Annotated in this window: 26 protein-coding genes and 1 pseudogene (1 of these 27 only partly in view); 17 read left to right on the top strand and 10 right to left on the bottom strand. The window is 73.2% G+C overall.

The window, feature by feature from the left end; all coding sequences use genetic code 11:
- Positions 1-838, bottom strand: partial view of a glycosyltransferase family 2 protein gene (locus K7862_RS06965; protein ID WP_308011885.1) — the 5' portion only. Its footprint begins 296 nt before the window's first position; the window shows 838 of its 1,134 coding nt (coding positions 1-838); it begins with the start codon at positions 836-838; the stop codon falls past the left edge of the window.
- A gap of 24 nt (positions 839-862) precedes the next feature.
- Between K7862_RS06965 and K7862_RS06970 the strand changes: the two genes are divergently transcribed.
- Positions 863-1,090, top strand: coding sequence for a hypothetical protein (locus tag K7862_RS06970; protein ID WP_222961525.1), 228 nt, complete (start codon positions 863-865; stop codon positions 1,088-1,090).
- Between the two features lie 221 nt (positions 1,091-1,311).
- On the opposite strand, the gene K7862_RS06975 is transcribed toward K7862_RS06970, so the two are convergent.
- The gene (locus K7862_RS06975) at positions 1,312-2,517 is read right to left on the bottom strand and encodes a S53 family peptidase (protein ID WP_222961526.1); all 1,206 of its coding nucleotides are present in this window, start codon (positions 2,515-2,517) and stop codon (positions 1,312-1,314) included.
- Between the two features lie 643 nt (positions 2,518-3,160).
- Here K7862_RS06975 and K7862_RS37335 point away from each other — a divergent pair.
- Positions 3,161-4,066: an HIT family protein gene (locus K7862_RS37335; RefSeq protein WP_262412764.1), complete on the top strand. Its 906-nt coding sequence runs from the start codon at positions 3,161-3,163 to the stop codon at positions 4,064-4,066.
- Positions 4,067-4,239: 173 nt separating this feature from the next.
- On the opposite strand, the gene K7862_RS06985 is transcribed toward K7862_RS37335, so the two are convergent.
- The 3 genes from K7862_RS06985 to K7862_RS06995 all read right to left on the bottom strand — a co-directional run bounded on the left by K7862_RS06985 (position 4,240) and on the right by K7862_RS06995 (position 6,699).
- Complete coding sequence (locus K7862_RS06985; protein WP_222961527.1) at positions 4,240-4,566, bottom strand: hypothetical protein; 327 nt, start codon at positions 4,564-4,566, stop codon at positions 4,240-4,242.
- Between the two features lie 364 nt (positions 4,567-4,930).
- Positions 4,931-5,575: a CE1759 family FMN reductase gene (locus K7862_RS06990; protein WP_262412765.1), complete on the bottom strand. Its 645-nt coding sequence runs from the start codon at positions 5,573-5,575 to the stop codon at positions 4,931-4,933.
- A 5-nt stretch (positions 5,576-5,580) separates the two neighbouring features.
- Positions 5,581-6,699 (bottom strand): LLM class flavin-dependent oxidoreductase, encoded by a 1,119-nt coding sequence (locus tag K7862_RS06995; protein WP_222961572.1) that lies wholly within the window; start codon positions 6,697-6,699, stop codon positions 5,581-5,583.
- 412 nt (positions 6,700-7,111) lie between these two features.
- On the opposite strand from K7862_RS06995, the gene K7862_RS07000 reads away from it, so the two are divergent.
- Both K7862_RS07000 and K7862_RS07005 read left to right on the top strand, forming a co-directional pair.
- The gene (locus K7862_RS07000) at positions 7,112-7,978 is read left to right on the top strand and encodes an alpha/beta fold hydrolase (protein ID WP_222961528.1); all 867 of its coding nucleotides are present in this window, start codon (positions 7,112-7,114) and stop codon (positions 7,976-7,978) included.
- An 82-nt stretch (positions 7,979-8,060) separates the two neighbouring features.
- The gene (locus tag K7862_RS07005) at positions 8,061-9,806 is read left to right on the top strand and encodes an MOSC and FAD-binding oxidoreductase domain-containing protein (protein ID WP_262412766.1); all 1,746 of its coding nucleotides are present in this window, start codon (positions 8,061-8,063) and stop codon (positions 9,804-9,806) included.
- A gap of 113 nt (positions 9,807-9,919) precedes the next feature.
- Here K7862_RS07005 and K7862_RS07010 read toward each other — a convergent pair whose 3' ends face one another.
- The gene (locus K7862_RS07010) at positions 9,920-10,540 is read right to left on the bottom strand and encodes a TetR/AcrR family transcriptional regulator (RefSeq protein WP_222961529.1); all 621 of its coding nucleotides are present in this window, start codon (positions 10,538-10,540) and stop codon (positions 9,920-9,922) included.
- Between K7862_RS07010 and K7862_RS07015 the strand changes: the two genes are divergently transcribed.
- The 3 genes from K7862_RS07015 (at position 10,539) to K7862_RS07025 (ending at position 14,853) form a co-directional block, all read left to right on the top strand.
- Positions 10,539-12,185, top strand: a complete 1,647-nt coding sequence (locus K7862_RS07015; protein WP_222961530.1) for an MFS transporter — start codon at positions 10,539-10,541, stop codon at positions 12,183-12,185. The two genes, K7862_RS07010 and K7862_RS07015, sit on opposite strands and share 2 nt — an antisense overlap.
- A gap of 147 nt (positions 12,186-12,332) precedes the next feature.
- Positions 12,333-13,598, top strand: a complete 1,266-nt coding sequence (locus K7862_RS07020) for a hypothetical protein (protein ID WP_222961531.1) — start codon at positions 12,333-12,335, stop codon at positions 13,596-13,598.
- A gap of 319 nt (positions 13,599-13,917) precedes the next feature.
- A complete protein-coding gene (locus K7862_RS07025) occupies positions 13,918-14,853 on the top strand; it encodes an SDR family NAD(P)-dependent oxidoreductase (protein WP_222961532.1) in 936 nt (311 codons plus the stop codon).
- Between the two features lie 145 nt (positions 14,854-14,998).
- On the opposite strand, the gene K7862_RS07030 is transcribed toward K7862_RS07025, so the two are convergent.
- The 3 genes from K7862_RS07030 to K7862_RS07040 all read right to left on the bottom strand — a co-directional run bounded on the left by K7862_RS07030 (position 14,999) and on the right by K7862_RS07040 (position 22,035).
- Entirely contained in the window at positions 14,999-15,760 is a 762-nt protein-coding gene (locus tag K7862_RS07030; protein WP_222961533.1) for a maleylpyruvate isomerase family mycothiol-dependent enzyme, read from the bottom strand.
- A 706-nt stretch (positions 15,761-16,466) separates the two neighbouring features.
- Positions 16,467-18,230 (bottom strand): hypothetical protein, encoded by a 1,764-nt coding sequence (locus K7862_RS07035; RefSeq protein ID WP_222961534.1) that lies wholly within the window; start codon positions 18,228-18,230, stop codon positions 16,467-16,469.
- A 55-nt stretch (positions 18,231-18,285) separates the two neighbouring features.
- Positions 18,286-22,035 carry a hypothetical protein gene (locus K7862_RS07040; RefSeq protein ID WP_222961535.1) on the bottom strand — a complete coding sequence of 1,250 codons (3,750 nt, stop codon included), beginning with the start codon at positions 22,033-22,035 and terminating at the stop codon, positions 18,286-18,288.
- A 463-nt stretch (positions 22,036-22,498) separates the two neighbouring features.
- On the opposite strand from K7862_RS07040, the gene K7862_RS07045 reads away from it, so the two are divergent.
- Positions 22,499-23,773 (top strand): S8 family serine peptidase, encoded by a 1,275-nt coding sequence (locus tag K7862_RS07045; protein ID WP_222961536.1) that lies wholly within the window; start codon positions 22,499-22,501, stop codon positions 23,771-23,773.
- Between the two features lie 90 nt (positions 23,774-23,863).
- Here the strand turns inward: K7862_RS07045 and eccCa are convergent, their stop codons facing one another.
- Entirely contained in the window at positions 23,864-27,982 is a 4,119-nt protein-coding gene (eccCa, locus tag K7862_RS07050) for a type VII secretion protein EccCa (RefSeq protein WP_222961574.1), read from the bottom strand.
- Between the two features lie 198 nt (positions 27,983-28,180).
- On the opposite strand from eccCa, the gene eccD reads away from it, so the two are divergent.
- The 9 genes and pseudogenes from eccD to K7862_RS07095 all read left to right on the top strand — a co-directional run.
- Positions 28,181-29,560 (top strand): type VII secretion integral membrane protein EccD, encoded by a 1,380-nt coding sequence (gene eccD / locus K7862_RS07055; RefSeq protein ID WP_222961537.1) that lies wholly within the window; start codon positions 28,181-28,183, stop codon positions 29,558-29,560.
- A gap of 4 nt (positions 29,561-29,564) precedes the next feature.
- Positions 29,565-31,124 (top strand): type VII secretion protein EccB, encoded by a 1,560-nt coding sequence (gene eccB, locus K7862_RS07060; protein ID WP_222961538.1) that lies wholly within the window; start codon positions 29,565-29,567, stop codon positions 31,122-31,124.
- 303 nt (positions 31,125-31,427) lie between these two features.
- A complete protein-coding gene (locus K7862_RS07065) occupies positions 31,428-31,796 on the top strand; it encodes a hypothetical protein (protein ID WP_222961539.1) in 369 nt (122 codons plus the stop codon).
- Positions 31,797-31,851: 55 nt separating this feature from the next.
- On the top strand, positions 31,852-32,163 hold the full coding sequence (locus tag K7862_RS07070) for a WXG100 family type VII secretion target (protein ID WP_222961540.1): 312 nt from the start codon (positions 31,852-31,854) through the stop codon (positions 32,161-32,163).
- A gap of 94 nt (positions 32,164-32,257) precedes the next feature.
- Positions 32,258-32,713: a type VII secretion system-associated protein gene (locus K7862_RS07075; protein WP_222961541.1), complete on the top strand. Its 456-nt coding sequence runs from the start codon at positions 32,258-32,260 to the stop codon at positions 32,711-32,713.
- A gap of 57 nt (positions 32,714-32,770) precedes the next feature.
- Positions 32,771-35,872, top strand: coding sequence for an AAWKG family protein (locus K7862_RS07080; RefSeq protein ID WP_222961542.1), 3,102 nt, complete (start codon positions 32,771-32,773; stop codon positions 35,870-35,872).
- Positions 35,873-35,950: 78 nt separating this feature from the next.
- Positions 35,951-36,379: a YbaB/EbfC family nucleoid-associated protein gene (locus K7862_RS07085; protein WP_222961543.1), complete on the top strand. Its 429-nt coding sequence runs from the start codon at positions 35,951-35,953 to the stop codon at positions 36,377-36,379.
- Complete coding sequence (locus K7862_RS07090; RefSeq protein WP_222961544.1) at positions 36,372-36,710, top strand: hypothetical protein; 339 nt, start codon at positions 36,372-36,374, stop codon at positions 36,708-36,710. The genes K7862_RS07085 and K7862_RS07090 overlap by 8 nt, the downstream gene beginning before the upstream one ends.
- A 3-nt stretch (positions 36,711-36,713) precedes the next feature.
- Positions 36,714-45,905, top strand: a pseudogene (locus tag K7862_RS07095) (hypothetical protein); the annotation flags it as partial.

The following is a 45,905-nucleotide window of genomic DNA, read 5'->3' on the forward strand; positions in this document are numbered from 1 at the left end:
ACGTCACAGGTATCACGGGGACGCCCGCGGCGCGGGTCCGTTCGCACCACTCCTCGTCCCCGCCGCTGAGCAGGCCCGCGGCGAAGGAGCCCACGTGTGCGAAGACGGCGCTGCACGTCCCCAGGTTGGCGGTGGCCGCGAAACCGCGGGAGAGGTAGTCGCCTTGACGTAAGTGCATGCGCCGGTCGAAGTCCTCGACGACATGCGGGCGATGCGGATCTCGTGAGGTGACGCTGATCGAGCCGCCCGCCACCACGCAGCAGGGCGACCCGACCAGTGCGCGCACCATCTCACTGATCCACTGGGGGTGGGGCAGGCAGTCCGCGTCCGTGAAGAGGACGAGGTCGCTGTGTGCCAAGCCGAGTCCGGCGTTCCGCGCCGCGTAGGAACCGATGGGTTCCGGCGCGTGGACGAGTGTGACGGAAGCGCACCCCGGGCGCGGCAGGAACCCGACCCTGGCCTCGTTGTTGTCCACCAGGACGATGCGGACCAGGTCCGCCGGATAGTCCTGCTGGTCCAGGGCGTGAAGCAGTCGGTCGAGCGGCGCCCTGGACACCTCGAAGAAGGGCACGACAACGGTCACCGTCGGTGCCGCCGCATTGGCGCGCTGTCTGTGAAGGGCACAGCCGGCGTCGAGTGCTGATCGGGGTGACGGGGCGGCGCAAGGTTGCGGACGCCCCGGTTCTGCCTCCGTCGTCGCCACAGCGCCCCCCGTCCCCCGAGCACAAGCCGCCCCGCAGGCCAGGTTATCCGCGGATCGGCAGCCTCGTCCCGGACTCCGAACGGCCGCGTCGTGGGCGACGGTCTGATCCGCGCATCCGCCGGTCGGGCATGCCACCGGGGGACGATCTGCGCCGCGTCCATGAAGGTGAGCGCGGCGGGCACGGCTCCGTCGTCCGGCGCTGCGGACCGTCTCGCGCGGCTCGCGCGGATCGGGGGCACCACCGGCAGGGTCGCCGTCCGTCTCGGCGTGCCCGGCCAGGCAGGCATCCGAGCACGCGTCCGCGCCTCCTCCATCAAGGGTGGGTCCGGCGACTCGCTGAACGCCACGACGTACGGCCCGTGGCTCTACCTCTACTTCACCAAGTAGGCGGCACCGCACGGCAGATCGCGCGCCCCGGGACTGGGCGGTCCCGGGGCGCGGGCTCTTCCGCACCAGACGCGTCAGGCGTCAGCCGTCAGCCGTTGCCCGCAGCCGGGCCTCCGCCGGCCCGATCGTCCCCTCGCGCTCGGAGCCGCTGCGGCACCGCCCCGATGGAAGTTGCACGGTCTGGTGTCGCCAAGCTGCACGTTCGCGGGATGCGGCTGCGGTCAGAAGGCGCCGGTGCCGTTGGGAGTGCCCAGGCCGGTGGGGCCGTCCCATCCTGCACGGGCGTGACACCACTGCGAGGGGGCCAGCAGGCAGAGGCCGTTGCTGCCGGACGTGACGTCGTTCAACGATGAGGCATGTCGGTAAGGGTAGTTGTTGTCGATCGAGGCGGAGTTGCCCGCCAGGGCGTACACCGAGGCGATGACCGGCGAGGAGACGCTGGTGCCGCCGAAGACCAGCCAGCCCGACAGTCCCTGGTAGGTCGTGCTGTCGTAGACGGCCACGCCGGTGGAGGGGTCGGCGACCGCGGAGACGTCCGCCTCGGCGCGCCGGGTGCAACCAGTGCCGGAGGCGGCGGCTCCGCTCAGCGCCGAGTTGTAGGCGGAGCAGCCGCTGCCCGCGCGGCTCCACGCGGTCTCGGTCCAGCCGCGGGAGTTCGAGGCGGTGCTGAGGGTGGTTCCGCCGACCGCGGTGACGTAGTGCGAGGACGCGGGGTAGCTCGCACCGTAGCCGTTGTCACCGGAACTGGCGGTGACCGCGATGCCCGGGTGGTTGTAGTACGAGCCGTAGGTGGAGTCGGAGGCGTCGGAGCCGCCGTAGCTGTTGCTGATCGCCACCACACCCTTGGTCGCGGCGGCCCGGTTCACCGCGGCGCCCAGGTTGGCGAAGGACGCGCTCTTGGCCTCCACCAGCAGGATGTGGCAGTTCGGGCAGATCGCCGAGACCATGTCGAGGTCCAGTGAGATCTCCTGGGTCCAGCCGCCGTCCGTGGCCGGGTAGCTGGTGCCGCCGTTCTGGTCGATCTTCTTGAAGCAGCCGTTGGCGGTGGTGCAGGCCCGGAGTCCGTAGTGGCTGCGGTAGACGCCGAGGTCGGCCTCCGCGGTCGGGTCGTTGTACGCGTCGACGATCGCGACCGTGCGGCCCGAACCAGCGGTCGCCGACGGCAACTTGTACGCGGACTGCAGGCTGGAGGGACCGTAGCCCGACGGTGCCGCGGTGGCCGCATGCGACGTCCCGGCCACGATGTCGGTACGGACGATCGCCTTGCAGGCGGCGAAGCCTGCCTTGGCCGTCGCGCAGGAGTGCGCGGGTGCCTGCTGCGTGGGCGCCGCGGCGCCTTGCGAAGCCGCCGCTGGGCCGAGGACCGTGAACGATATCGCCGTCAGGGCCACGCTGAGGGTACTCAACGGTCGTGCGCGCAGGTGCATATGACTCTCCTCGGGTCGTGAAGATCGCGACCGGGCCAGCGTCGTGGAAAAGGGACCCAGGGGAAAGCCATGGAATGTTAAAGGCGTACGCCGTTTTACGAGCCCTGGTCGACTCGACGGCGGATTAGCGACGTACCGCACGACATATCCACTAAACAGCTACCATCGAGCGCGTGCTTGCGATCATCAAATCCCCGCACCTTCCGCCTTGCGAACACACATCATCCTCACCGGATCGCTACGGCGAGGAATCGGTATTCCAGCCGCACTCCGTGATGTGACGGTTGGTCGAGGTCGAGGGACAGTGGCGACGAGGCCGCTGGGTCTGCCATCACCATGGCCGTCGCCCTTCCGACCGCACTCGCACCGGCCCTCCTCCAAGCCGTCCGGGCTCCGCCGAGGACTGGATACTCCCCCCCCAAGGACCGAATCGCCGCCCGCCGGCCTTTCACCTCAGCGAAAGAGCGGCTCGGCGCACCATCCGTGTGCGCCGGGATCGTGGCGAATACGGAGTGCGCCGAATGTGCTTCCGCCCTCCACGGGCCGTGGAGTGTTGCTGCCGATTAGGTGCGTCAGAATTCTGATTACCCCGGCTCTCCGGGACGGCGTTTAGCCAGGGGCACCGCCGAGCGAGGAGGGCGCCGTGGACGTGCCGCATGAACGGTGCGACGAGACCATCCGGGTGGCCGCGCCCGCCTCGCTGTCCTGCTTCGGACGACCGCGCGCCTACAGTCTCCTGGCGCTCAGTCAGGCCGTGCTCGCATCCCGAGCGGGAGCCAGCCGCACCGCGACGCCAAGGTCAGCAGGTGACAGCAGCGGCCCAGAAGCCGAATCTCTGAAGCGCCGGTCCTCTCGCCTGCCCGGGGGCAGGATGATCGCATTGACCGTGAGGGGATCGGTGGGCAACGCTAACCTTCCGATCATGGCCTTGCGACCTGATGAGTTCTACGACCATGCCCGTGCCGCTGCGGATGCGGAGCTACGGCTTCCGCTGGCGAGGATGACCGGCTGGAACATCAGCCCGTTCGAGCAGGACGGGCTGAGCGTCGCGCCACTGCGGCCGCCGGTGCTCCCCGAGCCGGCGCGGCACGGCGAGGGCGCTGTGGACTGCGACAATTGCCGTGAGCGGGACGAGGGCATCTGGTTCAACGAGCGCTGGCGACTCGCCCGGATCGAAGGCGTCGGTGTGCCCCTGGTGCTGATGCTGTTCCCGCGCGAGCACTACGACATGGCGGATCTCTCCGACGAGATGGCTGCGGAACTGGGCGTGCTCACCACACACCTCGTCCGGCACGTGCAAGCGCTGCCGTACATCTCCCGAGCCCACGTCTACCGGATCGGGGACGGAGCCGAACATCTGCACATCTGGTTCTTCGCCCGGCCCGAGGGGCAGACCCAGCTGTTCGGGTCGTGGATGCCCGTCTGGGACGACCTGCTGCCGGAGTACCCGGCAGACATAGCCGAAGCGGATGCGGCCGCAGTCGCCGACGCATTGGTTGCCTCGTACGGAGGCCGGCGCCGGGTCACCGACGGTCTGACGCGCGACTGACGCTGTACCATCTCGATGGTTAGGGTCGTGAAAACCGTCGTGGCAGCGATGTCACCGTGGGTTCGAACGCCGCAGCCTTCGCGGCGGGTGCAGTGCTGAAAACGGCGCCTGACCAGGCAAGCTCGTGGCTCCCCACCCGATCTGGCGCGGTGGTGGCACGGGCACGCACCTCGTCAGTCCTGGTCGGTCCCGCACGGCTCGGGGGCGGCCCGGCGCCCCGCCTGCAGAAGGAAGAGCAGACCAACAGCGGCCGCCAGCACGAAACTCGCCGAGTCGGCAATATCGACAACGGTGAAGGATGCTCCCAGCAGGTGCGGCACCTTGGCGGTCAGCATTCCGAAGCCCATGAGGAGCGGAGGCCAAGCCGAGGAGTGGCGCATGACCTGGCCGGGACTCGCGCGCTTCCGCGTTTTCGCCCGCTGCCACCAGAAGAGACCGGCCGACAGAAGGATCAGCACACAACCCAACACCACGACGGACCAGTCCATGAACCCGAGCATCGATCCCCCTCCCTGGGTACGGATCCTCCCGCGGAGTGTGACAGCTGTCGGGGACGCACGCTACGGCCAGGTCGGAGTGGTGGACCCGCCCGACGGGAAGCAGGGTCCACCACCCCCCTCAGCTGGAAAATCCGCCCGCCCCGCGGTGGGAGTCTCGGCGGATCGTTTCTTGCACGCCTTCACGCAATGGCTGATGTCGGCGAAGTACCAGCGAGCGGCGATCTCGGCCACGGTGAGGTCGTCGAGCCGGTTGAAGAGCCGCCAGCCGGCGTGTTCCAGCTCCGGTCCCCGCCGGTCGTCCGGACCGGCGACAAGGCCGTCGAGCGACGTCGGCAATCGACGGGCTCGCCGGGCGATGAGCCGGTCAGCTCCCCTGCTCGGTACCTCCCAGCAACTCCTGCATCGACGCGAGGTCTTCATCGATCACGTCGCGTCGTGCCCGTGGCCCACACGCGTGCAGCAGACGCGAGAAGTCGGCGGCCGCGGCGACGATGCGCTCCGCCAGCGCGGATCCCGACTCCAGGCCGAAGTCGCTGGTGGCGGCATAGACCGCGCGCGGCGAGACGATCGCGTGCAGATAGGTGAGCATCGGGCGGAGGGCGTGTTCGAGAACCAGCGAGTGACGCTCGGTTCCGCCGGTCGCCCCGATGAGTACGGGCATGTCGGAGAGCGTGTGTTCCGGCAGGACGTCGAAGAAGGATTTGAAGAGCCCGCTGAAGGAGGCGTTGAAGGCGGGTGTGACGGCGATGACCCCGTCCGCGTCGGCGACCGACGCGAAGGCCGACTCCAGTTCGTCCCTGGTGAACCCGGTCAGCATCGCGTCCATGATCGGGTGACCCAAGGGGCGCAGTTCGACGACTGCCGTCTCGGCGTGGTCACCGAGTCGTTCGAGTTCGGCCGCCACGGCTGTCACGAGCCGGTCCGCCAGGAGCCGTGTGGAGGACGGCTCCCGCAACCCGCCGGCGATGACGGTCAGCTTCACCGTGTTCGCCGCGTCGCTCTGGTCCATCGTGCTCACCGCGCTTCGGAATGGTCGTCGTGGGACAGCGGTCCTTCCCCGGCCCTGTGGGCGTCCAGCAGGGACTGGTGGGTCGGGGCCGGGGGTACTTCGGCGGGCCGGCCCACGGCGAACTCCTTACGGAGCACCGGCACTACTTCCTCACCGAGGATGTCGAGTTGTTCGAGCACCGTCGTGAGCGGAAGTCCGGCGTGGTCGACGAGGAACAGCTGTCGTTGGTAGTCGCCGGCGTACTCACGGAATCCGAGCGTCTTCTCGATGACCTGCGCCGGCGATCCGACTGTCAGGGGTGTGAGGGCCGTGAAGTCCTCCAACGAGGGTCCGTGGCCGTAGACGGGCGCGTTGTCGAAGTACGGCCGGAACTCCTTCACCGCGTCCTGACTGTTCTGGCGTATGAACACCTGACCGCCCAGGCCCACGATCGCCTGCTCCGGTGTGCCGTGGCCGTAATGCGCGAACCGTCTCCGGTACAGCTCCACCATCGACTGCGTGTGCGAGGCGGGCCAGAAGATGTGGTTGGCGAAGAATCCGTCGCCGTAGTGGGCCGCCAGTTCGGCCACGTCGGGGGTGCGGATCGCGGCGTGCCACACGAAGGGCGGTACGTCGTCCAGGGGGCGGGGCGCGAGCGTGAATCCCTGGAGCGACGACCGCAGCTTGCCCTCCCAGTCGACCACGTCCTCGCGCCACAGGCGGCGCAGCAGGCCGTAGTGCTCGACGGTCAGCGGGACGGCCTGGCGGATGTCCTGCCCGAACCAGGGATAGACGGGTCCGGTATTCCCCCGTCCGAGCATGACGTCGGCGCGACCGCCGGAGACGTGCTGCAGCACGCTGAAGTCCTCGGCGATCTTCACGGGATCATTGGTCGTGATCAGCGTGGTGGCGGTGGACAGCAGGAGACGTTCGGTCTGCCCGGCGATGTAGCCGAGCAGCGTCGTCGGTGAGGACGGTACGAACGGCGGGTTGTGGTGCTCGCCGGTGGCGAAGACGTCGAGTCCGACCTCTTCGGCCTTGCGCGCGATCGTGATGGTGGCCTGGATACGTTCCGCTTCGGTGGGGGTGGTCCCCGCGGTGGGGTCGGCGGTGACATCACCCACGGTGAAGATGCCGAACTGCATGCCACATGCCTCGGCCGAGTTCATGTCGAACTCCCTGGCTCTGCTGGTGGACTCCATCTCATGTTCTCACCCGCGCACCTGCCCCGCCCGGTGATGGCCCCTGTCACCGGCGATCGCCTGGCGGCATCGGCTCTGCGGGGATCGGACGGCGAGCGCGTGACGCTCTGCCGCTACCGCATTCCGCATCGTGCCGGGCTCGTACCAGGTCGATTCCGCCCGCGTTGTGACCAGTATGGGTCGTGTCTAGTCTTGGACTCGTGGCGGTCTGCGCCACGAGCCGCGGGGTACCACGCCGCCCTGGGAAAAACGTTCCCGGCCCTTTGCGGCGACTGCCCGCCGTTCGGTCGAGTCAACCGGATCGTGCGCAGGAAAAGGTGACGCACTTCCGCGCTTGAGGGCGCCGGAGGTCGATGTGCTCCCCACGCGACACAAGACAGCAACCATCAACGGGCAGAGTGTGTTCTACCGCGAGGCCGGCCCCGGCGACGCGCCGGTGGTGCTGCTGCTCCACGGATTTCCGAGCAGTTCTCACATGTTCCGCCACCTCGTGCCCGCATTGGCCGACGACTATCACGTGATAGCTCCCGATCACATCGGATACGGGCATTCGGCCATGCCCAAGGTCGACGAGTTCGACTACACCTTCGACAACCTGGCGAGCGTCACGGCCGGGCTGATGGACCACCTGGGCGTCAAACGGTTCGCGATCTACGTGCACGACTACGGTGCCCCGATCGGCTGGCGCCTGGCGCTCGACCCGTCCTACGACGTCACCGCGATCATCTCGCAGAGCGGGAACGCCTACATGGAGGGCTTCGCCAAGCCGTTCTGGGACGACCTGTTCGCGTACGCCACCGAGCCGAGCCGTGAGACCGAGCCGGGAGCCCGTGCCAAGTTCAGCCCGAGCACGACGCGTTGGCAGTACGAGAACGGCGCACCCGACACCGACCTGGTCAGCCCCGACACGTGGACCCTCGACCAGCTCCTGCTGGAGCGGCCGGGCAACGACGAGGTGCAGCTCGCACTGTTCCGTGACTACCCGACGAACATCGACGGCTACGGAAAGCTGCAGGAGTACTTCCGCACCAGCCAGGTGCCGCTGCTCGCGGTATGGGGCGAGCGGGACGAGATCTTCGGGCCGGACGGCGCACGGGCGTTCTCCCGCGACCTGCCCGACGCCGAGGTCCACCTGCTGCCTGCCGGCCACTTCGCCCTGGAGACGCACCTGGACGCCATCAGCGGGTACATCCACGGATTCCTCGGACGCGTCCTGACGTGAACGCCGTCCGACCCGCCCTTTCGCGCCGGCCTTCCCACAGAGAGGTGGCATGGTGGCCACATTGACAGCGGTGAATGTCGGGATGCCGAAAGACGTTCCCTGGCACGGGAAGACCGTGCACACCGGCGTCTACAAGCAGACGGTGGCCGGGCCGAGAATGGTGCGGCGCCTGAACATCGACGGCGACGGCCAGGGCGACCTCGGCGGACACGGCGGGGAGCAGCGTGCCGTGCTGGTCTACCAGCTCGACTCCTACCGTTTCTGGGAGAAGGAGCTCGGGCGCGACAACCTCGCACCCGGCGCCTTCGGCGAGAACTTCACCGTCGAGGGCCTGCCCGACGGCGAAGTCTGCATCGGTGACCGCTACCGCATCGGCGGCGCCCTGTTCGAAGTCACCCAGCCACGGGTCACGTGCTACCGGGTGGGCCTGCGCATGGGCGAGCCGCAGATGGCGGCACTGCTCGTCGCCCACCACCGCCCCGGCTTCTACCTGCGCGTCATCGAGGAGGGCGAGGTCGAGGCAGGGCAGGACATCGTCAAGGTGTCCACCGGCCCCGAGGCCATGACGGTCGAGGAGATCGACGGTGTCCTCTACCTGCCCGGCCACACCCGCGAGCAGGTCGAGAAGGCTTTGCGGATCCCGGCCCTCAGCCCGGGCTGGCAAGGTTCCATGCGGACCCTTCTGGACCAGGACGACAAGCAGGGCACCGCGGGATCCTCCGGCAGCGCCGGCCTCAACGCCGCAGCCTCCGCACCACCGCCTGCCTGGCCCGGCTTCCGCCCGCTGACCGTGACAGACATCCAGCCCGAGAGCCGCAGTGTCTTCTCCCTGTACCTGGCCGCCGCCGACGGAGCAGACCTTCCAGCCGCGCTGCCGGGCCAGTTCATCACCGTCAAGGTTCAGCCCGAAGGAGAGGCACCACCGCTCATCCGCAGCTACTCGTTGTCCGGCGAGCCCGGCACCGGCACCTACCGGATCAGCGTCAAGGTCGAACCCCACGGCGCCGCCAGCAATCAGCTGAAAGCGCACCTTCGCGTCGGCGACGGCCTGGAGGCCGCAGCGCCCCGCGGCACGTTCTGCCTGACCGACGGGGACAACCCCGTGGTGTTGCTGTCCGCAGGTGTGGGCGCAACTCCGGTCCTGGCGATGCTGCACGCGCTCGCCCGCGACCGCTCCACCCGCCAGGTGTGGTGGCTGCACGGCGCCCGTGACGGCACCGAGCACCCCTTCGCCCAGGAAAGCCGCGACTTGATCGAAGGACTCCCTCACGCACGGTCGACCGTGTGTTACAGCAGCCCCACCGCCGACGACCGGCCGGGCGTCGACTACGCCGCAGCCGGCCGGCTGTCGCCCGACCTCGTCCGCGGGCTCGGCGTGCCGACCGACGCCGACGCGTACCTGTGCGGACCCGCCGCCTTCATGGACGGCGTCACCGCCGCGCTCGTCGACTACGGCCTCGACGCCGCGCACGTCCACACCGAGATCTTCGGCTCGGGCGCGGCCGTCACCCCGGGAATCAAGGGCGGCGCGGCGGCGCCCGCACCGCACCAGCCCTCAGGCCCGGCAGGCTCGGGCCCGCAGGTGACCTTCGCGCGCAGCGGCATCAACGTCCCCTGGAACGACACTCAGGAATCGCTGCTCGAACTCGCCGAGGCATGCGACGTACCGGTCCAGTGGTCCTGCCGGACCGGGGTCTGCCACACCTGCGAACTCGCCCTGATGTCGGGAGCCGTCGACTACTCCCCCGACCCGGTCGAGCCTCCGGGTGACGGGAACATACTGATCTGCTGCTCGAAACCCGCCGGAGAGGTCGTCCTGGACCTGTAGGTCCGGGAGCGGCACGCGCACCGAGGCCGCCGACTTCGCAGAGCCGGCCGAGGTCGCTGAGGCGCTTCGGCCCGGCTCGCCCACAGCCCCGGCCCGCAGGATGGCGTGCGGCGTCACAGCCCCCGGGTGACCACCGCGAGAACCGTGTCGAGGGCACGGCGCACCTCTGACTCGGGCAGGTGCTGCAGCGGGCCGTCGACGAGCAGGGCGGCAAGCCCGTGCACGCTGGACCACGCCGCGTACTCCGCTCCCTCGCGGCGGCCGTGAGGCAGGGCGCCGGCGTCGACGAGGTCGTCGAGTGCCGCATTCAACTGCCGGAAGGGGTGATCGGCCGGCAGCTGCACCCCCTCACCACCCTCGGTCCCGGCCCCCACACCCGCGCCGGTGAAGGCGGTGCGAAACCATCCGGGCTCGGCGCGCGCGAAGTCCACATAGGCCCGTCCCAGTGCGTTCAGCCGCGCCCACGCCCGCTGTGCGCCCGGCGGCCCGGTCACCGCCTCCGTGCGGGCCCGCATCAAGGCGCCGAGTCGGTCCATGCAGCGCGCGGCGACGGCCGCGACCAGCTCGTGGTGATCCGCGTAGTGGCGGTAGGCGGCGTTGTGGGAGACGCCGGCCTGCCGGCTGACCTCGCGCAGCCCGATGGCGCCGGGGCCGCCGGCTCTGGCCAGCGTGAGACCCGCGTCGACCAGCGCCTGGGGCAGGTTGCCGTGGTGGTAACCCTGCTTGCCGGCCATGGGATCACTCCTCGTGCCGCCCGATGTTGACGCTGTCCATTTTAGGTGGAACAGTGGCAAATGTACCCATTGTCAACATGCTGCGGAGGCGATCGTTTCCTCCCCGCGCACCGTCCGCCCGTCCCTCGTCCTCGCCGTGGCCTGCCTGGCCGCGTTCACCATCAACCTGGACACCACGCTGGTCAATGTCGCCTTGCCTTCGGTGAGTCGCGAGCTTCACGCCGGCACCAGGAGCCTCCAGTGGATCGTCGACGGCTACAACCTGGCCTTCGCGTCTCTTGTGCTGGTCGCCGGCTCCCTGGGCGACCGCTTCGGCCGGCGGCCGGCCCTCCTGGCGGGCCTGGGCGGCTTCGCGCTCGCCAGCGCGGCGGCTGCGGCCGTGTCCCATCCGAGCGGCCTGATCGCCCTGCGGTTCGCCATGGGCGCGTGTGCGGCGGTCATCTTCCCGACCACCCTGTCCGTGATCACCAACGCCTTCCCCGTGCGACGCGAGCGCGCTCAGGCCATCGGCCTCTGGGGAGCGGTGACCGGACTGGGCGTGGCGGTGGGTCCGGTCTGCGGAGGACTCCTTCTGGCCCACTTCGGCTGGGTGTCGGTGTTCCTCGCTCTGGTCCCCGTGAGCCTGGTGGCGCTCGCGGCGGCTTGGCGGATCGTGCCGGAATCCCGCAGCCCCGAAAACGCCCGGCTGGACCCGCCCGGCCTGCTGACGTCATCCGCAGCGGTCGGCCTGCTCGTCTATACGATCATCGAAGCGCCCGCCCGCGGCTGGACCGCAACCCAGACCGCGGCGGGCTTCGCCGGCACCGCCGGCCTGGCGGTGGCCTTCGTCCTCATCGAGCGCCGGCGGTCCCGCCCGATGATCGACGTCTCGCTGTTCCGCACTCCCGCGTTCTCGGCCGCCAGCGGATCCGTGACCATCGCCTTCTTCGCGCTCTTCGGGTTCATCTTCCTGGTCACCCAGTACTTCCAGTTCATCCGCGGATACGGGACGCTGTCCACCGGCGTGCGCATCCTGCCGGTGGCCCTGTGCATCGCGGTCGGATCCGTGGCCGGCGTCACCCTGGTCAAGCGCATCGGCACGCGTCCGGTCGTCGTCACCGGCCTGCTGCTGCTCGGATGCGGTTACGGTTGGATCGCCCTGTCGCCCACCTTCGTGGACTACTCCGCCATCGTCGGACAGATGGTCATCATGGGGCTGGGACTGGGCATGACGACGGCGCCCGCCACCGAGTCGATCCTCAGTGTGCTGCCTCCCGCCAAAGCCGGCCTGGGGTCGGCAGTCAACGACGCCACCCGGGAGACCGGTGGAACCCTCGGAGTCGCCGTCCTCGGAAGCATCTTCACGTCGCTCTACACCGCACATCTCGGAACCACCGGGTTCGCACACCTGCCGCCTGCCCAGGCGTCCGCGGCACGCGAGTCGGTTTCCGCGGCCCTGAGCACGGCACGCGGTTCCCGTAGCCAGGACCTGTTGAGCGCGGTACAGACCTCGTTCATGGACGGCTTCCACACCGCCTGCGTCGTCGCCGCCGCAATCTGCGTGGCAGGCGCGCTCCTCGCGCTCGCTCTGCCGGGCCGCTTTCCGTCAGCCCCCCTCGTACCCCGCGCAAGGTCAGCCGCGCGGTCACCGGCACCTTCCCCGTGACGCGACGCCTCGAGGACGGAGGCGCTCGGACCGACCCCGGACGCGGCGAGCACGATCACGAGCCATGGGACGGCGTGGCCCCAACACGCCCCGAGCCGAGGTGCGTTGAGTGTCACCGACTGGTCGGGGTGGTTCTATCCTGGCCAGGTGTTGGGGGAGACCACGCCGGTGCGGACAGGCAGGCGGGCGGCTGCGGCCCGCTGGCTCGACAGAGCGCTGACAGCCTCGATTTTCGGCGGCAGAACCGTCCTGCACCGATTCCTCCGTGCGGACTTGGCCAACTTCGACGGGCTCCCCTATACCGACGCGAGCCCACGCGATCGCCAGCGCAGAGCCGTCTTGTACGCCTCCCTTCGCCTACGCGGAGCCGAAGGGATCACACGGGCTCGGATTCGCTACAACGCGATCCTGTTCGTCGCCGTTCTGAGCACCTCGATCCTCATCGCGCGCTTACGCGACGCGATCGGCGACTACGCGCCTCCGCCCGTCAAACCTTCATCGCAGCAGACCGATACCTATCTGGGCCCTGTCAATGCGCTGATACTGGGCATAGGCATCGCCGTCCTGTGCGCCAGCGTGCTGCATCGGTTCCTCAAACGCCGCCCCCGCCTCATTGCTTTCCCCTCACAGATGTGGGCAGCGCAGAGCACACTCCCCGGCCTGTCGGCCGCCCTCACCGCGTCACTGTCACAGCGCATAGGCATCCACAGCACCTGGGGCTACTTCTGGAACGGCCTGGTCGTGACCTGGAATCTCCAACTGCTGTATCTGGCGATCACCGCCGGATTCGGGATACCCGTCTCCTGGGCCGTCGCCCGCCGGTGCAGGCCGACGGACAGGCTGCTCCTGGAGACAACCGCCCTCGCGGCCGACGTGCATGCCCGAACCCGCCGCCGCCGAACACGGGAAGCGCCTTACCTGCTCTGCCGCCGCTTGGATCACCTGGCTCTCATGGCCGAACACGACCTCGTCCTCCCCTACCAGGGACCCCGTACCGTGCGCCGGGAGCTGCGGCAGCCCGCATTGCGCATCGCCGCCGTCTACCGCCAGCACCGCCTTCCACTGATCACCGCGTCAACTCCTGAAGCCGCGGACCGCGTCGTCGCCTCCCTGATGGCAGCAGCCGAAGCCCTCGCGACCGGAGACCGAGCGGCGCTCCTGGCCAACGCCCCCGATCACGTCAACGAGCGGAACATCTTCCGTCGTCTCGTCACACGTCTATGGCCGGCCGCCCTTTTCGTCACGGCCGGCGCGCTCCTACCCCTGATCCCGTCGATCGCAACGCAGTCCGGTGTCGCCTCCAGCCTGCGTTGGAGCCTGATCGTCGCAGGTGTCCTGACCTTTGTCGCCGGTCAGGACACCGCAACCCGGATCGGCACACCACTGGACAAGGCACTGCCCTGGCGAGCCTGATTCTCCCTGGCCAAGTCCTGCACCGCACCGGCGAAAACCGGTGAGCCGGCCTGCGCGGCGGCGTAGCCGGCGTCCTGCGCGGACCCACGTCCGCAAGCGGCGCCGTGCTGGTGCGACGATGGACATGTCCTGGTTGTCCCGATGCATATTGTGACCGCAGAGACGGGTGTTGTTCCCGTGGCACTTGGGGCATCCGTTCCGGTGCTGACCGGTTTCGCCGTCAGGCGGACCACCCGGCATCGGCCGGCCGCCGTCTCGACGAAACGAACCGACCTGAACCGAACTGACCCGACCTGAACCGACACCAAGGATGGGCATCATGAGGGAGTTCGACGGCACCCCGCGAACCGCCGCCTGGATCGTCACCGGGCCGACCTCCGGGATCGGCTACCGCGCCGCGCTCGATCTCGCCGAGCACGGCACCGTCGTTCTGGTGGGCCGCAGCCCGCACAAGCTCAAGAAGGTCGCGGCCGAGATCAACGCGCGCCCGCGCGGACACGCCGTCACCGTCACCGGTGACTTCTCCGACCTCGCCAGTGTGCGACGCGCCGCCGCGGAGATCGTCGCCCTCGATCTCCCGATTGCGGGACTGCTCAACAACGCGGGTGTGTCGCCCATGGGACCAGCGCACACGGCGCAGGGCTGGGACCTGGCGTTCACGACCAACCACCTCGGCCCCTTCGTCTTCACCGAGGCGCTCGTCCCGCACTTACCCGACGGCGCCAACGTCGTCTTCGTCTGCTCGGCCGTCGAGGACCCGAAGCGCACGTCCGCGACCCTGGCCGGCTATCGAGGCGGCCGGTACATCTCCGCCGAGGCCGGCCTGCGGGGTGAGTGGCGGCCCGGTGGTTCGCGCCGGCCCGGCATGGACGCCTACGCCACCTCCAAGCAGTGCAACCTGGCGACGGTCCTGGAGTTCGCCCGGGAAACGCCCCGGCTCCGTTTCAACGCGGTCGAACCAGGCTTCAACCCGGGCACCGGCCTGGGCCGCGACGCCGGGCCCGTCGCCCGACTGGCACTGAGGTGCGTCGCCGCGCCGCTCGCGCCCTTCATCACCTACTGGAACACCCCCAAGCGCGCCGCCCGGATGATCACGCATGTCCTAACCGACTCGTCGGATGCCACCGGCGTGTACTACGACGAGAAGGGCAGGCCGATGCCCGGCTCCGACCAGGTCCGCGACCCCGCGTTCGACGCCCGGGTCGTCCGTGAGACGCGCACGCTGCTCGCTGACATCGCCGGCCGGCCCGCTTGACCACCGCGGACCCCGCGGTCACCGGTCCGGTCCGACGAGGTCCGCCATGACGTGCCCGCGGGTTTCTGCGGTGGTCTCATCCCGCGCGGTCGGCAGTTCTGCGGGAGGCACGCGGGCCCGGGCTGTACGAGGCGGTACCGACGAGCTACTCCTCGGGCTCCCAGGCGATCAGCTGCTCGAACACCCGCTGGTCGCCCTGGATCTTCACGTCGCTCAGCGTGAGGCGGCCCCACATCAGGAGGAGCAGCTGCTCGGCCGTGCCCGTGGCCGAAGCCGAGGCGGGCGCTGCGTCGTCCGTGAGGGGTGCGGGCCAGGCACCGGTGCCGTCCAGTGCGAGGAGCCAGGAGCGGCCCTCGGTGACGTGGTAGTGGATGGTGGCGGCCTCGTGCGGCCAGGCCACCGGGGTGGAGTTGCAGGTGTCGAGGAACTCCGCCACACCGTCGATCGCCACGTCCGCCGGCATCGGTCGCACAGCGCCCGCCGCGAGCTGCGCGTCGTAGGTGTGCACCAGCACCTCGTGAACCCGGCGCCGGGCCACACCCCAGGCGTTCGCCGGTGACACGCCGGCGGCCCACCACGTCCAGCACGCGCGCTCCGGGCCGGCCTCGCGCAACGTGCTCAGCAGCAGCTCGTTCGATTCGGCGTACCAGCCCAGCAGCGCTTCGAGGTCGCGCGGCACCTCCCCGGCGTCCTTGGCCGGCGGAGCCTCGGCCGGGCCCGCGGCCACGATCGCGGCCCACCAGCGCTGGCCCGTACCCAGGTGCCGCACCAGATCGAACACCGTCCACTCGGGGCAGGACGGCACCGGCGCGTCGAGACCGGGCGCGGCGGCGACCGCGCTCCGGAACGCGGCCGACCGCTCGTCGATCAGTCTCAGCAAGGCGGAATACTCAAGACGCTCTGTCACATCGCTTACCTATCACCCGAGCTCGGCCGACCACACCCGATTTTCCGTCGACCAGTTCGACCGCTTCGCCTCCGCCGTCCACGCCTTCGGTCGCGCCACGAACAAGCCTGCAACAGGATGCGGGCTGACCAGTCAGGAAGATTGCCGCCCACACACCGTCACCCGGGCTGCCCGCGCCGCTCGTCGTCACGGCCGACGGCCCAGGTCAGTCGGAAGACGGGGGTTTCCCCTCGTCACCTTTACTCTGCTCGCGACGCTTCGCCCGCACCCACACGAGGCACCCGACCGCGAACAGACCCACCCACCACGGACCGCCCGAACCGCCCAGACCAGCCCCACCGTGGCCCCCACGCAGGTGGAAACCGCCGCCGCCCTCACCGTGGCCGCCACTGCCGCCCCTGCCCAGCACAAGACTTCCCCCCAGAATCATTCCGCCACCGTACGGCGCGACCACCGCCCGGCACAGCCCCACCACAGAGCCCGCATCAACCGTGCGCTGCCATGGGCGCCTTGTGTCTGCTCCCCGCCGGCCCCGGCCCCTCCGTAGCCGCCGCTCTCCGGCGGCAAAAGGGCCCGCGCCTCCCTGCCGGACGGCCGTCGCCGCCCACGGCCGGAACGGCAGCTCGCCCCTGCGCGCCTCCGACACAGGGACGCCCGGGCTTCCGGCACCTCGCGGTGGCCGGGAGCCCGGGCGGAGGCCCCGCGGTCAGTGACCGGTACCGGCTGACCAGTACGTGGAGTTGCCGTCGGGAGAGCTGACAGTCACGTCCCCGTTCGGGTGGATCACCAACACGGCACCGGGGTGCCCGGCGGTGTTGCTGGCCCACAGCGCGTGGCCGGATGCGTCGTAGACGACGAGGTTGCCGTCGCCCTGGATGGCGACCGTGTGGCCGGAGCCAGGCGTGTGCGACGACCAGCGCACGACGCCGCTGGGGTCGATGACCACCAGGTTGCCCTGTCCGTCCATCGCGACCTTCGTGCCGTCCCGGTTGGTGACGGACTGCCCCGCCCCCATGGACGAGCCGGAGGCGATGGCCGTCGCGTAGGCGACCGCGGGCTTCGGAGCCGGGGCGGGGTCGCTCTTCGGCTGCTCCGGCGCGGGGTTGGCGGGCTTGGCGGGAGTCGCCGGCTTCGCCGGGACCGTGGACTTCGCCGGGGTGACCGGAGTCGCCGGCTTGGCGGGCGCGGCCGGAGTGACGGCCTTGGCCGGGGTCGCCGGCTTCGTGACCGCCGGTGTCCGGGTCTCGGCCGGCTTCGCCGAGGTGACCTCGGGCGTGGCCGCCGTGTCCTTGGTGGCGGTGTGGGCAGCCGGGGTGCTCGTCGTCGACTTCGAGGAGGACGAGGTGGACGAGGAGGACGAGGTGGACGGCTTGGCGGGAACGGCCGGGGTCGCCGGCGGCGCCGCTTTCTGCGGGGTGGACGACGTCCCCCCGAACGTGAGGACCGGGAACTTCGGCGAGTCCTTCCCGCCCTTCGTGTCCGCGGAGTCGTCAGGGGGCGTGCCGTGCGGGGCGCTCGCCGCGTTCTTGTCCGGTGTGGCGGAGCGCGGGGACGGGGACAGCGGCGGTGTGCCGTCCAGGCCCGGGGCAAGCGGGGCGCCGTCGGGGCCGACCAGCGCGGGCAGCGCGACAGTGCCCCCGGGGTTGCCCGGAGGCGGCGTGACCGTCGTGTCGCCGGAAGCGTCCCCCGTGGGGCCGCCCGGGGTGGGCGCGCCGCCGATGCGGGCCCCGGCGCCGGAACCGGTGTCCGTGCCGGGGACGACGGCGGTGTCGTTCTGGTACGGCAGGGCGTGGCCGGAGGCCGACGGGCTCGGGCTGTCGCCGGTCCCGGCGTGCGCGAGCGCACCGGAACGGGGACCGTCCGAACCGTGCTGGGCCGGGGCGGGCATCTGGCTGGAGTAGCCGTCGGGCCCGTCGACGGAGCCGTCGCCGTGGTGGGTCGTGTCGCCGCCGAGGCCGGCGATCGGCTGCGGGCTGCCGGTGCCCTCGAAGGTCGTGGTGTCGCGGTCGTTGTTGTGCACGAACGGGACGGTGACCAGGACCGCACCGGCGACCGCGGCGGCCGTCATCAGCGGCCAGCGTCCGGCCTTGGTCGCCAGGGCGGCGACGCGGTGCGGGCGTTCGGCACGGGCCTCGGCCGCGGCGGCGAGGCTGCCGGTGAGGACGGCCTCGGCCGCGGCTTCGGCCTGCGGGTCCGCGGTGGCAGCGGGCTGCTGCCGCCCCCGGGTCTCCGGGCGCGGCAGCCGGCCGGCGACCGGTCCGCTCTCTCGCACGCCGGCCACGGCGGCCACGGCGGCCGGTTCGGTCGCGGCGACGGCCTGCGCAGCGGCGATCGCGGCCGACGCGGCAGCGCCGCCGGTGTCGGTCTCGTCCAGGGGCAGGGCCAGCGCCCGCCGTATGCGCGGCGTCGCGGCCGGGCCGCCTGTCCCCGCCGTCGGCGGGGGTCCGGCCGCCGGGTGGTCGAGGGCCATCCGTCCTCCTCGGTCGTCTGGGTGATGGGGTGTCCGGTACAGCTCCGGTGGCGGGTCAGCCGCCGGGACCCGGGCCGGACGTGAGCAGGCCCAGCGGGCCGGTGCACCGTCCGGGTGTGCGGGCAGGGCTGAGCGGACCGGCCGCGGTTCCCTCGGGGAGGGCACGCGACCGGAGCCGGTCAAGGGCGATCTCGTCGGCCGCGTCCAGGACGCCGGGGACGGCCGCGGGCGTGGATTCGGGGAGTTCGCGCAGCAGGACGACAGCCGTCCCGTCCAGGTCGTCGACGGCCAGCAGCCGCAGCCGCGTCCCGGGGGCGAACAGCACCTCGTCGGCCGTGCCCGGGCCCGCGGCCTCGGCGCCCAGCAGCGAGCCGGCCCGGCGGCCCGTCATCGACCACACGAGGTAGCGGTCCCCCGCCACCGCCGGGCCGCCCCGCTCCAGGGCGAGTCCGCTGACGGGCAGCACGTCGCCCAGCTCCTCGCCGGGTAGCAGGAGCCGGGCCGTCTCGGCGATCCCCGGGGAACCGGCGGGGCGCACGACGGCGCCACGGTAGGAGGGCAGCCGGCGCAGCGCGGCGGCCACGCACGCGAGCACCGGTACGAGGGCGCGGTCGCCTGTGAGGGCCGCCGCGCGCAGCCCCTCGTACGACCAGGGCGCGCCGGGCTCGGCGTCCATGTAGGCGTGTAGCAGGGCCAGTTCGGCGGTGGCGTCCTCCGACTCGGCCGCGGAGCCGCCGCGCAGGGCGGGGATGTGGGTCATGGCCCGGGTCACCGCCGCGCTGTGGGCGTCCCAGGCGGCTCCCAGCAGCACCCGGATCAGGTCCCGTTCGGCTGCGGTGCTGCGCCGGGACGGCTGGACGAGGACACGTCCGGCGATCACCGGCGTGCCGGGCGGTCCCGGCACGGCCGGCGGGACGGGGGCCGCCGGCGGGACGGGGGCTGCCGGTCTCACGGGCGCCTCCGCGACGGCGGAGGACCCGGGAGAACCGGGGGCCTCCGGGGCGTGGGGTGACCTCGCGGTGGCGTGCTCCTCCGGAGTACCGGGCGCGGTGCCGGATGCCTGCGGCGTGACGGACTGCTCGGTGACGCCGGGCGCCGCCGCGATGCCGGACGTGGGCGCTCCCTCGGGTGGCCGCGGGATGGCGGGCGGGGGCATGAGGGGAGGCGTACCCGCGGTGCCGCCTTCGGTGGCCAGCCGCAGCGGTGGGAGCACGGGCGCCTCGTCGGGCAGGGGGCCGCTCTCGTGCTCGGGCGATTCGGTTTCCCGCACGGGCGTGACGACGTCCTCCCCGGCGGCGGCTTCGGCGCGGCCCGGGCCGGCCGAGAAGGCCGAGGTGCCGGATTCCGGGGATGCCGGCCGCGGCGCGCCGGTGGCGACTGCGCGGACGGCGGCTCGCCCGGAGGTCCCGTTCCCCGGCCCGGCCGCCGGGTGACGCGACACGCCTGGGGCCGTCGGCTGGTCCGCGCCGGCACCCGGTGCGTCGCCCGGAGCACCAAGCGCGGCCGTCCCGGGCGTTCCCGGACCGGGCGTTCCCGGCTTCGGCGTTCCCTGACCGGGCGTTCCCGGCCCGGGCGTTCCCGGACCGGGCGCACCGTGCACGGCGGGGGCCTGGGACGTCGTGTTGTCCTGCCGTACGCCGGTCGCCGGCGACTGGGCGCGCGCGGACCCTCCTCGGGTCTGACCCGTGATCGCGTTCCCGCTCGCGGCACCGTCCTCGGCCGGGGACGGTCCGTCCGCAGGCGGGGCAGCCGCGGGCGCGCCGCCGGAACCGCCCCGGTTCGCACCCGCCGAGGACAGGACCGGGAATCCGAGCAGGCGCGGCCTGACGCGTGCGGCCTCCGCCGAGGCCGATCCGCCGGACGGCGACGCCGCGGTGCTCCCCGCGGTCCCACGGTTCGCCCCGGTGTCACTGCTCGCGGCACCTTCCGTCTCGGGCACGCCCGTGGAGAGAGCACCCGTGGACGGCACCCCTTCCACGGGAGACCCGACCGAGCGCACCCTCTCGGACGCGGCGCCGACGGGGGCCCGGCCGCTTGACGACGTTGTCGTCCTCGGCGCGACCGCTGTCTCCTCCGCGGGCGACACCGCCCGAAGAGGTGCACGGCCTGGCGCCGTTGGCGCATCCCGGTCGGCGTCGGTCGCCGCGGCGCCCCCCTGCCGTGAGGAATCGGCGCTGCCCGCGCCTGCGCCTGCACCGGTCCCGGCACCGGCGGACGTCACAGCGCCCGGCGCGTCGGTTCCCCCGGTAGCGGGCCGAACGGGGGCGGGCACGCCCTGCGCGGGCGCTTCCTTGACGGGGGCGGCAGGCGCGCCGTGGGCAGGCGCACCCGGCGCCGCAGTGTCCGCAGCCGCAACGGACCGAAGGGGCGCGGACGGGACCGCCGCGCCCGGCGCGGCGGAGGACGGCGCCAGGCCCGGAGCCGCGTCCAGGAGGAGGGGGCGCCAGCCGCGCGCTGCGACCGCCAGCCCGTACTGGACCGCAAGCCTGCGCACCGCCCGGTGCGTCGCCGGCGACGCCTCCCCGTGGAGCTGGATCATCGTGCGGTCGCGGACGTCGTCCTGGAGCGCGCCGAAGAACCGCTGCAGCGGTGCCCAGAGCGTGGCGTCGTCGAGGCTGAGATCGGGGTGGCCGAGGTCGACGGCCATGACGTCGGGCTCGACGGGCCGCGACGCGGCGCTCTCCGGTACCCGGGCGTCGCTGGGGCCGACCCACAGGCCGGCCCGGGTGACGGCCACCTGCCAGCGCCGGTCGAGCAGGAGGGTGCCGGGCTCCGCGCCCGGACGCAGGCCGCCGATCGGGGCGCGCCAGTCGGCCAGCCGGGGCCGCGCCCCGGCGGGGACGCAGGTGACCGCTTCGACGTAGGGGCGCCAGGAGGGGTTGCCGTGCTCGTCCAGCAGCACGGTGCGGCCGGCCGGATTGCGGGCGGGGTGGTCCCAGGGGGAGCCGCCGGGCTTCGGCGTGGCGTCGTCGAGGAGGACGGTGACGCCGCTGGCGACGCGGAGTTCGGTGCCGAGCAGGTCGGCCGCCTGCTGGGCGGCGGGCAGCAGGTCGCGTCCGTCTCCGGGGAGCAGCCGGACGGTGCCGCGCACGGAGGCGGGCAAGGCGGCGACGACGTCGGCGAGGGCGTCGGCGGGGACCGGTACAGAGCCGGGTGCGCCGACGAGGACGACGGGATGCGCGGAATCCGCCGGCAGGGCGTAGCGGACGGCGTCGGCGCCCTCGGCTGGGCCACCCGCGGGCATCACCATCAGGCCGGCGGGTATGTGGTGCACCACGCAGCCCTCGGCGGTGTCGGCGGCGACCCGATCCAGTGCGGCCTGCCAGCCGGGCTGGGGGTGCCGGGGGCCCAGTCGCCGGGGCAGCATCCCGGGGGAGAACTGCCACCAGGCGCCGGGTGTGCCGGGGACGTCCGGGGCGAAGAGGCCGCCGCCCGGGACGACCATCGCGGCCCCGGCGGGGGCGACCACGTCGAACCGCCAGCGTTCGGTGAGGCGGCGGGCCGGTGCGGGCCGGCCGGGAAGCTCCGCGGCTCCGCCGTTCATCACCAGCCGGATCTGGGTGACGCCGGACGCCTCGCAGGCGTCGAGCGCGGGGGCGAGGCCGTCGCAGAGGGCGTCGGGGTCGGCGAAGCCGGCGCCGACGAGCACGGTGGCCCGGCCGGCGACGGGCGCGCCGAGCATCTCCCGTGCGGAGGCGGCGAGATGCTCGGGCAGCGGTCCGGGACCGTGCACCACGTAGACGCCGTCGCCGCCGGTGACCCGCAGACCGCCGGACTCGGCGCGCCGGGTGGTGCGGGGACTCACTGGCGGCTCCCGGCCGGGCCGGCGCCGTCCGGGGCCGCCCCGGGAACCACCCCGTTCTCGCGCCGGAAAACGCTGCTCGTCGTCACCCGGGAAAAGATACCGGGTCCGCAACCGGATCACCGGGCAAGGGGCTTTCCCTGGACGGCAATTGACCGGATCGCCCTGCCGAATACGCCCGCAATTCACCTGACGGCGAGCGGGCGGCCCCGAATTCGCCGGGGCGAAGGACAGACCGCGATGGGGCGGCCGTGGCGGTCGTTCATCCGAACGCCGCGTCACGGCGGTCCGGTTGCCGGCCGGCCTGCGCGGAACGCCCGGCCACCGCGACCCGGCCTTCGCCGACCGCCCGGCCGCCGCCGGCGGTGCGATGACCGTGGACCACCCGGCCGGTCGCGAGCGGCGGCTGACCGGGACCGTACGATACGGGCCGTCAAGGGACCACCGCCGCACGGACGGAGACGGAATGGCTGCCACGACCGGTTCCGGCCGCAAGGGAGTCGGCGGGCGGACGTACGCCGCCGCGTGCTGCTCGCTGGCGCTGCTCCTCACCGGGGCGGCGGCCGGCTCCTCGGCGGCCGACGCGACGCCGACTCCCCTGCCCTCGGCCGGTGGGACGACGGCGCCGGTGCGGCTGCCGGTGATCCCGACCGGCCTCGACCCGCAGGCGCTGAAGGGCTGCACGAAGGCGTCCCCGACGGTGGCCCGCACGGTGCCGTGGGCGCAGCAGAGCCTCGAACTCCTCCGGGCCGGGCAGCTGTCGTCCGGCGCCGGGGTGACGGTGGCGGTGGTGGACACCGGCGTGTCCCGGACGGCGCCCGCACTGGCCGGCCGGGTCACGGCGGCGGGCGACGCCGGGAAGGACTGCGTGGGGCACGGCACGTTCGTGGCCGGGCTGATCGCGGCGGCTCCGGCGGCCGGCAGCGGCTTCAGCGGGGTGGCGCCGGGATCGCGGGTGCTGGGTCTGAGCGGCTTCGGGCCGGGCGGCGCGCCGAGCGAGCCGGCCGTCGCGCAGGCGGTGCGGACGGCCGTGGACGCCGGCGCGTCGGTGGTCGACGTGTCGCTGGGCTTCCAGAACTCCAGCGCCGCGCTGGACTCGGCGCTGGCCTACGCGGCCCGCAAGGACGTCCTGGTGGTGGCCGCCGCGGTCTCCGACGGGGTGCACTACGAGGACGCGAGCGACGACGACCCGCCCGCGGTGCCGTTCTGGCCGGCGGCGCGCCCGGGCGTGCTGTCGGTGGTCGACGTGGACGACACAGGGAGCCGGCCAGACGGTGCCGTCCGCCCGGCTCGGGCCGACCTGGCCGCGCCCGGCGACGGGGTGATCTCCATCGGCCCCCGTGGCCGCGGCCATTACCTGGGAGACGGGCCCTCGGTGGCGGCCGCCCTGGTGGCCGGCGCGGCGGTCCTCCTGCGCTCGTACGCACCGAAGCTGACCGCCCCCGAGGTGGCGGCGCGGCTGGAGGCGACGGCCTATCCGGCGCCGGTGCCGGTACTCGACGCGTACGCGGCGCTGTCGGACGTCCTCCCCGGCGCCGCCGGGCGGACTGCCACGCCGGACACGGCGTTCAGCCTGCACCCCGAGCCGGCCGATCCGGGCCCCGGGCACCGGGCGCTGCTGGTGGTGGCCGGCTCCGCGCTGGCCGCTGGCGCCCTCGCGGCGAACGCGGCCCTCGCCCGACGGCGCCGTTCCGCCCCGGCCCGTTCCGGCGCCACCACCCCGGCCGCTCCCCCGTCGTAGCCTGACGGCGGTCGCCGCGACACCGGGACGGCGGGTCGTCCGCTCACCGGGGCAGAAGGCCGGCCGCCCCGGTGAGCGCCGGGGCGCCGGTCAGAACAGGTCGGGCACCAGCTCCTCCGCCTCGGTGATCGCCGTCTGGACCTGGACGGTGCTGCGGCGGGTGATGTAGAGGGCCCGGCCGGGCGGCAGCAGTCGCGGCTTGGTGTTGTTGAAGAGGTAGCCCTCGGCCGGCGGGCAGGACATCAGCAGGCCGGGCGCGTTGACCTCCAGCAGGCGCCGCACGAGCGGGTCGTTGATGCCTCGCATGGCGCCTGCCGCGGCCCGGGTGAGGACCATGTGGAAGCCGACCTCGTAGCCCAGCGGCAGGTGTTCGAGCAGCGGCTCGAAGGGGTTGCGCATGGGGTTGGCGACGAGGTCGTAGTCGTCGATGAGGATGAACAGCCGCGGCCCGCGCCACCAGTCGGCCTGACGCATCCGGGCGGGGGTGACCTCGGGCCCGGGGGCGCGGGTGCGCAGCGCGCGGGCCGCGCCGTCGACGAGCTCCCGGAGCTGGTCGACGGAGACGGCGTGGCCGAGCCGGTAGGGCTCGGGCACCGCGTCGATCAGCTCGCGGCGGAAGTCGACGACCAGGACGCGCGCCTGGGCGGGGGTGAACCGCTCGGTGATGCTGCGGGCGATCAGCCGCAGCAGGTTGGTCTTGCCGCTCTCGGTGTCGCCGAACGCCACCAGGTGGGGTGCTTCGGTGAAGTCGTGCCAGGCGGTGCCGAGTTCGGTTTCCTCCACGCCGAGCGGGATGCGGAACAGGGCGCGTGGCGGCCGTCCCTCCCGGGCGGCGGCGACGGCGGCTGCGGGCGGCGGCGGCAGTTCGGCGACGGGCAGCAGCGTGGGCAGCATCCGCACCGGCGGGGCCGCGGGGCCGGTCCAGCTCTCGGCGGCGTCGGCGACCAGGTCGCCGACGCCGTCGGCGAGGTCGGCGGCGCTCTCCACACCGTCGATCCGCGGCAGCGCGGCGAGGAAGTGCAGTTTGCTGTCGGTGGTCAGGCCGCGTCCGGGGCTGCGCGGCACGCTGCCGGCGCGGCGGATGTCGACCATGGAGTCGAGCGGGTCGCCCATCCGCAGCTCCACCCGGGTCGCGGACTGGTCGCGGATCTGCGAGGAGAGTTCGACCCAGCGGGCGGCGGTGGTGACGAGGTGGACGCCGTAGCTGAGTCCTCCGGCGGCGATCCGGTTGACGGTGGGGACGTGGTCCTGGAAGTCCTGCCGGACGGTGGACCAGCCGTCGATGACGAGGAAGACGTCGCCGTGCGGTTCGTCAGGGAACTCGCCGGCCGCGCGGCGGCGCCGGAACGTCGGCATGGAGTCGATGCCGTGCTCCAGGAACAGGCGCTCGCGCCGGCTGAGCAGGGACGTGATCTCGGCCAGGGTGCGGCTGACGCGTTCGTGGTCCAGCCGGCCGGCGACCCCGCCGACGTGCGGCAGGCCGGCCAGCGCCGCGAGCGTGCCGCCGCCGAAGTCCAGGCAGTAGAACTGCACTTCGCGCGGGGTGTGGGTGAGGGCGAGGGCGGCGATGAGGCTGCGCACGAGGGTGGACTTGCCGCTCTGCGGGCCGCCCGCGATGCCGACGTGGCCGCCGGCCCCCGACAGGTCCACGGTCAGCAGGTCGCGCTTCTGCTCGAACGGCCGGTCGATGATGCCGACGGGAACGGTGAGGCCGCCCCGGCCGGGCCAGTCCGCGGTGGTCAGGCCGAGTGCGTGGTCGGGAGCGAGCGGGGGCAGCAGCCGGTCGAGGGTGGGGGGCAGGTCCAGCGGGGGCAGCCACACCTGGTGTGCGGGCGGTCCGGCGGCGTGCAGCCGCCCGATGGCGACCGACAGCAGTGAGTTCTCCCCCGCGTCGGGCTCGGAGACCAGCGGGTCGGGCCCGGTGGACTGCGCTCCGGCGCCCGGCAGTTGGGGGCCGGCGCCGCCCGGCCGGGCACCGGCCAGGGCAAGTGGCTCCCGGCCCGGCTCGGCTCCGGCGTCCTGGGCGCGCTCACGCTTCTCGACCCACTCGCCGGTCCACGGCACGACCTGGTGGGCGACCTGTGCCTGGGCCAGCGCACCGGCCCGCTGGCGGTAGGCGCCGGAGACGTACGCGGCGCGGAACCGGGTCAGCGCCTCGACGCCGCTCTTGAGGAAGCCGCTGCCGGGCTGCGGCGGAAGCTCGTAGGCGTCGGGTACGCCGAGTACGCCGCGGGACTCCATGGCGGAGAACGTCCGCAGTCCGATCCGGTAGGACAGGTGCGACTCGAGCTGGTGCATGCGGCCCTCGTCCAGCCGCTGCGAGGCGAGCAGCAGGTGGACGCCGAGCGACCGGCCGAGCCGGCCGATCATCACGAACAGGTCCATGAACTCGCGGTGCGCGGCGAGCAGTTCGCTGAACTCGTCGACGACCACGAACAGGCTGGGCAGTGGCGCGAGCGGGGCGCCCGCGGCCCGGGCCCGCTCGTACTCCAGCGCCGAGGTGTGGTTACCGGCGGCGCGCAGCAGCTCCTGGCGGCGGATGAGTTCGCCGTGCAGGGCGTCCTGCATGCGGGAGACGAGCGCGGCCTCGTCGGCGAGGTTGGTGATCACCGCCGAGGTGTGCGGGAGTTCGTCCAGGCCGAGGAAGGTCGCGCCGCCCTTGAAGTCGACGAGGACGAAGTTGAGGGTCTCCGAGGAGTGGGTGAGGGCCAGGCCCAGGACGAGGGTGCGCAGCAGCTCGGACTTGCCGGATCCGGTGGCGCCGATGAGCATGCCGTGCGGGCCCATGCCGCCCTGGGCGGACTCCTTGATGTCGAGTTCGACCGCGCGGCCGTCGGCGCCGACCGCGATCGGTACCCGCAGCCGGGCCTGCCCGTTCTGGGCCCGCCGCAGCCAGTAGCCGTCGACGTCGTGACGGTGCAGGTCGGGTATGCCGAGCAGGCTGGTGAGCTGGATGTCGGACTCCAGCGGACGGGCCGCCTCGCCGCTGTCGCCGGTGCGCATCGGGGCGAGCTGCGCGGCCAGCGCCCGGGCGGCGCGGGGGCCGAGGGAGTCGGCGCGGCCGAGCGGGGTGGTGGTCTCCTTGCGGTTGCGGTCGGTGCGGACCAGGCCGACCTCTCCGTCGCCGTCGAACCGCAGCCGCAGCACGGTGCGGCCGGGCCGCCAGCTCAGTGTGGCACCGCAGTCCACGACCACGGCGTTGCGGAAACCGGCCCGGTCGAAGCGGTGCCCGGCCGGGAGCCGGCCGCCGTCGACGACGACGACGGTGAACGGCTCGTCCTTGGAGGGCGCGGCGCCCGCGTCGAAGGCCGGCCGTTCGGTGAACTCCTCGCCGAGCAGGTCCTCCAGTTCGTCGGCGGTGGTGGCGATGAGACGGGCGGGGCCGGCGGCGTCGTTCTCCAGCGGGTGCAGGGAGTGCGGCAGCCACTTGGCCCAGTCCCACTCCGGCCGCCGCTCGGGCGCGACGCAGAAGGCCAGCACCAGGTCCTGCGGGGCGTGCATGACGGCGAGTTGGGCGACGAGCGCGCGGGTGGCGCCGACCGTGCGCTCGCGGTCGCCGTGCAGCAGCACCCGGGCCCAGGTGCGCAGGAACACCGCGATGGGCTGCTCGGGCACAGTGGAATAGGTGTTGATGAACGCCCGCAGCGCGTGGGCGGTGAGCGGGTCGAGGTCGTCGACCGGCCGGGTGGCGTTGGCGGTCAGCCGCAGGGACAGCCGCTGGTCGCCGACGGCGAGCCGCACCTCGCCGAAGTCCTCGTCGCCGGGGCGCCGTTCCCACAGCCGGCTGGTTCCGGCGAAGGACCACAGGGCGGCCGGCTCGGGGTGCCGCCAGGCCAGCGCGCGCTGCTGGTCGGCGACCGCTCGGCGCACCCGGCGGCGCTGCGCGCCGAGGTAGCGCAGGTAGTCGCGGCGGGCGCCCTTGAGCTTGTTGCGGCGTTCGTTGCCGGCCCGGGCGAGCTGACCGACGAGCATCATCGCCATGGACAGCACCATCATGCCCACGATCAGGTAGGTGACCGGGCTGGAGGCGGTGCCGGGGCGGGTGTAGAGCAGCACGATGGCGCCCGACATCATGGCCATCGGCAGATAGGTGAGCATGGCGTTGCCGCTGGGCTGCGGCTCCGACATCACCGGGGGTTCCTGGAGGGCAAGGTCGCCCTCGGGCATCTGCGGACCGCCCCGGCGGGCCGGCCGGCGGAAGTGGACCACGCTCAAGGGGAGTTCACCTCACGGGCTGTCGTACTCGGCACCGCCCCATCCCATCACGTGCGGGTGGACGGCCGACAGGGCACCCGCTCACGTCCCGTTGGCCACCAGGTGGACCATCCGTCACATCGCCGGGGTAAGGTGCCCGGCGTTCGATGTGGCCGGTCTGGGGTGCCACGGGGTTTCTGAGAAGGGCGGCGCATGAGCGACAGCTCGGTTGCTGGGCTGTGCAGGCTGACCGTCAGGGCGCCGGGAGCAGCGCTGGATCTGGCGGTGCCCTCGGACATCGCGCTGGCCGACCTGCTGCCCGCGATCGTCGGCCACGCGGGCGGCGACCTGGCCGAGTCCGGTCTGGAGCACGGCGGTTGGGCGCTGCAGCGGATCGGCGGTCCGCCGCTGGACCCGGAGGGAACGCCCCAATCGCTGGAGCTGCGCGAGGGCGAGGTACTGCTGCTGCGCCCGCTGACGGAGGCGCTGCCGCCGGTGCGCTTCGACAACCTGGTGGACGGTGTCAGCGCGACGATGCGGGAACTGCCGCACGCGTGGTCGCCGTTCGTGAGCCGCTGGGCGCTGCGCGGGGTGCTGCTGGCGGTGCTGAGCGCGGCGCTGGTGCTGCTGGCGCTGTCCGGCGGGGACTCCTCGTCGCGGTCGGCGCTGGCAGCGGGGGCGGCGCTGCTGGCGCTGGCCGGCGCGGGCGCGGCGGCAAGGGTGCTGGACGACCTGCCCGGCGCGGTGCTGCTGGGGTTGTCCGCGGGGCCGTTCGCGGCGCTGGCCGGGGCGCTGGCGGTCGGCGGCGGGCAGCCGGGCCCGCGCTGGCTGGCGGCCGCGGCCGCCTGGTGCGCGGCGGGCGCTCTGGCGCTGACGCTGGTGGCCGCCTGTCCGGTCGCGTTCGTGCCGAGCGTGGTCGCCGGGGTGGCCGCGCTGCTGGCCGGGGCGCTGATGACGAGCGTGCACGACGCGGGCCTGGACGGCGCGGGCGCCGCGGTGGCGGTGCCGGTCGTGGTGTTCGGCGCGTTCGTGCCCATGCTGTCGTTCTCGCTGGCCGGGCTGCGGCTGCCGCTCCTGCCGACGACGTCCGACCAGCTCCAGGAGGGCATCGAGCCGTACCCGAGCACGGAGGTCGAGACGCGCACCCGGGCCGCCGACCAGTGGATGACGGGCCTGTACGCGGCGGTCGGCGCGATCTGCGCGGCGTGCCTGGCAGGGCTGGCCACCGACCCGGGATGGGCGCAGGGGGTGACCGGCTCGCTGCTGGCGCTGCTGCTGGTGCTGCACGGCCGCAGCCTCGGCAATGCCTGGCAGCGGTTGTCACTGGTGCTGCCGGGCGCGCTCGGTGCGGTGCTGCTGGCCGTCTGCGCGGCCCGCCGGCACAGCCCGCACGCCCAACTGATCACGGTCGCCTGCCTGCTGGCGGTGGCGTGCCTGACCGCGGTGGTGGCGTGGACGGTGCCGGGGCGGCGGCTGCTGCCGTACTGGGGGCGGGCCGGGGACATCCTGCAGTCGGTGGCGGCGGTGGGACTGCTGCCCGCCGTGCTGTGGGTGCTGGACGTCTACGGCCGGCTGCGCGGAATCCGGGGGTAGGGCGGTGCAGACCCGACGCGACCAGGTCCAGGCGCACCGCTTCGTGGTGTCGCGGCTCACCTCCGGCCTGCTGCGCAACGACCCGGACGTACCGGAGGGTCCCAACACCCGCACCAACCGGGCGCTGGCGTTCGGTGGGGCGCTGGGCGCGGTGGTCGCCGCCGGGTTCCTGGTGTTCGGCTTCGTCTCGCCGGGCGGCTCGGACGCCTGGAAGCAGCCCGGCACGCTCATCGTCGAGCAGGGCACCGGCAACCGGTACCTGTACGACGGGACGCTGCGCCCGGTGCGCAACTACGCCTCCGCGCGGCTGATCGCCGGCAGCGGCCTGACGGTCCACACGGTGCCGCGCTCGACACTGGCGCCGGTGCCGCGCGGTGGCCCGGTGGGCATCGCCGGCGCCCCGGACGGGCTTCCGCCGGCGGCCCGGCTCGGCACCGGGGCGTGGCAGGTGTGCGCCTCGACCCGTACCACCGACAGCGGCGGCACCGCACCGGAAACCAGCCTGACCGTGGACGGCGTCCGGTCCGGCGGCGGGCTCGGCGCGGGCCAGGCGCTGCTGGTGAACGGCCCGGACGGCACCTCGTACCTGCTGTGGCGGGGCAACCGCTTCCGGCTCTCCTCGGGCACGTCCACCGCGGACGCGCTCGGCTACGGGACCGCCGCGGCGCTACCGGTGTCGGCGGCCTTCCTCGACGCCGTGCCGGCCGGCGCCGACCTCGCCCCGCCGGACGTGCCGGGCAAGGGCACGCCGGGCCCGGCGCTGGACGGCCTGGCCACTCGCGTCGGGCAGGTCTTCCTGGTGCGCGCCCCGGGCGCGGCCAAGCAGTACTACCTGCTGCAGCGGGCGGGCCTGGTGCCGGTGAGCACCACCCAGGCGGCGCTGGAGCTGGCGGCGCCCGACGAGCGGTCCGCGGCCTACGCGGGCAGCGCGCCCACCGCGGTGCCGATCGCGGCGGACGCGCTCAGCTCGGCGCTGGTGCGCGGCGGCACGGCGGGCCCGGGCGACGCCGCCCAGGCGCTGCCGCAGACGCCGCCGGCCCTGGTGCCGGTGGACGCCGGGCAGGCCGCGTGCGTGCGGCTGGACCCCGCGGCGCCCGCGGACGGCGACAGCACGGGCACCGGGGCACGGATCAGCCTGTCGGTGACTCCGGCGGCCGGACTCGGCGCCGGTACGGCGGGCGGCGCCGGCGGGGACACCACCGGCGTCCAGGCGCACGCGGCCGCCGCGTGCCTGCCGGTCGACGCGGTGCTGGTGCCGCCCAGCGGCGGCGCGCTGGTGCGGGCCCTGGGCGCGGGCGGCGGTCCGGTGGGCACGACCACGTACCTGGTGGCCGACGACGGGGTGAAGTACCTGGTACCCGACGCCCAGGCGGCGGGGGCGCTCGGATACGACCTGGCGGCGGCCCGCGGAGTGCCCGCGCCGCTGCTGGCCATGCTGCCGACCGGGCCGGACCTGTCGCCGCGGGACGCCTTGGCCGGGCGCGCCGAGACCACCGGCGGGGGCGCGTGCACCGGCGGAACCGGCACTGTCGGGAGCATGGCCGGCGGCGCGGGCGGATCCTGACCGTATTCCGCCGCCGCTTTGCCCCGTCCGAATCAGCGCATGCGTGTATGCCACATCACATCGCGCAAATGCCGTGCGTGGAACCGGAGTTGGCTGAACGGCGTGATTCTTTTCATCGTTGAAGAGGATTCACCCAGGTTTTGTTGCAGGTGAGTTGGCGGTCGGCTTACGCTGGCGCGCGATCGCAGTCCGAGTGGGCCACCGTTCGCCGCCTACCGGTGCAACCAGGCCCCCGAAGGGGCGCCCGCGCACCGGGGTCCGGCGCGCAGCCCGGTGTCGCCCGCCAACCGGGAAGGACACCGTATGAGCACCCCCTCCGGCACGACGCAGCAGTCGTCGACAGCGACATACAGCCAGGCGGTCTCCTACCTCGAGACCGCGCGGAGCAAGATGACCGCGGTGCAGCAGCAGGTGGCCGACGCCGCCGCGACGCTGTCCACGCACTACCAGGGTCCCGACGGCCAGGCGTACGCGCAGGTGATGGCGGCCTGGTCGGCGGAGGTCGACCGGATCAAGGCCACCTGCGAGGCCATGGAGGACCAGCTGGACAACAGCCTCCAGGCGTCCAACAAGACGCAGAGCGACAACCTCGGCGCCGTCCAGCAGGCGGGCCACCTGTCCATCACCCACGGCTCGGTCTCCGACGGCGTCTACGGCGCGCTGACCAGCTGACACAGCGCCCGAGCAGCCCGAACCGCCCTGCCCCTCCCACCTTCTGGAGTGCACCATGTCCGCCGAGGACGGCATCTACATCGACCACGGGCAGGCGCTGACCTTCTCCGAGGAGATGCAGCAGCAGACGCAGCGCATCGCCGGGATCGTCAGTGACCTGCAGAGCGAGTTGGGCGCGATCGTCGCCAACTGGCTCGGCCCGGACCGCGACGTCTACTACAACAAGGTCCAGCCCACCTGGAACGCCGAGGTGAACGCGCTGAGCACGATCCTTTCCAGCCACGCGCAGACGCTGGAGGGAATCTCGGACAACTACAAGCAGACGGTGTACCGCAACGCGCAGGGCTTCGAGGAGATCAAGTTCTGAACCCCCGCACCGGGGCACGCCCGGCGGCCGACCGCCGCCCGGGCCTGCCCCGCGCCGGGCCCGCCACACCGACCGCCGCCAGGAAGGCACCGCGATGACCCACAAGGCCGATCTGACGAAGCTGGACGCGAAAGCGCTCCAGGACTTCATCGACGACGACGTCAGCGCCTTCATCACCGACATCGCCAACCTGCGCAAGGCCGGCCAGACCCCGCCGGCCCTCTTCGACCTGGGCAGCTCGCCGACGCCGGTCACCATGGGCCAGATGGGCGGTGACGACACCACCGGCGGCAAGAACGTGGTGAGCAACGCGCAGAACGCCGCCCAGGCGATCGACAAGGTGCTGCGCACGCACAAGGAGTCCTTCGAGGAGCTGAAGAAGGAGCTCCAGAAGGTCATCACCACGATGCTGAAGACCCAGGGCGACACGCTGGCCACCATCGACGGGCAGAAGTTCGTCGACGCGCTCTCCGGCTACGACTTCGACATGAACGGCGGCGACTCCACCGGCCAGCAGCCGCCCGGCTCGGGCCACGGCTCCTCGTCCTGACGTCCCGCACCCGCCGGGCCGCGCCGCCGCGGCCCGGGTCCCTCCCGGAGGTACCGCATGGCCGCGTCGGCCGACAACTGGGAAGACATCATCAACCTGGTCACCGGCTTCACCCTGCCCGCCCGCAGTGACATCACCGGGGCGAAGGGGCAGGGCGGCCTGCACTGGCTGGACGTGACGATCGACAAGGTGAAGGAGGGCACCAGCGCCACCGGCGGGCCGCACCCGGACGGCAAGGGCTTCGACATCTACTTCTACGCCGGCAGCGGCGACGACGTCGACGGCTACAAGGCCACGGTCACCTTCACCGACCAGAGCGACGGATTCCACTACTGGACGCGCTCGCAGAACGCGCTGAAGGTCCTCGTCGGCAAGCCCTACACGACGGTGGACGCCCGCACCGACAACGACAGCGCCGGTGATCCGAGCGCCGGCAACGCGGTGGACCTCACCACGTTCCCGGTGATGGCCAAGTCCTTCGACGCCGCGGGTACGTTCTTCAAGAACCACACCGAGACGCTGAAGCAGTGGGCGGAGAGCCTCGGCGACGAGAACGCGGCCTGGAAGGGCCATGCGGCCGGCGTCTTCTACCACCTGGTCAACGACCTGCACGACACGTACGACACCCTCACCGCCGACCTGATCCCACCGGGCTTCTCCCCGGCGAACACCTCGCCGTCGACCGGATATGTCTCCTCCACCCAGTTCGGGGACTCGATCGTGGGCGCGGAGGTGTCGCTGCACGACGCGCTCAGCTCCCTCAACGACCACCTCACGAAGTTCGTCAACCACACCGGCAGCGCGGTGAAGAACACCCACCCGGACGGCACCACCACCCAGGACACGGTCAGCGGTGACACCCGCGAGGTGCTGGTGGCGGTGATGAACGACATCGTCACGTGGGTGAACAACCACAACCTGACGAAGGTGACCACGTACGACAAGTTCAACCCGTACGGCGGCTACATGGGCAACCCGGGCGCGCCGATCCCGACGCTCACCACGGCTCCCGGTTTCTCCGACACCACGACGTGGGGGAACCTGAAGGACACCGCCACCTGGGGCGGCGCGGCCAACGAGGCGATCGCCCGGTGGACCGCCAACGTCCAGACTAACCTGGACGATCCGGCCCGCACGGTGATCAAGACCCTGCAGCAGTCCTGGAGCCGGGTTCTCAACCCGAACTGGGACGGCGCCTTCCAGTTCAGCCCCGGTCCCGCCGTCTCGCTGGCCTCCGAGTACCAGAAGGAGGAGGCGGCGATCGAGAAGGCGAAGGCGGACGAGGCCAACGACAAGCTCAACACGGCGCTGAACAACATCGGCGACGGCATGAACAACTTCAAGAACGGGCTGGACAACTTCGGCAACAGCATCAACAACTTCGGGAACAACATCAACTCCGGCCTGAACCACTTCGGCGACAGCGTTGGGAACCTCGGCGACAACCTGAACTCGGGCCTGAACCACTTCGGCGACAGCCTCGGCAACAACCTCAACAGCGGGCTGCACGGCCTGGGCAACGACTTCCAGACGGTCGGCGGCGGCCTGAACAACCTGAACGACGGGCTGAACCACTTCGGCGACAACATCAGCAACGGCCTGGGCGGCCTGGGGAACAGCTTCACCAATGGCCTGGGTGGCCTCGGGAACAGCTTCACCAACGGGCTGGGCGGCCTCGGCAACCTCAGCAACCTCTTCACCGGCCCCAACGGCCCGACCGGGCTGCTCGGGCCTGCCGGCTCCTTCGTGCCGACGCCCAACAGCGACCTGCTGACGAACACCGTCGACCCCGCCCTCGCCGGCTTCCGCAACAGCAACGGCTCGACGACCACGCAGAACGCCGACGGCAGCGTCACCACCACGTACCCCGACGGCAGTTCCACGACCGTCTCCCCCAACGGCACCGTCACGTCCACGCGCCCGGACGGCAGCACCACCACGACCAGGCTCAACCCCGGTAAGACGCTGACCAACGCGGACGGCTCGACCACGGCGCTCGGCTCGGACGGCTCGATCACCACGCACTTCCCGGACGGCTCCACGGTCACGCAGAAGCCCGACGGCAGCCTCGTCACCACCCATCCGGACGGCAGCACCACCACCCACTTCGGCAACGGTGTGGTGGAGACCACCGGCACCGACGGCGTCACCCACCTGACGGCGACCGACGGCACGACGATGACGCAGAACCCCAACGGCAGCGTGACCTCGGACTTCGCGGACGGCAGCCACACGACGCTCTCGCCCGACGGCACCGTGACCACCACGGACGCGTCCGGCCACACCGTCACCAGCCACCTGGGCAACGGGCAGTCGCTGGTCAACCCCGACGGCAGCAGCACCACGCTGGGCGGCGACGGGTCGATGACCACGCACTACCCCGACGGCTCGACCGTCACCGTCCACCCCGACGGGACCGTCACCACCACCGACGCGACCGGGACCGGCACCGGGTCGGGCAAGGAACTGGGCGGCCTGGGCAACGAGTCGGACCTGTCCGGCGGCGGGCCGCGGGTGCCGACCTCCAGCAGCGGCCACGGCGGCGGGCTGACCCTGCGGGACGGCGAGGGCCACACGACCACGCACTTCCCCAGTGGGGCCGTCGCCACGACGGACTCCCTCGGCAATACCACCACAACGTTCCCCGACGGCAGCTCGACCGTCGCCGGCCCCAACGGCGAGTTCCAGACCGTCCCCAGCCCGCAGACCGTGGCCGCGGCGCAGGCTGCCGCCGCCGGGCCGCTGGGCGGCGTCGGGGAGGGCCTCGTCGGGGCCCAGGGAGCGTCCCCGGCCACCGACGCGGTGGGCCTGAGCGGACTGGCGTCCCCCATGATGATGATGATGGGGATGTCGCGCATGGGTCAGCAGGGCCAGCAGCGGGAGGGCGAGCGGGTCCGCGAGACGTACGCCCAGCGCGACGGGGACGGCGCCTTCATCCAGGGCGGCAGCCACCAGCAGTACGCCCCGCCGCCCGAGGACGAGTTCGAGGAGGAGGACGCCGATCCGGACGAGTTGCCGAGCCGCACCCCGACCGGCGGCCAGGGCGGCCGGTTCGGCCGCGGCGCGGCGCAGCGGCCCTCCACGCAGTCCAGCTGGTCGGACGGTGACGACGTGTGGGGCACCGGCGAGGAGGGAATGCCCGCCTCCCTCGGCCGTTAGGACCCCTTTCCGCGGGGCTGTCCCGCAGGGCCGGAACCGGCCCGTGACCGCCCCACCCGTGACCATGGAGGACCACCCGTGAGCGACGACCTGCGCAGCCGGCTCGACCAGGCGATGGCCGAGTTCGAGACGCAGCGGCAGGCCCTGGTCGCGGCCAGGGACCGGATCGCCGCCGTGGAGGTGACCGCCCGCTCGCGCGACGACGCCGTCGAGGTCACGCTCGGCGCCGACGGCGCTCCCACGGCACTGCGCTTCCCCGGCAACCGGCACCAGAAGATGTCCGGCCAGGAACTGGCCGCCTCCGTGCTGGAGGTGATCAGGGTCGCCCGCGAGGAGCTCACGGTGCGGGTGCGGGCCGGCTTCGACGAGGCGGTGGGCGCGGTGCGCGGCTCCGCCGCCGACCCGGCCGAGGACCGCCTCCAGGGGCTGGGCCTGGACCGGCTGCTCGACCCCCTGCGGGCCCCCGGCGGCCCGCTCGACCCCTCTGGAGGCAAGCCCCGTGGCTGACGACAACGTGTTCGCGGCGATACCCGGCGAGGTCCAGCAGGGCGGCGGCGTCACCGACGAGGTGGGCCTTGCCGCCCGCCAACTGGCCAAGGCCTACGAGACCTACAGCGCCTTCGACCCCAACAACCCGCCGTGGGGCCGGACCGGTGACACCGCCGAGGCGTTCCGGGAGAAGTACGTGCAGCCGCACGCCGACCTGCGGGACGCCCTCGACGCCCTCGCCCAGGCCATCACCTCGGCCGCCACGAAGACCGTCAACTCCGGGAAGGGCTTCCACAACGCTCAGTCCGACGCCCTCGACGCCCTGCACGGGGACGGAGGTCGGCGCTGACCGGTGGCCGTTGACCCGTTCCTCGACGGAATCGTCGTCTCCCTGACCGGGATGCACATCCCGGAAGCGGACGCGTCGGCGATCCGTGCCGTCGTGGAGGAGCCCAACACCGCGCTGACCAAGGCGCTGGACGACCTCCAGGCCGAACTGGCCAAGATCGCCGGATCGGTCAGCGGCTCCGTCGACGGCCGGTGGAGCGAGGCGTACGCCCAGGCGATGTCGACGTTCGCCTCCGGCAAGGGCGGCGACGCCATCAAGAACCTGCGCGACACGGCCGCGGCGATGGCGGACTTCGGGCACGAGTCGGCCTACCAGGTCGACTACACCAACCGGATGATCATCGCCCAGGCCGTGATGTTCCTCGCGGAGTGGGCGATCACCCTCATCCTGGCGATCTTCAACCCGATCGAGGCGGCGATCGAGCAGTCGTTCCTGCGCGCCCTGTACCGGGCCATCATGCGCAGCCTGATCAGCCGGCTGGCCATGATGATCGCCGAGCACGAGGCCCTCAACATCGGTCTGGGCGCCGCGATGGACCTGCTGGTGCGCTGGTCGCTGTCGAACGACGGCGAGACCACCTCGCACGGCGGCGACTACATCAAGCAGGCCGTGGGGTTCGGCGCGGTCCAGGGCGCGTTCGGCGCGTTCGTGCCGATCCTCGGCAACTGGGCGGCCAAGGGACTGGGCGGGATCTTCGGCAAGGACACCGCGAAGAACCTCTTCGGCAACCTCTCGCACGACCTGGACCTCAAGCCGCCGCCGGGCAAGGGCGGTTTCGGCAGGGACCTCGGCGACGGTCTCGACAAGGGACCCGGTGAACACGGCCCCGGCGGCGGCCCGGGCGACCGCAGCGTGCCGCCGCCCGGCGGCCGGCCCGGCCCGCACCTCGACGGGGACGGCGAACCGGTGCCGCACGGCGGCCCGCTCGGCACGGGACCGCACGGCACCGGCGCCAAGGACCCGGTCCTCTCGGACCTCGTGCCGGACCCGGTGGCGCTCGGACCCGGGTTCCTCAAGGACTTCTCCGGAATCACCGGCCGCTTCGTCGACGACCACGCGTTCGGGGCTTTCGGCAAGGACGCCTCCGACGCGTTCCGCTCCTCCATCGGCGACCTGTTCGCCCGGGACCTGCGCACTCTCGACGCCGGCACCGCCCGGGCGATCGGCGAGGACTGGGCTGACGCGTTCGTCCGCAACTTCGGCCGCAAGGGCCTCGCCCAGGAGCTGGACGGCGCGCTGGGCGGCCTGCCGAAGGACATGGGCGGGCTGCGCGGCGCGCTGAGCCACGGCGTCGCCCGCGGGATCGGCCCCGACTGGCGGCGCAAGGTGGTCTTCCACACCACCATGGCCGGTTTGGAGGCCGGCCACCAGAACCTCTCGGAGGGCGTGTACAACCTCGCCACCACCGGCCACTTCACCACGAGCTTCGCCACCGGCCTGGCCGGCGCGGTCGGCGGCCGGCTCGGCCACGCCCTCCACGTCAACGCGCACGCGCTGGGCTCCGGGCTGGGCTCCTCCCTGCGCTCTCTGAAGGACCCCGGCTCGCTCGGCGGCGGCCACCTCGGCCCGGTCAACGGGGGTGTCCACGGGGGCGTGGGCGGGGGCCACGGGACCCCGCTGCCCGAGCCGCGCCCCGCGTCCCACCCGGCTCCGACACCGGCACCGGCACCGGTGACGACCGCCTCCGACGGCCACACCCCCGGCTCGGACTCCCTGGACGTCCCGCCCGCGCTCTCCCGGCCGGCCGGCTCCGGCACCGGACACCTGCCGGGCACGGTCGGCGGCGGGTCCGGGCTCGACGGCTCCCGAGGCGCCGCGTACGTGCCCACGGTGGACGGCAGCACCCTCCACCAGCCGCCCCCGCCGCCGCTGTCGCCCGGCCGGCACTCCGAGTTGGTCCACCAGGTCAACACCGAGCTGACCGGCCTCGGACGGCCCGGACCGCACGTCGACTCCGACACGGTCGCGTCGTACTACCGGCAGTTGTCACCGGACTGGCACCACCAGGCCTTGAAGCACCAGGCGTTCGAGATCGCCGGACGGATCGCCAACGGCGGGCAGCCGCTCCGGCTGCCCGGCGGCGCCCCGCCGCCCGTCCCCCCGCACGACGGCACCGGGCAGCCGGGGCCCAGCACCGTTCCGGACCCGGGAACGAACGACGCGACGGACACGACGGAAGCGACGGAAGCCCAGTCGCTCGTCCCGCCGCCGGTCAATGCGCCGGTCAACCCGCCGGCCGCGCCCGCCGACAGCCGGACGCCGTCCCCGCAGGGCGTCTCCGAGCAGCCGCCGCCCACCCCGCGCCCCACCACCGGCCCGCAGGACCCGGCCCGGAGCGGCGCCGTGGACGGCAGCAACGAGGGTGAGGTCCGGGACAGTTCGGGCCGGCAGGCCCCACCCGCGGACGAGTCCGGCCTCGACAAGGCCCCGCCGATCCGCACCTCCGGCACGGACCTCGGCCCTCGCACGTCCGCGCCGGACCCCGGCCTTCGCACCGGACCGGGGACCGGGACGGATCTCGGGACGGACCTCGGAACCGATCTCGGCACGGACGGTGGGCCCGGCACGACCGGCGACCCGGCCCTGCGCCCGCCGACCGAGACCACCACCGACACACTCGTCCCCACTCCCCCGGAGCACACCCCGGGACCGGGCGACGACGCCCCGCTCACCCCGCCGCGGCAGGTGCCGACCACGGCGACCGAACACACCCCGCCGCCGGCCCCGGTCCCGGCCCCGGAGGTGCGGCCCGTGCCGCAGCGCCCGCTCCCGGCCCTCGGCCCCGAGCAGCGCGCCGCCTGGGGGCAGGCGCTGGGGCAGCACGCCCAGGGCCCCGGCCCCAGCAGCGCCAAGGGGAAGGCCCGCGAGGGCGCCCCGGCGGAACCTCTGGACGCCTGGGACGCCTTCGCCCACGCCTACAACGCCCACCAGTCGGCCCTCACCGACCCGGGGAACCCGGCGACGGCGACGGCCACCGACCTCCAGCTCGCCGCCCGCGACCTGGCTCCCTGGGGCCTGGACCCGCAGGCGCTGGTGACCGACTACCGGGCCCGCTTCGACGTCCCGCCGCCGCACCCGCTCACCACGGCCACCGAGCAGGGCGGCACGCGGCGGGCCACCGACACGGTGCCCGAACCGGAGGCCCCCGCCGAGCAGCCGCCCGCTCCCAAGGCCCCGGCGCCGCCCGCGCCCCCGGCCGAGTCCGAGGTCGAGCCCGCCCCGCCCCTCGCCACCGAGACCCGCACCCCGCCCCCGGCCGAACCCGTCGTCACGACGACGCCGCCGGCCGTCGAGCCGCACGACCAGCACCGGGACGAACACGACGACGCACACAAGGACGGCAAGGACCAGGAGCAGCAGCGGAGCGACCGGGGCCACGAGCAGGAACAGCGGGACGGCCGGGACCAGGACGGGGAGCAGCGGCACCTCCCGCCGCCCGCCGAGCAGCGTCCCGCGCCCGAGCCCGCGCTGCCGGCCCGGATCGGCGACGACCTGCGGCTGGGCGGACTCGACGTCATGGAGGACTTCCACTCCGACGACGCGGTGCTCGCGCAGGTGCGGACGCTGATCGAGCAGGCGGGCGGAACGGCCGCGTGGGACCGCAGCGGAGAGCGGGCGACGGCGCTGTTCTCGGACGGCAGCCTGCGCCCGAAGGCCCCGGGGATGCTGCGCGGTGGCCGACCGGTCACGCTCGTCGTGCCGCTCGGCCGGGGCCGCTCGCTCAGCCTGGCCCTGCATCTGGACGGCGCCTCGGCTGCCTCCCGGCTCAGCTACAAGGACGCGGTCGGAACCTACGAGTTCGAGCACAGCGCCGACGCCACCGAGACGGTGGCCGACGTCCAGGACGGCCGCACCACGGTCATCGGCGGGGTCCGCGGCCAGGTCTCCGGCCACGGGGCCGGGGACAGCGCGGCGCTGCTCGGCGCTCGCCAGCACCAGTGGTCGCAGAGCGACCAGCGGGCCGACCGGCAGATCAGCGGCGGCAAGACCGTGGAGCCGGCCACCCGGTTCGAGGGCACGGTGCGGGCCGTGCTCAGTCACCGCTTCAGCGACGCGCCCGCCGACCGGCTGGCCACCACGCAGGACTTCGACTTCGACACGCGCGTCGCCGTCCCCACCCGGGACGTCCCGGTCCCGACCCCGGCTCCGCTCCTGACGGACGCGGTGCACGGCGGGCACACCGACGACGCCGGGGACGAGGCGGAGGAGGCACGCGACACGCTGGGGCCGCTGCCCACCGGCACCGACCTGCGGATCGCGCCGCCCGCCCGGACGGACGGACCGCCGCGGGTGCGGGAGTCGCGGGCACTGCGCGGCTCCGACGTCGTCACCGATTTCCACCTCATCCCCGACGACCCGGCCCCGGGCGCCCACGGCACGGCGCAGGACGGCCGGCCGGGGTGGCGCAGCATCACGTCCTTCCTCACGAGCCGCCCGATGACCGACGCCTTCACCACCGCCTACGGCGCCAAGGCGGGCCGGGTCGCCAACGAGGTGGATTCCTGGCTGTCCGTGGAGCTGATCGAGGCGCACCTGCACGGGATGACCAACAAGCAGCCGCTGATCCTGGAGTTGGAGGGCGTGCCGGGCGGCCGGGTGGAGGTGCACGGCTTCACCGAGCCGCTCGGGACGCCGTCCGCGGTCCGGCCGCCCGACGGGACCGGGGACGGCGGGGGGCCCGGCCGCCCGATGCTGCGTCCGACCGGCGAGACGGCGACGACGGAGTTCCACTACGGCTCGGAGACCGACACCACGCAGACCCGGCAGGACACGGTCACCTGGTCCGGCCAACTCCCGTTGCCCGGGCGGCTGCGCGGGCAGGCCGGCACCGACACCGGCCAGTTCTCGGGCGGGTTCGACAGCAACGCGAACCTCGGCCACGGGCTCGGCGAGTCCGGCAGCCACCAGTTCCGGCAGCGCGTCACCGTCACCAACCCCGCCGCGGGGCAGAGCTGGCGCGGGCAGGTGCGCCTGCGCTTCGTCCTGCACGCGCCCGGCTCGACGTCGCCCACCTCGGCGGGAGCGCCGTTCCGGGGCGCCGTCCACGAGACCCGGGGCGGCTTCGAGGTGCTGAGCGAGAAATCCGCGACCACGCCGCCGGACAGCTACCGCGACACGCAGGTGTACGCGCCGCCGCAGCGGATCTGGCACCCGGACGCGCCGTCCACCGAGCACAACTCCAAGGCCACCGGCCCCTGGTGGCGACCGGGCACCGGCCACCGCACCGTGCCCGGCACAGGCACAGGCACAGGCACAGGCACAGGCACAGGCACCGGCACAGGCACACGCGGCGGGGCGCCGCGCCCGGCGTACCGGCCGCCCCGGCCGGCCGTGCCGCGGGGCGACGCCGGGAGCGTGCCGCTGCACGGCCTCGGCAGCATGGACCGGGTCACCAACCTGGACCTCGGCGGCTTCCACGGCATGCTCGACTCGATGGGCCGTCGCGCCTTCGGCGGTGACTGGGCCACCGTGCGCCCGCGGGCGGCCAGTTGGTTCCACCTGACCCGGGTGCGGGCGGCGCTGCCGGGGATGACGCAGCACAGCCCGCTCACCCGCACCGGGCTCTCCGGCCCCGGCTCGTCGACCCGGGCCTCACTGACCGCGGACTTCCACGAGCTGACCTTCAGCCGGGTGATCCAGCCGCTGTCCAGCCCGGGTACGGAGCACACCCAGGGCCGGGCGGTGACCGGCACCTCCACCCGGCAGATCAGCGTGCAGCCCGGGCTCGGCGGCCGGGGCGGGGACGTCGCCGACGGCAGCGTGCTCGGCGAGGTCATCGCGGGCGGCAGCCACACCGTCCGGGACGGCGACCGGCAACGCGACCAGCAACGCTCGGTGGTGGCGGTGAAGTTCGAGCAGCCCATGGCGGTGTTCGAGGGCTGGGTGCGGCTGGACGGCACGATGACCGGGCCCCGGGCGACCGTGCACGAATCCGGGCTGTTCCCGATCGAGGTGGCGATCCCGCTCAGCGAGGTGCAGGGCTCACGGCTCCACGACGCCGACGCGCCGCCGACGTTCACCCGCGACCAGCCGGCCGGCTTCGTCCGGCCGCCGGCACCGGCCCGGCCGGCGCCGCTGCCCACCGAGAGCACGGCTCCGCACCTCGCCACCGACTCCCGCACCGCCTTCGGCCACACCCCGCCGGCCGCCGCCAAGAGCCGCTTCCTGAAGAACCTCCTCACCGGCCTGACGTGGGGGCCGCGCACTGTGCCGGTCAACTCCACCGCTACGACCGCCGTTTCGGCGCCGGGCGGACATGGCGGCCTGCGGGGTCCGCGTCCGGTGCCGCCCACGGCGAAACCGGAACCGTCTCCTCTTAAACTGACGTTCCGTCAGCCGACAGCTTCGTCCTCCTCGACGCCCGCCGATCCGGGCGGCACCGCGATCCGGTCCGGGCCCCTCCCCCCGGCTCCCGGCGACGAGCCCGGGGCGATCGAGCTGGAGCCGGTGACGTTCGCGCGACCGGCAACCGACGGGGGCCCTCCCCCGGCGCCCGGCGGCACACCCGCTGAGCAGGCGCCGCCGCCCGCCGGCGACGTGACCACGCAGCGGGCGCCGGCGCCCGCACCCGGGCTGACCTGGACGCCGCCGGTCCTGACGGACGAGCCGCCGCAGCCGCCGCCGCACGCGTTGCAGGAGAGCTGGCACCCGTCGGACGTCCTGCTGGGCGTGGACCCGTCCACCGGCCTCGTCGAGGCGATCCGGCACGACCTGGCGCCGGTGCTCGGGAATGGCCTCGACACCGCGATGAGCGGCGTCGAGACGGAGTTCGGGCCGCACGTGCTCAACGCCCGGCTCGCCCACCAGTCCGGGCAGGAGTGGTCGCACGACATCCCGGTGGCCGGCGGCCGGCTGACCGTCAAGGTCCGCCCGGTGCGCGAGCCGCAGGCCGCGTACCTCGGGTCGACGAAGAAGCTGGAGACCGACGTCACGGCCGAGGCGCAATCGTCCCGCGGCCACCTGCACGACGACGCGTTGCGGTGGGTCGCCGGCGGGCGGCTCGCCGTGCCCTTCCCGCACGGCTCGGTGAGCGTCCAGGTCACCCACACCGGCGCGGTGCGCCCGCGGGACGTCCAGGCGCCGCTGCAGGGCGACGGCACCCGGCTGACCGGCAATCCCGGCGAGGGCACCAGCGGCGAACAGGAGGAACGGGTACCGGCACGCTTCAAGATCGCCGAGCCGCACGACCTGTTCCGCCAGCCGGTCAGGTTCGAGATCTCCTACAAGAAGCACCTGGGCGCCCACCTGCTCTCCGGTGTCCCAGAGGCGCCGGAACCGGTCCGCCTCCAAGGGGTGTTCGCGTACCCGTCGACCGCTCCCGCCGACTCGCCCGACGGCACCCCGCCGGCCGAACACCCGGTGCTGGACCCGGGTCAGCTGGTGCTGAAGGTTCGCCCGCACCTGCCCCCTCCCGTGCCGCCGGAGACACGAACGCCCGCGCCCGGAAACGGCCTTGGTCCGTCGACCGAGGCCCGCGTCGAACCACCGACCGAGACGCCCACCGAGACGCCCACGGACTCCCGCACCGAACCACCGACCGAGACGCCCACCCGGGAGACACCCGTTCCGCCGCGGGACGGGGTCGCAGGCACCGAGGGAGCCCGGCCGCCCGCGACCGCCCCGGCGCCGCCGGCCGAGCACCGCACGCCCGGCGAGGACCTGGTCGCCGCGCACATCCTCGACGGGCTCGCGACCGAGGGCCGCCGGGTGTTCGGCGACGACTGGCCCGCGGTGCGGGCCGAACTCGCCCCGCACGTCAGGACGATGTCCGTGCAGCACGGACTCGGCCCGAAGAGCCGCGGTGAGCGGCAGACCGTGGAGCTGGAGTCGGTGCGCGGCGGCCGGGTCGTCCTCGGCGCCCACCTCGACACGCTGGAGGAGTCGGGGTCCGGCACCACCGGCGAGTTCCTGACCGGCGGCCAGACCGTCCACACGGTCAGCACCTTGACCACCCGGGCGAGCAACTGGCAGATGATCGTCCAGGTGCAGGGCGACGCGCTGCCCGTGCAGCACCCCGGGGCCCCCGGCCTGTCCGCGTTCGGCCGGGTCGACGGCGGCTTCGGCGAGGAGACGGCGACCACCCGCGCGGAGAGCGGCGCCTCGGGCCTCGTCGTCCGCAAGAAGGCTCCCACGGTCGCGCACGTCGGAACGGCGACCGTGCACGCCGAGATGAGCCGTCCGACCGGCCTGCTCGGGCACGGCGACCGGGTCACCGGCACGGGCTCGGCGAGGATCGACTTCCTCACCCGGCAGTCGCAGGTGGACCCCCAGGAGCACACCCGCTGGGCGCCGCGCCCGGGCATCGTCCAGAACACCGCGCCGGCCGGCGGGCACGGTCAGGGCGAGCACGGGCACGATCCGGGCGAGCGGCCAGACGGGGGGCTGCCGGCGCGCGGCCTGAGTCGCGACAGCATCGTGCGGCGGCTGGTCGACGGCGCCCGGTTCCGCGCCGACGCGCTGCGCCAGCTCCGCACCCGGCTCGGCGAGGGGCGCACGAACCGGTTCGCCGACCGCGTCGGCCACGCCCTCGGCGACGCCCGCCTGGAGCGCGCCGTCCCGGCGATGACCCGCGGCACGCAGGTCGAGCTCTTCCGGTCCGGGTCGTTGCGGATCACCGGGACGGCTGACGTCACCGGCCTCGACTTCCGCACGATCGAGCACGAGGGCACCAACGCGTACACGCTCAACGAGGTCAACCACATCCGGGTGAGCCAGCCGAGCCGTTCGCGCGACCTGGGGTTGCGCTTCCTGCTCGGGCCGCACTGGAAACCGTCCAAGTTCGGTGGCTCGCTGCTGGGCGGCGCGGGCGTCAACCACCGCCGGAACATCGCCACGAGCTTCACCCAGACGGCCAAGCTCGCCGCGAATTCCACCACCGGCCGGCCCTACGCGGCGTTCGGCGGCACCGCCCGCGTCACCCTCACCGTCCATGACGGCTCGCACAGCTACACGCTGGACCCCATCGAGGTCAACGGCGAGGTGCTGCTGCCGCGGTCGGAGGCCCACCCCGTCCCCACAACGCCGCCGCCCGCTGAGGACGCCGCCCCGGAGACGGACGTCGAGCCCATCGCCCGCATCGTGACGACCAGTTCCGAGTCCGCGCCTCCCTCCCCGCTCCCCCCCCCCCCCCCCCCCCCCCCCCCCCCCCCCCCCCCGGCCCCCCGCCCCCCGGACCCCCCCCCCCCCCCCCCCCCC

Origin of the sequence: Actinacidiphila acidipaludis, from assembly GCF_019890725.1 — a bacterium.
In the GTDB taxonomy this organism is placed as follows: domain Bacteria; phylum Actinomycetota; class Actinomycetes; order Streptomycetales; family Streptomycetaceae; genus Actinacidiphila; species Actinacidiphila acidipaludis.

Excerpts from the sequence above, each read along its gene's own strand:
- K7862_RS07010 (WP_222961529.1), bottom strand. The coding sequence starts at position 10,540 with ATGGCCGGCAAGCAGGGTTACCACCACGGCAACCTGCCCCAGGCGCTG.
- K7862_RS06975 (WP_222961526.1), bottom strand. The coding sequence starts at position 2,517 with ATGCACCTGCGCGCACGACCGTTGAGTACCCTCAGCGTGGCCCTGACG.
- K7862_RS07045 (WP_222961536.1), top strand. The coding sequence starts at position 22,499 with ATGGCTGCCACGACCGGTTCCGGCCGCAAGGGAGTCGGCGGGCGGACG.
- K7862_RS07035 (WP_222961534.1), bottom strand. The coding sequence starts at position 18,230 with ATGGCCCTCGACCACCCGGCGGCCGGACCCCCGCCGACGGCGGGGACA.
- eccD (WP_222961537.1), top strand. The coding sequence starts at position 28,181 with ATGAGCGACAGCTCGGTTGCTGGGCTGTGCAGGCTGACCGTCAGGGCG.
- K7862_RS07005 (WP_262412766.1), top strand. The coding sequence starts at position 8,061 with ATGCCGAAAGACGTTCCCTGGCACGGGAAGACCGTGCACACCGGCGTC.
- K7862_RS06990 (WP_262412765.1), bottom strand. The coding sequence starts at position 5,575 with ATGGACCAGAGCGACGCGGCGAACACGGTGAAGCTGACCGTCATCGCC.
- K7862_RS06995 (WP_222961572.1), bottom strand. The coding sequence starts at position 6,699 with ATGCAGTTCGGCATCTTCACCGTGGGTGATGTCACCGCCGACCCCACC.
- K7862_RS07075 (WP_222961541.1), top strand. The coding sequence starts at position 32,258 with ATGACCCACAAGGCCGATCTGACGAAGCTGGACGCGAAAGCGCTCCAG.
- K7862_RS07065 (WP_222961539.1), top strand. The coding sequence starts at position 31,428 with ATGAGCACCCCCTCCGGCACGACGCAGCAGTCGTCGACAGCGACATAC.
- K7862_RS06970 (WP_222961525.1), top strand. The coding sequence starts at position 863 with ATGAAGGTGAGCGCGGCGGGCACGGCTCCGTCGTCCGGCGCTGCGGAC.
- K7862_RS07070 (WP_222961540.1), top strand. The coding sequence starts at position 31,852 with ATGTCCGCCGAGGACGGCATCTACATCGACCACGGGCAGGCGCTGACC.
- K7862_RS06985 (WP_222961527.1), bottom strand. The coding sequence starts at position 4,566 with ATGCTCGGGTTCATGGACTGGTCCGTCGTGGTGTTGGGTTGTGTGCTG.
- K7862_RS07025 (WP_222961532.1), top strand. The coding sequence starts at position 13,918 with ATGAGGGAGTTCGACGGCACCCCGCGAACCGCCGCCTGGATCGTCACC.
- K7862_RS07080 (WP_222961542.1), top strand. The coding sequence starts at position 32,771 with ATGGCCGCGTCGGCCGACAACTGGGAAGACATCATCAACCTGGTCACC.
- K7862_RS07015 (WP_222961530.1), top strand. The coding sequence starts at position 10,539 with ATGGGATCACTCCTCGTGCCGCCCGATGTTGACGCTGTCCATTTTAGG.